This window comes from Globicatella sp. PHS-GS-PNBC-21-1553, from assembly GCF_033564055.1.
Classification (GTDB): domain Bacteria; phylum Bacillota; class Bacilli; order Lactobacillales; family Aerococcaceae; genus Globicatella; species Globicatella sulfidifaciens.
Genome location: NZ_CP085470.1, coordinates 230687 through 288357, shown reverse-complemented (window position 1 = coordinate 288357; position 57671 = coordinate 230687). Strand labels below are relative to the sequence as shown.

General features: G+C 34.9%; 56 protein-coding genes, 1 tRNA gene and 1 pseudogene (2 of these 58 running past the window's edge). 49 read left to right on the top strand and 9 right to left on the bottom strand.

Annotated features, from left to right (window positions below):
* The 6 genes in view from LB888_RS01425 to LB888_RS01400 are tightly spaced (at most 50 nt apart) and all read left to right on the top strand, a layout consistent with a single transcriptional unit that may run on beyond the window.
* A protein-coding gene (locus tag LB888_RS01425; RefSeq protein WP_318753316.1) for a BglG family transcription antiterminator crosses the window boundary here: on the top strand, positions 1-830 show its final stretch. The gene continues 1174 nt to the left of window position 1, outside the view; the window shows 830 of its 2004 coding nt (coding positions 1175-2004); the start codon falls outside the window, past its left edge; its stop codon occupies positions 828-830.
* Positions 831-845: 15 nt separating this feature from the next.
* Positions 846-1157 (top strand): PTS sugar transporter subunit IIB, encoded by a 312-nt coding sequence (locus LB888_RS01420; protein WP_066124810.1) that lies wholly within the window; start codon positions 846-848, stop codon positions 1155-1157.
* A gap of 2 nt (positions 1158-1159) precedes the next feature.
* The gene (locus LB888_RS01415; protein ID WP_078756131.1) at positions 1160-1492 is read left to right on the top strand and encodes a PTS lactose/cellobiose transporter subunit IIA; all 333 of its coding nucleotides are present in this window, start codon (positions 1160-1162) and stop codon (positions 1490-1492) included.
* Between the two features lies 1 nt (position 1493).
* A complete protein-coding gene (locus LB888_RS01410; RefSeq protein ID WP_276646127.1) occupies positions 1494-1949 on the top strand; it encodes a DUF3284 domain-containing protein in 456 nt (151 codons plus the stop codon).
* An 8-nt stretch (positions 1950-1957) separates the two neighbouring features.
* Positions 1958-3388 carry a glycoside hydrolase family 1 protein gene (locus LB888_RS01405; protein ID WP_318753315.1) on the top strand — a complete coding sequence of 477 codons (1431 nt, stop codon included), beginning with the start codon at positions 1958-1960 and terminating at the stop codon, positions 3386-3388.
* Between the two features lie 50 nt (positions 3389-3438).
* Positions 3439-4809, top strand: coding sequence for a PTS sugar transporter subunit IIC (locus LB888_RS01400; RefSeq protein ID WP_318753314.1), 1371 nt, complete (start codon positions 3439-3441; stop codon positions 4807-4809).
* A 574-nt stretch (positions 4810-5383) separates the two neighbouring features.
* Here LB888_RS01400 and LB888_RS01395 read toward each other — a convergent pair.
* On the bottom strand, positions 5384-6055 hold the full coding sequence (locus tag LB888_RS01395; protein ID WP_318753313.1) for a histidine phosphatase family protein: 672 nt from the start codon (positions 6053-6055) through the stop codon (positions 5384-5386).
* A gap of 559 nt (positions 6056-6614) precedes the next feature.
* Between LB888_RS01395 and LB888_RS01390 the strand changes: the two genes are divergently transcribed.
* From LB888_RS01390 to LB888_RS01370, 5 genes and pseudogenes are all read left to right on the top strand, one after another.
* Complete coding sequence (locus tag LB888_RS01390; RefSeq protein ID WP_318753312.1) at positions 6615-7577, top strand: YihY/virulence factor BrkB family protein; 963 nt, start codon at positions 6615-6617, stop codon at positions 7575-7577.
* A 5-nt stretch (positions 7578-7582) separates the two neighbouring features.
* A pseudogene (locus tag LB888_RS01385) lies at positions 7583-8775 on the top strand (FtsW/RodA/SpoVE family cell cycle protein).
* Between the two features lie 67 nt (positions 8776-8842).
* Complete coding sequence (locus LB888_RS01380; protein WP_318753311.1) at positions 8843-9166, top strand: glycine cleavage system protein H; 324 nt, start codon at positions 8843-8845, stop codon at positions 9164-9166.
* A gap of 11 nt (positions 9167-9177) precedes the next feature.
* Positions 9178-10176 carry a nucleoid-associated protein gene (locus LB888_RS01375; protein ID WP_318753310.1) on the top strand — a complete coding sequence of 333 codons (999 nt, stop codon included), beginning with the start codon at positions 9178-9180 and terminating at the stop codon, positions 10174-10176.
* A 17-nt stretch (positions 10177-10193) separates the two neighbouring features.
* Positions 10194-10325, top strand: a complete 132-nt coding sequence (locus tag LB888_RS01370; protein WP_318753309.1) for a hypothetical protein — start codon at positions 10194-10196, stop codon at positions 10323-10325.
* A 206-nt stretch (positions 10326-10531) separates the two neighbouring features.
* Here LB888_RS01370 and LB888_RS01365 read toward each other — a convergent pair whose 3' ends face one another.
* Positions 10532-11575 (bottom strand): S41 family peptidase, encoded by a 1044-nt coding sequence (locus LB888_RS01365; protein ID WP_318753308.1) that lies wholly within the window; start codon positions 11573-11575, stop codon positions 10532-10534.
* Between the two features lie 532 nt (positions 11576-12107).
* On the opposite strand from LB888_RS01365, the gene nagA reads away from it, so the two are divergent.
* From nagA to LB888_RS01320, 9 genes are all read left to right on the top strand, one after another.
* Complete coding sequence (gene nagA, locus LB888_RS01360; protein WP_078756121.1) at positions 12108-13256, top strand: N-acetylglucosamine-6-phosphate deacetylase; 1149 nt, start codon at positions 12108-12110, stop codon at positions 13254-13256.
* A 368-nt stretch (positions 13257-13624) separates the two neighbouring features.
* On the top strand, positions 13625-15565 hold the full coding sequence (gene thrS, locus LB888_RS01355; protein WP_318753937.1) for a threonine--tRNA ligase: 1941 nt from the start codon (positions 13625-13627) through the stop codon (positions 15563-15565).
* Between the two features lie 1309 nt (positions 15566-16874).
* Complete coding sequence (locus LB888_RS01350) at positions 16875-17597, top strand: MurR/RpiR family transcriptional regulator (protein ID WP_318753307.1); 723 nt, start codon at positions 16875-16877, stop codon at positions 17595-17597.
* Positions 17598-17709: 112 nt separating this feature from the next.
* Positions 17710-19305, top strand: a complete 1596-nt coding sequence (locus LB888_RS01345; RefSeq protein ID WP_318753306.1) for a PTS transporter subunit EIIC — start codon at positions 17710-17712, stop codon at positions 19303-19305.
* A gap of 10 nt (positions 19306-19315) precedes the next feature.
* Complete coding sequence (locus LB888_RS01340; RefSeq protein ID WP_318753305.1) at positions 19316-20626, top strand: 6-phospho-alpha-glucosidase; 1311 nt, start codon at positions 19316-19318, stop codon at positions 20624-20626.
* 27 nt (positions 20627-20653) lie between these two features.
* A complete protein-coding gene (locus LB888_RS01335; RefSeq protein ID WP_318753304.1) occupies positions 20654-21544 on the top strand; it encodes an NADP-dependent phosphogluconate dehydrogenase in 891 nt (296 codons plus the stop codon).
* A gap of 150 nt (positions 21545-21694) precedes the next feature.
* A complete protein-coding gene (locus LB888_RS01330; protein ID WP_318753303.1) occupies positions 21695-23056 on the top strand; it encodes an FGGY-family carbohydrate kinase in 1362 nt (453 codons plus the stop codon).
* A 107-nt stretch (positions 23057-23163) separates the two neighbouring features.
* Positions 23164-23454, top strand: coding sequence for a DUF262 domain-containing protein (locus LB888_RS01325; RefSeq protein WP_318753302.1), 291 nt, complete (start codon positions 23164-23166; stop codon positions 23452-23454).
* Complete coding sequence (locus LB888_RS01320) at positions 23430-24992, top strand: hypothetical protein (RefSeq protein WP_318753301.1); 1563 nt, start codon at positions 23430-23432, stop codon at positions 24990-24992. Before LB888_RS01325 ends, LB888_RS01320 begins: the two co-directional genes overlap by 25 nt.
* Positions 24993-25295: 303 nt before the next feature.
* Here LB888_RS01320 and LB888_RS01315 read toward each other — a convergent pair whose 3' ends face one another.
* A complete protein-coding gene (locus tag LB888_RS01315; RefSeq protein WP_318753300.1) occupies positions 25296-26078 on the bottom strand; it encodes a MerR family transcriptional regulator in 783 nt (260 codons plus the stop codon).
* A 160-nt stretch (positions 26079-26238) separates the two neighbouring features.
* Between LB888_RS01315 and LB888_RS01310 the strand changes: the two genes are divergently transcribed.
* From LB888_RS01310 to LB888_RS01275, 8 genes are all read left to right on the top strand, one after another.
* Positions 26239-26700, top strand: coding sequence for a hypothetical protein (locus LB888_RS01310; RefSeq protein ID WP_318753299.1), 462 nt, complete (start codon positions 26239-26241; stop codon positions 26698-26700).
* 110 nt (positions 26701-26810) lie between these two features.
* Positions 26811-28193, top strand: a complete 1383-nt coding sequence (locus LB888_RS01305) for a L,D-transpeptidase family protein (RefSeq protein WP_318753298.1) — start codon at positions 26811-26813, stop codon at positions 28191-28193.
* A 306-nt stretch (positions 28194-28499) separates the two neighbouring features.
* Complete coding sequence (locus tag LB888_RS01300) at positions 28500-29405, top strand: ABC transporter ATP-binding protein (protein ID WP_318753297.1); 906 nt, start codon at positions 28500-28502, stop codon at positions 29403-29405.
* Positions 29398-30687 carry an ABC transporter permease gene (locus tag LB888_RS01295; RefSeq protein ID WP_318753296.1) on the top strand — a complete coding sequence of 430 codons (1290 nt, stop codon included), beginning with the start codon at positions 29398-29400 and terminating at the stop codon, positions 30685-30687. Before LB888_RS01300 ends, LB888_RS01295 begins: the two co-directional genes overlap by 8 nt.
* A gap of 996 nt (positions 30688-31683) precedes the next feature.
* A complete protein-coding gene (locus tag LB888_RS01290) occupies positions 31684-32118 on the top strand; it encodes a MarR family transcriptional regulator (protein WP_318753295.1) in 435 nt (144 codons plus the stop codon).
* Between the two features lie 19 nt (positions 32119-32137).
* Positions 32138-32686: an NADPH-dependent FMN reductase gene (locus tag LB888_RS01285; RefSeq protein WP_318753294.1), complete on the top strand. Its 549-nt coding sequence runs from the start codon at positions 32138-32140 to the stop codon at positions 32684-32686.
* A gap of 421 nt (positions 32687-33107) precedes the next feature.
* Complete coding sequence (locus tag LB888_RS01280) at positions 33108-33260, top strand: hypothetical protein (RefSeq protein ID WP_318753293.1); 153 nt, start codon at positions 33108-33110, stop codon at positions 33258-33260.
* Positions 33261-33432: 172 nt separating this feature from the next.
* Positions 33433-34176, top strand: a complete 744-nt coding sequence (locus tag LB888_RS01275) for a class A sortase (RefSeq protein ID WP_318753292.1) — start codon at positions 33433-33435, stop codon at positions 34174-34176.
* Positions 34177-34241: 65 nt separating this feature from the next.
* On the opposite strand, the gene LB888_RS01270 is transcribed toward LB888_RS01275, so the two are convergent.
* Genes LB888_RS01270 through LB888_RS01250 form a run of 5 tightly spaced genes read right to left on the bottom strand, consistent with a single transcriptional unit; the run spans position 34242 to position 37199 of the window.
* Positions 34242-35744, bottom strand: coding sequence for a DUF438 domain-containing protein (locus LB888_RS01270; protein WP_318753291.1), 1503 nt, complete (start codon positions 35742-35744; stop codon positions 34242-34244).
* Positions 35737-35979 (bottom strand): DUF1858 domain-containing protein, encoded by a 243-nt coding sequence (locus LB888_RS01265; protein ID WP_318753936.1) that lies wholly within the window; start codon positions 35977-35979, stop codon positions 35737-35739. The genes LB888_RS01270 and LB888_RS01265 overlap by 8 nt, the downstream gene beginning before the upstream one ends.
* Positions 35972-36424, bottom strand: a complete 453-nt coding sequence (locus LB888_RS01260) for a threonine/serine exporter family protein (RefSeq protein WP_318753290.1) — start codon at positions 36422-36424, stop codon at positions 35972-35974. The genes LB888_RS01265 and LB888_RS01260 overlap by 8 nt, the downstream gene beginning before the upstream one ends.
* The gene (locus LB888_RS01255) at positions 36425-36562 is read right to left on the bottom strand and encodes a threonine/serine exporter family protein (protein WP_318753289.1); all 138 of its coding nucleotides are present in this window, start codon (positions 36560-36562) and stop codon (positions 36425-36427) included. It lies immediately after the preceding gene.
* A 49-nt stretch (positions 36563-36611) separates the two neighbouring features.
* A complete protein-coding gene (locus LB888_RS01250; protein ID WP_318753288.1) occupies positions 36612-37199 on the bottom strand; it encodes a threonine/serine exporter family protein in 588 nt (195 codons plus the stop codon).
* 251 nt (positions 37200-37450) lie between these two features.
* Between LB888_RS01250 and LB888_RS01245 the strand changes: the two genes are divergently transcribed.
* From LB888_RS01245 to rpoZ, 12 genes are all read left to right on the top strand, one after another.
* Positions 37451-38563 carry a hypothetical protein gene (locus LB888_RS01245; RefSeq protein WP_318753287.1) on the top strand — a complete coding sequence of 371 codons (1113 nt, stop codon included), beginning with the start codon at positions 37451-37453 and terminating at the stop codon, positions 38561-38563.
* Between the two features lie 225 nt (positions 38564-38788).
* The gene (gene miaA / locus LB888_RS01240) at positions 38789-39745 is read left to right on the top strand and encodes a tRNA (adenosine(37)-N6)-dimethylallyltransferase MiaA (protein ID WP_318753286.1); all 957 of its coding nucleotides are present in this window, start codon (positions 38789-38791) and stop codon (positions 39743-39745) included.
* Positions 39742-40986, top strand: coding sequence for a GTPase HflX (gene hflX / locus LB888_RS01235; protein ID WP_318753285.1), 1245 nt, complete (start codon positions 39742-39744; stop codon positions 40984-40986). The genes miaA and hflX overlap by 4 nt, the downstream gene beginning before the upstream one ends.
* 5 nt (positions 40987-40991) lie before the next feature.
* A complete protein-coding gene (def, locus tag LB888_RS01230; protein ID WP_078756104.1) occupies positions 40992-41558 on the top strand; it encodes a peptide deformylase in 567 nt (188 codons plus the stop codon).
* A 520-nt stretch (positions 41559-42078) separates the two neighbouring features.
* A tRNA-Arg gene (locus tag LB888_RS01225) sits at positions 42079-42152 on the top strand.
* A gap of 818 nt (positions 42153-42970) precedes the next feature.
* Positions 42971-44206 (top strand): transposase, encoded by a 1236-nt coding sequence (locus LB888_RS01220; RefSeq protein WP_318753284.1) that lies wholly within the window; start codon positions 42971-42973, stop codon positions 44204-44206.
* A 376-nt stretch (positions 44207-44582) separates the two neighbouring features.
* Positions 44583-45263: a YoaK family protein gene (locus LB888_RS01215; RefSeq protein ID WP_318753283.1), complete on the top strand. Its 681-nt coding sequence runs from the start codon at positions 44583-44585 to the stop codon at positions 45261-45263.
* A 92-nt stretch (positions 45264-45355) separates the two neighbouring features.
* Entirely contained in the window at positions 45356-46702 is a 1347-nt protein-coding gene (gene gdhA / locus LB888_RS01210) for an NADP-specific glutamate dehydrogenase (RefSeq protein ID WP_318753282.1), read from the top strand.
* 171 nt (positions 46703-46873) lie between these two features.
* On the top strand, positions 46874-47251 hold the full coding sequence (locus LB888_RS01205) for a hypothetical protein (protein ID WP_318753281.1): 378 nt from the start codon (positions 46874-46876) through the stop codon (positions 47249-47251).
* Between the two features lie 577 nt (positions 47252-47828).
* Positions 47829-48635 (top strand): pyrroline-5-carboxylate reductase, encoded by an 807-nt coding sequence (proC, locus tag LB888_RS01200; RefSeq protein ID WP_318753280.1) that lies wholly within the window; start codon positions 47829-47831, stop codon positions 48633-48635.
* Between the two features lie 239 nt (positions 48636-48874).
* Positions 48875-49513, top strand: a complete 639-nt coding sequence (gene gmk / locus LB888_RS01195) for a guanylate kinase (protein WP_318753279.1) — start codon at positions 48875-48877, stop codon at positions 49511-49513.
* Between the two features lie 2 nt (positions 49514-49515).
* The gene (gene rpoZ, locus LB888_RS01190; protein ID WP_318753278.1) at positions 49516-49710 is read left to right on the top strand and encodes a DNA-directed RNA polymerase subunit omega; all 195 of its coding nucleotides are present in this window, start codon (positions 49516-49518) and stop codon (positions 49708-49710) included.
* Between the two features lie 498 nt (positions 49711-50208).
* Here rpoZ and LB888_RS01185 read toward each other — a convergent pair whose 3' ends face one another.
* Positions 50209-50805 carry a DUF4430 domain-containing protein gene (locus tag LB888_RS01185; RefSeq protein ID WP_318753277.1) on the bottom strand — a complete coding sequence of 199 codons (597 nt, stop codon included), beginning with the start codon at positions 50803-50805 and terminating at the stop codon, positions 50209-50211.
* 130 nt (positions 50806-50935) lie between these two features.
* On the opposite strand from LB888_RS01185, the gene tsaE reads away from it, so the two are divergent.
* The 9 genes from tsaE to LB888_RS01140 form a co-directional block, all read left to right on the top strand.
* Complete coding sequence (gene tsaE, locus LB888_RS01180; RefSeq protein WP_318753276.1) at positions 50936-51403, top strand: tRNA (adenosine(37)-N6)-threonylcarbamoyltransferase complex ATPase subunit type 1 TsaE; 468 nt, start codon at positions 50936-50938, stop codon at positions 51401-51403.
* Positions 51404-51922, top strand: coding sequence for a GNAT family protein (locus LB888_RS01175; protein ID WP_318753275.1), 519 nt, complete (start codon positions 51404-51406; stop codon positions 51920-51922).
* A 53-nt stretch (positions 51923-51975) separates the two neighbouring features.
* A complete protein-coding gene (murB, locus tag LB888_RS01170) occupies positions 51976-52893 on the top strand; it encodes a UDP-N-acetylmuramate dehydrogenase (protein ID WP_318753274.1) in 918 nt (305 codons plus the stop codon).
* 550 nt (positions 52894-53443) lie between these two features.
* On the top strand, positions 53444-53767 hold the full coding sequence (locus tag LB888_RS01165) for a hypothetical protein (protein WP_276647481.1): 324 nt from the start codon (positions 53444-53446) through the stop codon (positions 53765-53767).
* The gene (locus LB888_RS01160) at positions 53757-54656 is read left to right on the top strand and encodes a hypothetical protein (protein ID WP_318753273.1); all 900 of its coding nucleotides are present in this window, start codon (positions 53757-53759) and stop codon (positions 54654-54656) included. The genes LB888_RS01165 and LB888_RS01160 overlap by 11 nt, the downstream gene beginning before the upstream one ends.
* On the top strand, positions 54656-55741 hold the full coding sequence (locus LB888_RS01155; protein ID WP_318753272.1) for a V-type ATP synthase subunit I: 1086 nt from the start codon (positions 54656-54658) through the stop codon (positions 55739-55741). Before LB888_RS01160 ends, LB888_RS01155 begins: the two co-directional genes overlap by 1 nt.
* 20 nt (positions 55742-55761) lie before the next feature.
* A complete protein-coding gene (locus tag LB888_RS01150) occupies positions 55762-56238 on the top strand; it encodes a V-type ATP synthase subunit K (protein ID WP_066125576.1) in 477 nt (158 codons plus the stop codon).
* Between the two features lie 13 nt (positions 56239-56251).
* Positions 56252-56836: a V-type ATP synthase subunit E gene (locus tag LB888_RS01145; RefSeq protein WP_318753271.1), complete on the top strand. Its 585-nt coding sequence runs from the start codon at positions 56252-56254 to the stop codon at positions 56834-56836.
* An 11-nt stretch (positions 56837-56847) separates the two neighbouring features.
* Positions 56848-57671: the 5' portion of a V-type ATPase subunit gene (locus tag LB888_RS01140; protein ID WP_318753270.1), read on the top strand. It continues 193 nt past the right edge of the window; only the first 824 of its 1017 coding nucleotides appear in the window; its start codon is at positions 56848-56850; the stop codon falls past the right edge of the window.

The window sequence follows — 57671 nt, the reverse complement described above, 5'->3', positions numbered from 1 at the left end:
ATATTGCAATCCATGTATTAGCCGCCATTGAACGTGATGTAAACCGCAATAAACTGCAGGTGCTGGTTGTATGTGCAACTGGAACTGGAAGTGCGATGATGCTGAAGAATCGACTAGAAAATGAGTTTGGAGGAAGCATCAAAATTGTGGATGTTGTTGGCTATTATGAAGTGAATGAAGAACGATTGAAAGGGATTGACTTAATCATTTCTTCAATTAACTTATCGAATTTACTGTTTTTAACACCGGTCGTACATGTGAGTGTCTTTCTAACTTCAGATGAAGTACGTGAAATTAGACAATATATTCGGACTAGCTCAACTCGTCAAAATGAACCCCATCAAAAAGTAGCTTTAGAAAAAATTAAAGCCGAGCAAATTGCAAAAGAAATTTTTAGTAAGGAAAAATTTGTTTATTTTGAAGAAATTATCGATAAAAATACCGCTTTAGAACAAATGATTTTATTACTTAATGAGGCCGAAAAACCTGATTTTAAAGATCAGATGATGCATCAATTAAGTTTACGTGAAACGTATAGTCCAGTAGTTTATGGAGAACGTCTAGCTTTTCCTCATCCAACAGTTCCAATGAGTTTAACCGAACAAGTCGTGGTGGGGATTTGTAAAGAACCATTATATTGGAGTGAAGAACATCCATCTGTACGTTTTATCTTTTTGCTATCACCATCAAAAGGTAGCAATGAAAAAATGAAGTACATTTCACCTTGTTTGGTTGATTTTGTTAATAATGAAATGGCACAAGCTTTGTTGTTACAACAACCAGACTATAAGCAGTTGGTGAATATATTTATTAATTTATTACAAAAATAATTGGAGGAACAGAAAATGAAAAATATTATGTTAGTTTGTAATGCAGGAATGTCTACAAGTATGTTAGTAACAAAAATGGAAAAGGCTGCTCAAGAAAAAGGTATTGAAGCAACGATTTGGGCAGTACCTGTTTCTGAAGTTGATAGCGAAGTAGCAGCTAAAGATATTGATGTTTTATTAGTAGGACCACAAGTAAAATTCATGTTAAAAGAGTATAAAGAAAAATTTGAACCTAATATTAAAGTAAGTGATATCAATATGATGGATTACGGTACGATGAATGGTACTAATGTTTTTAATTATGCAATGGAAATGATTGGAGAATAAGGATGGCAGAACCAAAAAATTTAGAACAAGTCATGGGGCTAATTATGCATGGAGGGGACGCCAAAGGAAAAGCAGTCGAAGCTATTCGTGCAGCAAAAGCAGGTCGATTTGAAGAAGCTAAGACTTTAATTGTTGAAGCAAATACTGCCTTGAACACTGCGCATAAATCACAAACAGCTCTATTAACGCAAGAAGCATCTGGCGATAATGTAGAATTATCTTTATTATTGATTCACGGCCAAGATCATTTAATGACAGCTTTAACATTTATTGATGTAGCAAAAGAGATTATTGAGTTACATGAAAAAATTGATCGATTAACAGAGGATGAGTAAGGTGGAAGTAGCAAAAGTATTAAATGTCCCAATTGAGGATGTTTTTGATGCCATTACACTATCATTTAAACAAGATTACTATGCTAATACTGATATGGAATTAGTAGATGAAGAAATTGTCGAAGGCTTAACGTATATAAAGAAATTTGGTCGTAATAATCAAAATAGTATCCGCTTGACGGTTAAAGAGTTTAAAAGACCAACACATTATTGCGTTGTTTATGGGTCTAACCAAGGTAAACAAGAAGTTCAATATCAATTAAGGGCTATTACTGATAAAGAAACAGAAGTAACTTATATCCAAGTATATGAGCCGGCAGGAATTTTCCATAAAGTCAATGCTTGGATAATGGATAAAGTTTTTGCTGCAAGTGTGAAGAAGAAAATTGAAGCACAATTAACTGGTTTGGAATCTTTTGCTAAAACAACTAGTCAACAAATTAATACAAGAAAGTAGGCGAAGAATTGAAAGAAATAGTGTCAAATTTAAGATCCGATTTCCTATGGGGTTCTGCTTCAGCTGCTTATCAAATTGAGGGCGCATGGAATGAAGCTGGAAAATCACCCTCTGTTTGGGATGAATACGTCCGTATTCCTGGAACCACATTTAAGGGAACGACAGGAGATGTCGCAGTTGATCATTATCATCGCTATAAAGAAGACGTTGCATTAATGGCTGAAATGGGCTTAAAAGCCTATCGATTCTCCATTGCTTGGACTCGCATTTTACCGAAGGGACGTGGTGAAGTCAATGAAGCAGGGGTTAAATTCTATTCTGATTTAATCGATGAATTAATTAAAAATGATATTGAACCTTTAGTTACCCTATATCATTGGGATTTACCACAATGTTTAATGGATGAATATGGTGGTTGGGAAGATCGTCAAATTATTGATGACTTTAATGAATATGCTTCAGTTTTATTCGAGCGTTTTGGAGACCGTGTTAAATATTGGATTAGTTTAAATGAACAAAATATATTTGTTAGTTTAGGCTACCAATTAGCAATGCACCCTCCAGGTGTAAAAGATACTCAAAGGATGTACAATGTTAACCATATTGCTAATTTAGCGAATGCAAAAGTGATTAATACTTTTCACGATATGGTTCCAGATGGAAAAATCGGACCAAGTTTTGCTTATTCACCAAATTATGCTAAAGATAGTAATCCAATTAATGTGTTGGCGGCTGAAAAAGCTGAAAATTTAAATGCCTATTTCTGGATGGATATCTATTTATGGGGACGTTATCCAAAATCTGCCCTTCGTTATTTAGAAGAGCAAGGAATTACATTAGATATTCAATCAGGAGACATGGAGCTATTAGCATCTGCTAAACCAGACTTCTTGGGTATAAATTATTATCAAACTAATACTATTGCCTATAATCCCATTGACGGTGTAGGAGTTGGAAAAATGAATACTACTGGTAAAAAAGGTTCTTCTGGTGAGACAGGTGTACCCGGACATTATAAACGAATTGCCAATGAGTTTGTCGAACGAACGAATTGGGATTGGGAAATTGATCCAAAAGGTTTACAAGTTGGCTTACAACGTATTACTAGTCGTTATGATATACCAGTATTGATTACCGAGAATGGTTTAGGAGAGTATGATCAATTAACTGAAGATGGTAAAGTACATGATCAATATCGTATCGATTATTTACAAAGTCATGTTGCTGCTTTAAATGAAGCTGTGGCAAATGGGACGGAATTGTTAGGTTATTGTACGTGGTCGTTTACTGATTTATTATCGTGGTTAAATGGTTATCAAAAACGATATGGCTTTGTATATGTGGATAAACATGAAGTTGAAGAGGGAACTTTAGAACGCTTGAAAAAAGATAGCTACTATTGGTACCAAGAACTCATCCATACTCATCAAACGAAATAACTATTTTATTCTATCTATCAAATTTAAAAAATTTAGGAGTTGTAAATATTATGTCAAATTTTTCAGATAAATTTATGGAAATTTCTGGAAAAATCGGTTCACAACGTCATTTAGTGGCGATTCGGGACTCATTTATTGCGATGATGCCTATCACAATGGCTGGGTCAGTTGCCGTTTTACTAAATGTCTTCTTACGTGATATTCCAACCAATCTAGGTTGGACCGGTTTTGCTGCAGCAATGCAACCGATTATCGATATTAACGGATATGTATACTTCGGTACCATCGGGATTATGGCATTATTCTTTGCCTTTGCCTTTGGTTATAACTTATCTGTGATGTATAAAGTGAACCCACTAGCAGGGGGATTAATTTCTTTTGCATCATTTATTTCTACAATGCCACAATCATTAAACATCATGACGCCTTTAGAAGGGGCCGACGCTTCATTGATTGATGGTTTAACAAAATTAGGATTAAATGTCATGTCAGCCGACGGGGTTTCTACATTAGAAACGAGTGAATGGGGTGCGATTGCATTAAAATATGCCGGCGCAACAGGTTTGTTTACAGCATTAATTATTGGATTTTTAGCGACTTGGGTATATGCGACCCTAACTCATAAGAACTTTACCATTAAATTGCCTGATACAGTGCCACCTGCAGTTAATAAAGCCTTTGCAGCGATTATTCCAGGTACAGCAGCAATTTATACTTCAGCTATTGTTGCCTTTTTAGCATTTGCTTTAACAGGACAAGCTATTAATGATTTAGTGTCAACATACATTCAAATGCCATTAATGGGCTTATCACAAGGGCTTGGATCAGTTATCTTATTAACTTTCCTAGTTCAATTATTCTGGTTCTTTGGTTTACATGGGCACAATGTATTGGCTCCAGTAATGGATGGTATTTACGGCGTAGCCTTAAATGAAAATACCGCTATTTATGAAGCAACTAAAGATATTGCTCAATTACCTTGGACTTGGACTCGTGGTTCATTTGATGCTTATGCTCAAATGGGTGGTTCTGGTGTTACTTTAGGATTAATTATTGCTATCTTCCTATTATCCAAGCGTGAAGATCATAAAACAATAGCAAAATTAGCAGCGCCAATGGGAGTTTTCAACATTAACGAACCTATTATATTTGGGATGCCGATTGTGTTAAATCCTCAATTTGTGATTCCATGGTTAATTGTTCCACCTATTTGTGCAACAATTGGATACTTGGCAACCGCAGCAGGATTAATTCCACCTGTATTCTTAGCTGTTCCTTGGATTACACCTCCAGGACTCTTTGCTTATTTAGCGACAGGAGGTAGCTTCATGGCTGGTTTAGTTTCGTTATTTAACTTACTAATATCCTTCTTAATTTGGTTACCGTTTGTTATCTCTGCTAATAAAGTAAAAGCTGATTAATAATATGGAGAAAAATGGCTCTACTTTTCTCATGGCTTTAGGTTTTTTCCTAGTAGCAGTGAGCCCATTATGGGGAAATAAATACTTGAACATTATCACTGGCTTAACACTAGTGGGATGTGGCTATTACTTTTTGAGAAAGAAAAAATAATATTAATGATAGATAGATGAAATGATTATCAAAAAGACTGGGTAGAAAGTTTGAAATTCTGCCCAGTTTTCTTTCTTCATCTACTTTTTTTAGAATAATAAAAGCTTGATCACAGTTGTTTTGGGCAAGCGTTCAGTCGATTGCTCGTTTCAACATAAAAAGAGATTAAACCGCATCTGTTTAGACGAGTTTAATCTCTTTTATTTGCATGAAGTAGGCTGGGAATAAAGTTGATAAATTTAGTCAAAATTATTGTTTTTAATTAATAGCGCAGTGGTTGAGCAGACGAAGCAAAAATCATTCGATTTTCTACTTCTGGTCTACTCCCAACTTTGCGGGAGGGTGAAAACGAAGCAAAAATCATTCGATTTTCTACTTCTTGCCTACTCCCCACTTCGTTAATTTGGTGCGCTGTCGATAGTATTAGTCGGTAAAATGACTGGTGTCGTTATATTCTAATAAACGAAACTGTCCATCGATATATTGAACAACTGATACTGATGCATTATTTAAGCGCTCTTGTTCATTGAAATCTGCTACTAAGCCATGTAATAAGTTTTGAATGGTTAATCCATGACTGACGATTAAAACATTTTGTTCTGTACCAGCATGACGATTTAACAATTCTAATAAGCCACTTTCAACACGTGTCCAAAATTGACGATAGTTTTCAGCGTATTTATAAGGGTCTAATTTATGGACGGTGTTTAAAAAGACATCTGCAGTTAATTGGCTACGGTCTTTCACGTCACTCACATTCGCAATATGTTCACGGACATCACGCCATAATTGATTGGCATCGAGTCCTTCATAAAAGCCAAAATGAACTTCACGAAATTCGACCATTGGATGAATGGTTAATTCTTGTGCGTAATGATTTTCTTCTAAAATAATTTGCGCTGTTTCAATGGTACGCATTAAATCACTAGTATAAACCGCATCAAACTTTACGTTAGCTAATCCTTTACCACTGCGGTGGGTATCGTGAATCCCTTTTTCGGTTAATGGTGCATTTGCCCAACCCTGAATTCGCTCCAAGCGATTTAACATTGTTTCTCCGTGACGCATAAAATAAAAAGTAACTCCTGTAGACATATGCACTCTCCTTGTAAATAATAATGAGCATTTTTTTATTCTCGGGAAAATCTAAAAAAACCCGATAGTTCATCTAATTACTTAGATATAATTGAATTATCATTTTAGAAGGAATCGAAGGGGTGAGAAGTCGATAATTACATGCAATGCGCTTCGTCAGCTCATTAGCATGGTGGGGGTGGGTGAGAAGTCGAAAAGTAAATGCTTTGTGTTTTGTTTGACTTCCTCGTATGGTTCAACCGCTGCGTTGTTGATTAATTTTAGCAAGTTATTACCTTGTCTCGTTAAAACGCCGTTTGACACCATTCAACCCCGAAACGATAAAATATTAAAACGCAATTTTTAACGTTTTGCCCAAGCTCATTTTGCTTAGTAGTTTATCGACTAGTAACGTATGTTAATTGCCTATTCCCTCAATGAATGATTTTTTTAATAGTTAACAATAGTATTATATCATGTTTACCTGAGCATTCAAATTTAAAAAGTAATGGTCTTAGAGTGCAAATTCGCTCTAATTATGGTATTGTAGTAGAGTATAAAAGACGAAAGGAGCAAGTCTATGGTGAATGAGCAACCGACGACTGTCCAACGATTATTAAAGGTATTAGCGGTTAATCCCCAACGGAAATTTGGTAGTTATGCTGCTGAGTTATCCTTTTATATTATTTGGGCTGTAGTACCATTATTATTAGCAATAGCCAATGTGATTGCTGTATTACCTTTTTCTTCAGATCAAATTGTTTCAGTCATCAATGATGCGATGCCCGCTGAAGTAAGTGACGTAATTGTGCCAATATTAGAAAACTATATTGCGAGTACCAGTGTGAAAGCATTATCTCTGGGGTTAATTATTTCACTTTGGCCCGCCTCAAATGTCTTTAATGCCGTTCAACGTATTTTAAATACGATTTTTAAAGCCAAACCACGTAAAAATGCTCTTATATCAAGAGGGTTTGCTTATGTGTTTACTTTAGCTTTAGTCGTTTTAATATTTTCACTAACATTGGTCTTTGTATTTGGTGAAACCATATTAAATTATCTCACCAGTACCTTTGACATTGAGATTCCTTTTGTAGGTGCCATTTTACAAAATAGTGGCTTGATTGGGCTATTGAGTTTGTTTATTTTAATGTTCTCGATTTATCAGTTTATGCCAAATGTTAATTGGTCGCCAAAATACGCGAGTGTGGGTGCGATTATAGCATTGATTGGTTTTGGCTTGATCTCACAATTATTTACCGTTTATTTATCATTTAATAAAAATATCGACAGTAACAGTGCGATTGGAATTTTTATTGTGGTTATTATCTGGTTGTATTATAATATGATGGTTATCTCTTTAGGAGCCTATGCAGCGGTTCTCTATCATGATTATTGTGAACGTGATTATTTAGAAATGGTAGCAGAGACAACCGAAGTAGAGAAATTTCAAGCAAGAAGTCCACATTTTAAAACTTATCAAGCGGCAAAAACAGTGGCTCCACTTAAAATTACCAAACAAACGATTCAGGAAGAAGGATAAGATTTATGGCGAAAACAAGACGATTAGTCGCTTATCACGACAGTCGGGTAGATTATGGATTGATTTTAACCGTCTTAATTTTAGCTATTATTGGGATTGTCAGTGTTTATGCGACAACCGTAATGATTGATGGCGAAAATTTAAGAGCGACGTTAATGCATGCTTTATGGTATGCGGTAGGCGCAATTACTGTTATTCTGGCAATGCAATTTGATAGTGAACAATATTGGAAACTCTCAACCTATTTATATGGTTTTGGATTGCTGTTACTGGTCTTGGTCTTAATTTTTTTGACCGTGAGACAGCAGCAGAAACGGGGGCCTATTCATGGTTTAGAATTGGGGGCTTCTCGTTTCAACCTTCAGAGGTATTTAAACCGGCTTATATTGTTTTTCAAGCACGGGTGATTACTGAACATAATAATAAATTTACCAATCGGACAGTTAAATCAGACTTTATTTTAATTGGGAAAGTATTATTATTTGCTTTACCGGCTTTAGTTTTAATTCAATTACAAAATGACTTGGGAACAAACTTGGTAATGTTATCCATTACCGCAGGGATGTTATTATTATCAGGAATCGCCTGGAAAATTATTATACCGGTCTTTTTATTCGTGACGATAACCGGTGGTGGCTTAATTTATATGGCGATGTATCATGAAGATATCTTATTTAAAATCGGCTTTATGCCTTATCAATTATCCCGTATTCATTCATGGTTAGATCCCTTTGGCGACACTCAAGGCGATGCGTTCCAATTATCACGAAGCTTATTGGCGATTGGTTCCGGAGGTCTAGTGGGTAAAGGAATTGGTGTTTCAGAAGTGAATGTACCGGTTCGTGAATCTGACTTTATCTTTACAACGATTGCCGAAAACTTTGGTTTTATGGGAGCCGCTTTCTTATTATTCATTTATTTTGTCTTAATTTATCAAATGGTTCAAACTTGTTTTGAGACGAAAAATGAATTTTATACTTATATTGCGGGTGGCGTTATTTCGATGATTTTATTCCATATTTTAGAAAACATCGGCATGACGATTGGTTTATTACCGATTACCGGGGTGCCATTACCCTTTATCTCTCAAGGGGGATCGGCCTTATTAAGTAATTTAATTGGTGTCGGATTAATTATGTCGATGAAATACCATCATCGCAGTTATATGTTTGCTAATGATAATCAATTTGAGTTTTAATTTAACTATAAGATGCCTTTGCTAGCAATAGCGGGGCTTCTTTTTAAGGAAAATGGAGGAATTTATTATGAAAAAAATGACAGAACAATTATGGGTTTTACAAGAAGCGGATCAGTATATTATCGGAATGACCCCTTGTTTACAAGAGGAAGCGGGTGATGTTTCTTATGTTAATATTGCGAATATCGGAGAAATCGAAGCAGATGATACTTTATTAAACTTAGAAGCTTCGAAAGCTGCAATTGAAGTTCCGAGTCCTTTATCAGGAAAAATTATTAAAATCAATGAGGCGGCTATCGATAATCCAGCTTTATTAAATAGCGAAGAAGCGAATGATAATTGGATTGCTGTATTAACCGATGTTGATGCTAGCGAATTTGATGCCTTATAAAAGAGTGTGCTATGTTAATTATTGAAAAAGCCATGTTGCATATATTAGATAAAGATTCTGGTAACCTTTATCTATCCGATAATTTAATGAATTTAGAGGACGGTTATGTACAAGATTACATTAACCGTCTTGTTGTTAAAATTCAAAAGTCAGATTATAAGTTTGAAGCATTAACGAGTGATTCAATCATTTATCCGATGATTACAGGAGAACGTTCCTTTGAAGAAGTGACCCGTGATTTAGCTAATAAAATTTATAGTATTATCGCACCAGCTGAAAATATTCCAGCTGCGGATTACTTATTTTTTGAAGGACGCGATGAATTAGAAGAACATTATTTTGGAATTTTACGTTTAGACTATCAGTCTTCTTTTACTCATTTTCTTGAAGTGGAAGAAGGGATTAGTAATCAATTAATTCAAAACCATGCGATTTTACCAAGTCCAACGGCCAAACCATCCGAAGCGTTTATTTTAAATCACGCTACCATGGTTTATCAATTAGTGGAAAAACGTTATGAGATTGAAGGCACAAAACAACTTTATTTCTCTGAGCAAGTATTGGGTATCATACCACCTGAACCTACTCCTACTCATATTAAGCAAATTCGACGCACCGTTAACTCGGTTGCCAAGCGTTATGACGAACCGGCTTATGAAGTAATGGCAACAGCACAAAAGGTGATCTATGAACAATTAGATGAATCCAATGAAATCGATAGTGAAGCCGTGATTGAAAAAGTCTTTGAACATAATACTGGGGCTTTAGCTGCCGCTAAGGAAGAAATTGCTGAGAAAGAAGTACCGGAAAAAATTGTCGTGACCAATGTACCAAAATATGAGAAGAAGTATAGTAAGCAAAAGTTTAAACTCGCTAATGGAATTGAACTATTCATTCCAATTGAATTGTATGATAATCCAGATATCGTCGAGTTCATTAATCATCCGGATGGTTCAATTTCAGTTGTCATTAAAAATGTAGAGTCGATGATGAGCCGATTTAATGGGTAGTCATCTGAGTAGATTTAATGAATCCAATACAATTAAATAATAAATTTAAGTCCTGGGTAGAATCAATCTATCCAGGATTTTTGAGTGGTCAAGAAGTAGAAAGTCGAATGATTTTCGCTTCGTTTGTCCACTTCTTTGTCTGGATTTAGGGGACATGACAAATATTCTACAGTTAGTTTTAAGGATTTTTGCGCCACGGCTTTTCCAAAGTGGCATCTTAAATTAGATTACATAAAAAATTAAGCAGACCTACCAAAAGTAGTATTTTAAAACAGCTCCTTAAATAAATACGAGTAAAGTGACCCCAAAAGACTAGATTTTTCGTCTAACTTTTTGAGGCCACTATAAAATAGTATTAATCTAAAGAGGTCTTACTTAGCCATTGTAAAGCATCATCCAAAGGTGTCTTTGAATCGACATCAGGCACGATAGGAGTATCTTTATAATCGGTACCTTCATTACTTTTTAAATAGCCTGTCGCTAATAGAAGGTCCGTGTCGTTACTAAGGGCATACCCACTTAAAACGGAGGTATATCCGGCTGATGTTTTACCGAATAGTTTACTGTCAATCGTTGTAGTATCTTTAATCGCAATTGCCAGTAATTCTGCCGCACTGGAGGTATATTCATTAATTAAGACCGCAACGGGAACATTTAATTGACTGAGTCGTTTTATGGCATAAGTATTCTCATAGTTATTTGCTACAGATAGGGTCGTATTGTCAATTTTTATGCCACCGATTTTTTTATCTTTATTATTGTAAAAGGATAAGAGATTACCGTCAGGAAAAAGGAAGTTAGTCGTTGCAAATAAGATGGCATGTGAACCACCTGTATTATTTCTTAAATCTAGAACAATACCTTTTATATTTTGACGATTTTCTTCAATAGGATTCAGAACCGTTTCAGTGTATTTATTAAATTCCGTAGTAATATCAGTGCCATTGTTACTCACAGTGAAGAAATTATATGTTTCTGGCAAACTGATGTGAAGGATGCCATCTTCCAACGTTTCAACAGAAGGATATTTAAATAAATCGGGTTGATCTTTGTCAATATGAGAGGTTTTTTTAACAATAAAGGAATGCTTACCACCGACAATTCTTAACGCTTTAGTTAGTTCCAGCATCATCGAAGCAAAACTATTAAATTCTAAAGGCGATTGTTGATACTCATCATAATAGTCAATCCATGGCTGTTCATTATGGTATAAGCCTTCCTCATTAAATATCGCAAGTGTTTGATTATAAAATTCCGTTGGGGTGATTTCCGAAGAAGTTTCCGCCTCAATTATGATAGGACATAATAATCTGAAAGAGATTAATACGACCATTATGAGATTAATTATTTTCTGTAATATAGGTTGGTAAATGACCCATTTGAACTCTTTATGATTCACTCATAACACCTCCGAAGTTAGTAATGCCAGGTTCCACTGTAAAAGACAGATTATTTAGCCTACAATCCTCAAGGTATGTATCTGTCATCGCAATCTTTATTTGCATTAAAATTAGGGTAATAAATTTCAATTTATAGTACTTCCTATTAAAAAATTTATCATAATTGGCAAAAATGTAAAGTGTTTTTTAATAATATCGATTGTATTAGTAGAAAGCCAGTTCGATAAAAAAGGGTAAAGCAAGTTGACCGTATACAATCGAACTTTTAATCAATTGATAGAAGTAATAGATGTAAAAGTCACTTTAATTCGTCTAGCTGCTTGTTTGCGATCGGCATGGAGCGAGTATTATCTATTTTGAAAATAGGAAGATTAAATTTATCGACGAAGATGAGCAGAAGAGACTATGACTTTTTCATTGAATCAATCTGATGTCTTTATCCAAATAAATTAATTTTCTACTGTGATTATGGTTTTAAGATTCAATCATAAGGCGTATAATAGAGCATGAAGAATAAGGAGGCATGGGAAGATGACTTATTATGTAAAAGCAAAGGGCATCGTGTTAGAGCAGGAAGTAGTAGAAAATGCGTATTTAGAAATAAATGCGGGCAAGTTTGGTGAGGTTGTCAAAGAGGTACCAGCGGGTGCTGAAGTGGTGGATTATTCGAACTCTATCATTTCGGCAGGCTTAGTGGATACGCATATTCATGGCTACAAATCGCATGATGTAATGGACAATGATTTTGAAGGAATTAAAGTCATGTCAAATGGTTTATTAGAGTGTGGCGTTACCTCTTGGTTACCGACTACTTTAACCTCATCAGTAGAGTTGTTAAATGCGGTTTGTCAAACGATTGGCGAACATTATCAAGAAGTAGAAGGGGCCAAGATTAGAGGGATTTTCTTAGAGGGGCCGTTCTTTACTGAAAAATATAAAGGCGCTCAAAATCCTAAATATATGTCGGATCCTTCGATTCCCGTTTTAGATAAATGGCATCAATTATCCAATCAATTAGTCAATAAAATTGCGATTGCGCCGGAACGTAAAGGGGTAAAAGAGTTTATTGAATTTGCGAAGTCAAAAGATATTCATGTGGCATTAGCCCATAGTGATGCAACTTATGAAGAAGCGATGGACGCTGTCGATAATGGCGCGAATATTTTTATCCATACATATAATGGGATGAGTGGACTTCATCACCGTAATCCTGGCATGGTAGGTGCGGCTTTAAGTTCTGACGGTACCTTTGCTGAATTAATTTGTGATGGTCATCATGTCCATCCTGGTGCAGCTAAAGTAGTCGTAAAAGCGAAAGGACCTGAAGAAACAGTCTTAATTACTGACTGTATGCGCGCCGGTGGTATGGGTGATGGTGAATCAAAATTAGGTGAGTTTGACGTCATTGTTAAAGAGGGAGCAGCCCGTCTTAAAGAAGGGGGCAATTTAGCTGGCTCTATCTTAGAGTTAAAACAAGGTGTTAAAAATGTCTATGATTGGGGCTTAGTAGATGTCGCTGATGCTTTAAGAATGGCTTCATTGTCACCAGCAAAATCGGTAGGAATCGATGATGTTTGTGGACGCATCGCACCTGGATTGGATGCGGATTTCATTGTAGTTTCGCCTGAATTAGTATTAGAAGCAACTTATTTAGATGGTGAAAAACGTTATCAGGCTTAAGGAATGTTATCTTTTTATTAAAAATTAGTTTTTAAAAGCATGAAAGCTTGAATTCAAAGTCTTTTAGTGGCATAATAGGAAACATAAATCGACAAGTAACAAAGACATGGATGATTAGTGTGTGTTTTAGCGAGAGGCGGGTTGGTGCAACGCCTTAGATCCACTAATGATTTACCCCTTTGTAAGATGCTACTGCGAACTAAAGTAACGGTAGACGTCTGAGCGCGTTAAGCTCTTTAAGCATCAGCTTGCTGATGAAAATTGGGTGGAACCACGTCTTGAAGTCGTCCCATTGTGTATTGTAAAAATATGCAATGGGGCGCTTTTTATTTGTTGAAATAATATTTTGGGGGAAATATAAAATGGCGATGATTACCTTAACTTTTCCAGATGGGAATACAAGAGAATATGAACAAGGTGTAACAACTCGTGAAGTCGCAGAGTCAATTAGTAAATCTTTAGCAAAAGCTTCTTTAGCGGGTAAATTGAATGGTGAGTTAATTGATTTTGAACGACCTATTATGGAAGATGGTTCCATTGAGATTATTACGAATAAGAGTGAAGAAGCATTAGAAATTTTACGTCACTCCACTGCCCATTTAATGGCGCATGCAATGACTCGCTTATTTCCAGGGATTCATTTTGGGGTAGGGCCAGCGATTGAATCAGGTTTCTACTATGATACAGATAAGGAAGAACAAATTACGGAAGAAGATTTACCAGCAATTGAAAAAGAAATGAAAAAAATCATTTCACAAAACTATCCAATTGTTCGTCGTGAAGTATCGCGTGAAGAAGCGTTAGAAATCTTTAAAAATGATCCATATAAAGTGGAGTTAATTAATGATTTACCTGCAGATGAAGTGATTACCGTTTATACCCAAGAAGATTTCACCGACTTATGTCGTGGGGTGCATGTGCCTTCAACTGGTAAAATTAAAGTCTTTAAATTATTATCATTAGCTGGTGCTTATTGGCGTGGTAACTCAAACAATAAGATGATGCAACGTGTATACGGGACTGCTTTCTTTAATCAAGCTGATTTAGATGAGTTTATGAGATTACGTGCCGAAGCGCGTGAACGTGATCACCGTAAATTAGGTAAAGAATTAGGCTTATTTATGATTAGTCAAGAAGTTGGTTCTGGTTTACCATTCTGGTTACCTAAAGGTGCAACTATCCGGCGTATTATTGAGCGTTATATTATGGATAAAGAAGTTGCTTTAGGTTATGATCATGTATATACACCAATTATGGCTAAAGTTGATTTATATAAGACTTCCGGTCACTGGGATCATTACCAAGATGATATGTTCCCACCGATGGATATGGGTGACGGTGAAATGTTAGTGCTTCGTCCGATGAACTGCCCGCACCATATGATGATTTATAAAGATGATATTCATTCATATCGTGAATTACCGATTCGTATTGCGGAATTAGGTATGATGCACCGTTATGAAAAATCTGGAGCTTTATCTGGTTTACAACGTGTGCGTGAAATGACCTTGAATGATGCGCATATTTTTGTACGTCCTGATCAAATTAAAGAAGAATTTACACGTGTCATCAATTTAGTTGAGGAAGTTTATAAAGACTTTAATATTACGGATTATCGTTTCCGTTTATCTTATCGTGATCCTGAAAATAAAGAGAAATATTTTGATGATGATGAGATGTGGGAAAAAGCTCAAAGTATGTTGAAAGAAGCGATGGATGAGTTAGGCTATGATTATTTTGAGGCGGTTGGTGAAGCGGCTTTCTATGGTCCTAAATTAGATATTCAATTCAAGACTGCTATCGGTATTGAAGAAACAATGTCAACCATCCAGTTAGACTTCTTATTACCAGAGCGTTTTGATTTAACTTATGTAGGGGAAGATGGTCAAAATACTCATCGTCCAGTGGTTATTCACCGTGGTGTAGTGTCAACGATGGAACGCTTTGTCGCTTACTTAATCGAAGAGTATAAGGGAGCTTTCCCTACTTGGTTAGCGCCGGTTCAAGCGGTGTTATTACCGGTTAACTTAGATGCGCATGGTGATCGTGTACAAGAAATTTATGAAGCATTACGTAATCAAGGTTTCCGTGTGGAAATGGACTTACGTAATGAAAAATTAGGTTACAAGATTCGTGAAGCGCAAACGTCTAAGGTGCCTTATCAAATTGTCATTGGTGATCAAGAGGTTAGTGATGGTACGGTTAATGTGCGTCCTTATGGCTCTCAAAAATCCGAAACGCTATCGTTTGAAGACTTTGTGGCTCGTTTGACAAAGGAAGTCGAAAACAAAAGTCGTAAAGCAGAATAAGATTAGATTAAGAGATAAATCCAAGTTGGGATTTGATCCACAATTAAAGAGTGATATAAAAATATAAATTGGTTTATTGTCATGAAAGAACGATGACAAATGCAATTTTGACTATGATTCATTATTAAAAAGTAACGGCAACATCCTTCTGTCCTTTGGACATCCGGATTAAAATTTCTGAGGCACTCTAAGAGCTAAAGCTCAAGAGTGCTCATGCGAAATTTTTGCTTAACGTTACTAATAATGACTCATAGTCTTTTTTACATTCACAACTAAAAAAATAAAATGGGGAGTTAATCTGAGACACGCTAAAAGTTAAATAATTGAGATATTGTTAGTTTATTGTAATTCAAAAGCAATGGCATCGGCTTTCTGTTCACTTCGTGGAACATCCAGCCTTCAATTCTTGAGGTTTTCTGGGAGTAGACCAGAAGTAGAAAATTGAATAATTTTCGCTTCGTTGGCCTACCCCCGCACAGTTGAGTAGGCCTCAAACACTGCGATATAAATTAGCGAACACAACGTGATTGCATTTATAAAGTTTATGCCTATCCATGAAAACTCATGCAGAATTGATGCTTAACATTGCTAATCACAATAAACTAACTTTTTCTTGCAAATTTTTTCTTAGCGTTACTCATAATAACGCATAGTCTTTATTTGTATCATAATTTAAATATAAAAGGGAAGGGTTAATCGGTAAAACTTTCTGGGGAAGGTTTTTCAGAGTCACTTGCCTGCGGGAAATGAAGACGTGGATAGACTAATGAATAAATTTAGTACGGATTGGGTAGAGAGGGAGTTGAAATTTGATTATATAATATCATACAATTTCACAATCATAGTGTTTTCAAAAGCAGGGGATGTGTTTTCAATATATTTGGATAAATAGGATGAAAGCATTACATTTGGAGTTTATTCACAATCCGGCAGCTAAATTGTATTTGAAAGAAGAATTGTCATTTTCATAGTGTCTCATTTTGAGACACAAAAAGGCCATATTTTGACAGATATTTTCATTTTCATAAAATTTCGGGATTATAGTCGCAAAACTTAAATAAATCTTAATAATGTGTCTCATTTTAAGACAAAGTTTGTGAATGAAAATGGATCTAGCAAAATGCGGTGGAAATTAAGTGAGAATTTAGAAGGGAAAGAGGGCATTCACAAAGTGACTAATTTAATTTTAGAACTTTCAAATATATCCGAGATTGAACTTATCTTCACTTTTTCATTATTTTATCGTGCACGCTGTATGTCTTTTTGATACAATAAATAATTAGAGAGTTAATTATTTAGGAGGTGGATTATGAATAATATTTACCAGCATAAGAAACTAAGTGAAAATGAACAGGAGATTTTAAATTTTATTGAAAAAAATCAAGATAAAATTGGTTCAATGACGATTCAACATATGGCCAAGGAAACATTCACCTCTGCCTCGACTATTTTTAGATTAGCAAAAAAATTAGGTTTTGATGGTTATACGGATATGATTTACGAGTTTACTCATCGTCAAGGAAAACAGGAGTTAAATAAAAATGAAGTAAATGATCTATCAGAAATATTTTTGAATGTTTTTGAAACCAATAAAAAAATCGCAGAAGAAGTGAAGCTCTTATTGAATGATCATAGTAAGACTATCTTTATTATTGGTACAGGTTATTCGGGAATTATTGCAGAATACTTATATAAAAAATTACTGGGTAAGGGAAGTAATGTCATCTTTACTAATGGTGCTGATAGTAATGCATTATTTTTGAATAATATTAATCGCATTAATACCTTAATATGTGTTTCAAAAAGTGGGTTTACCCCTATGATTAATGATAAAGCAAGAATTGCCAAGAAACAGAATATACCAGTTATTTCATTTTCACAAGATAATGATAATGATTTAGCAAGGATTTCAGACTTTAATTTTATCATCGAAAATCATAATAAATTTGATTGGAATAATCAAAGAACGGGTTTATTTTTTCCTGTATTGTTAATGTTTTTTGAATATTTAATTGAAGATATATATGAATGAAATATTTTTCTAAATCAGGAAATATGTTTCATTCTTTTTTATTTTGTAGATAATGTAAGCGGTGTAGTGATATGATGAAATCAACAAAAATTGAACTTATGGAGGTTTAGTTATGAAGGGAAAAGTTATGGAGGCCATGCAAAAATTTTCGCGGGCAATGTTTATTCCAGTGTTAATTTTGCCGATTGCAGGGTTATTAATAGCAATTGGTAATTTATTAACGAATGCAAGGTTATTAGAGGTTGTACCATTTATGGATAATCCAGTGACCAAAAATTTTGGCTCAATTTTAACCGGGTCATTGGTTACGATACTTGTTAACTTAGGAATTATTTTTTGTGTAGGGATTGCAGTTGGTCTAGCAAAAGAGAAAAAAGGGGAAGCTGGTTTTACAGCATTACTATCTTTTTTAGTTTTTATTAACGCAATGAATCGGACGCTTACTTTAAATGGGCATTTGATTGAATCGGACTCATTATCTGGTACTGGACAAACAATGGTATTAGGTGTTCAAGTATTAGATATGGGTGTATTCGCCGGAATTATGTTAGGTCTGATAGTTGCGTATGTTTTTAACAAATTTAGTAATATAGAATTTAATAATGCCTTTAATATTTATGGTGGAACACGTTTTGCTTTTATTGTCCTCATCCCAGTTGTAGTTTTATTTGGAGTGTTGATGACTTATGTGTGGCCAAGTTTCCAATATGGAATCAATCAATTAGGCGGTTTTATTCAAAAATCAGGTAATTTTGGCTTGTTCTTATATGGTGCTTTAGAGCGGTTATTAATTCCTACTGGATTACACCATTTAGTTTATACACCATTTTTATATTCATCCTTAGGTGGAACAGAAACGATTGCGGGGCAAGTTTTTGAAGGTTCTCGTAATATTTATTTTGCTGAAATGGTAGAACCGTCGATTCAACGTTTATCAGAAAGTGTTATTTGGGACGCTCGTGGTATTTCTAAAATGTTTGGTTTGATTGGTGCTTGTCTTGCGATGTATATGACTGCATCACCTGAGAAAAAGATGCGTGCTCGTGCTATTTTAATTCCAGCTGCATTTACATCATTTATTGCAGGGGTTACAGAACCAATTGAGTTCTCATTTATGTTTGTTGCACCTATTTTATTTGTGATTCATGCTGGATTAAGTGGATTATCAATGGTTGTATTAAACTTATTTAATGTTAGAGCAATCGGGCCAAACGGGTTTATTGACTTCCTGTTAATGAATGTTCCTTTAGGAATACAAAAAACTTCTTGGCCTATGTATATCTTAGTAGGTATTTTCTTCTTTGCTTTATATTTCGTCATTTTTAAATTTATGATTGAAAAATTTGATTTAAAAACAATTGGTAGGGAATCAGCTACTGAAGAAACAAGACTATATTCTAAGAAAGACTATGAAGCGAGAAAAAATCAAGGTGGAACTTCAGATTCCAATGATCAAGCATTAGTACATGATATGGGAAGAATTATTGTTGAAGCATTAGGTGGTAAAGAGAATATTGTGTCTGTTGATAATTGTTATACAAGATTACGGACAGTTGTTAAAGATTCTTCATTAGTAGATGAAAGTACTTTAACGAATGCAACCAATGCCAATGGTGTTGTGATTAAAGATGAAAATGTTCATGTTGTTTATGGACTAAATGTAACGAAGATGCGTAATGCTGTCGATGAGTTTTTAGCAAATTATTAGGGAGGATATTATGAAGAAATTTTCAGTTGTAATTGCTGGTGGAGGAAGTACATTTACACCGGGTATTGTAAAAATGTTATTAGCGAGTTCAGAACGTTTTCCATTGAAGAAACTATACTTATATGATAATGATGAAGAACGTCAAGCAGTATTAGGGGAAGCTATTGAAATTATGTTAAAAGAGGATGCTCCTGAAGTTGAATTTGTCTATACTGCGGATCCTGAAGTAGCTTTTACAGATATGGATTTCTGTATGGCTCATATTCGTGTAGGGAAATATGCGATGCGTGAGTTAGACGAAAAGATTCCATTAAAACATAATGTAGTGGGTCAAGAAACGTGTGGTGCAGGTGGTATGGCATATGGCATGAGAAGTATTACTGGAATGCTTGAAATTATAGATTATATGGAAAAATATTCACCAGACTGTTGGATGTTAAATTATTCCAATCCAGCTTCAATTGTCGCTGAAGCGTGCCGAGTACTACGTCCAGAATCTAAAGTGTTAAACATTTGTGATATGCCAGTGGGAACTCTAAGAAGAATGTCTCAGATTATTGGTACTACACCCGATCAATTAGAAGTAGACTATTTTGGGTTAAATCACTTCGGATGGTGGACAAGTGTTCGTGGTAAAGATGGAACTGATTATACTCAATTAGTAAAGGACTATGTTAAAGAAAATGGTTATTTAAACCAAGTTGAAATTGACACTCAGCATACGGACCCAAGTTGGCAAGAAACACATAAAAAAGCGCGTGATATTTACGCTGTTGATCCACGCTTCTTACCAAATACTTACTTGAAATATTATTTATTCCCTGATTATGTAGTTGAAAATTCTAATAAAGAGTATACACGTGCCAATGAAGTGATGGACGGTCGTGAGAAGGATGTTTTTGAAACGGCAAGACATATTATTGAAACTGGAACAGCAAAAGACAATGGGTTCCATATTGATAGCCATGCTTATTTTATTGTTGATTTAGCACGCGCAATTGCCTTTAATACTCATGAACGCATGCTGATGATAGTTGAAAATAATGGTGCGATTGCTAACTTCCCTGATGATGCGATGGTGGAAGTGCCGTGTATTGTTGGGAGTAAAGGACCAGAGCCAATCTGTCAAGGTCAAATACCGATGTTCCAACAAGCATTAATGCACCAACAATTAATGTGTGAAAAACTATTAGTTCAAGGGTATATTGAACAGGATTATCAAAAAGTTTGGCAAGCATTTACTTTATCTAGAACAATTCCTTCAGCAACTGTCGCTAAAGAAGTGCTAGATGATTTAATTATTGCAAATAAAAACTTTTAGCCAGAATTACATTAGGAGAATTTATTAATGGAGATAATAGTGATTGGTCTCGGAAAAATGGGGTTATCTCTCGCTAAACAATTAAACGATCATAATATTATTGTAAAAGGTTATGATATAAATGGTGAAATTGCTAACTTATACCAACATCCTAAATTTAGTTTTATAACTGAATTCGATCAATTGTTTGATGCGAGTAAAAAAGAAATAATATTTTTAGTTTTACCTGCAGGTAAAATCACCGACTCTACATTTGATAAAATACTGCCTTTAATTAAAGAGAAGAGTTCAATTATTGATTTTTCAAACTCACAATTTAAGGATTCATTGAGACGATTTGAAGACGCCAAAAAATATGACATTCGTTATTATGATTGTGGTATTTCAGGTGGAGTTGAAGGCGCAAGATATGGTGCTTGTATGATGATGGGTGGCGAAGGAACACTCGATTCAGTCTTAGAAGAAACATTGACTAATTTATGTGTGCCTAATGGCTTTATATATCACTCACAGCCAGGTAGTGGACATTATTTAAAAATGGTGCATAATGGTATCGAGTATGGAATGATGCAAGCTATCGCCGAAGGGTTTGATTTACTTTATACACAAAATAAATATGAATTTGATTTAGCAAATGTTGCGAATCTATGGAATCATGGTTCAATAATAGAATCGTTCTTAATGGAAAAATTGTATGAAGAATTAAAAACTGAGCCCACATTACAAAAATTCAAGGGTGAGGTTTCTTCCTCAGGGGAAGCACTGTGGACCATTGAAGAGGCAATGGCAAATGAAGTACCAGTTCCAGTAATCGCATTATCTTTGATGAAGCGAAATAGCACCTTAGATGACAATCAATATTCAGGAAAAGTATTATCAGCCATGCGCTATCAGTTTGGTGGACATCAAGAATTATAAAAATGTTCCCTTCCATTTTTGGGAGGGAATTTTTAATATAGAGCGAAAGTATTGTAAAGTTTCCATGATCACCTTTGACAACCCTTTCAATCTATAAGATAATTGAATTAATTATTAGCAGTTATTATTTTATTTTATGAGGAGGGTATTATGAGTTATCGTCATACAATTAGTATTGATGTGGGGACGACGAACTTGAAGTTGGCTCGTTTTGATCATCAGTTGCAATTTGAGGAAGAATGGGCCTATCGTTATCAAGAGATTCGTTCGGATGGTTTGCATTATGAATTAAGTTGGTCTGAGATGCGGTTAGCGATTTTAAGGGGCTTACGTGAATTGAAACCAGAGTCTAACTATCGCATTGTGTTAACAACAGCGATGCATTCCATTTTATTACGGGATGATGAGTATCAAGATTTGACTGGGATTGTGACATGGGCGGATAAGCGAGGTCATCAAGAGTTATCTTTAATCGATGATGCGTTTAAAGAGGACTTGTATTTAACAACCGGTACGCCGATTCATAGTATGAATCCTTTTTACAAATTGTATTATCATTTACGTCAGCCTGTTTGGCATTCGGTAGCTAAAATCTATTCGATTAAAGATTTAATTTTTGAATTTTTGACGGGTGAATGGTGGATAGACGTTTCCAATGCTAGTAGCTCGGGATTATATGATAGTCAGAGCGGACAGTGGAGTGAATTGGTGCTAGATAAATTACAGTTAAACTTGGCTCAGCTACCGTTAGTGAAGGAGTGTCATGCTGCGGCACCTTTATTAGCAGAATTTGACTTAGGTCAAGCAGATGTCGTGATTGGAACGTCTGATGGGGTGTCGTCAAGTTTTGTTTATCGTCATTTTAATGACTATGCGGTTCTATCTTTTGGGACGAGTCATGCCGTTCGTGTCATGGCGAATGAGATGAGAGTGGATCTTGATTCCATGAACTTTAGTTATATCATTGATCAGCAACACTATTTAATCGGCTATCCTAGCAATAATGCAGGCAATGTTTTAGATTGGATTTGTTCGGTGTATCAAACGAATTTTAAAGAGTTGGAGGCCATTATTAAGACTAAAACACCTAGTAATTTAGTCTTTTTACCGTTTTTAAATGGGGAAAGAGCGCCCTTGTGGGACGAACAGGCAGTCGCAAAATTCATTGGTTTAGAACGTCATCATCACCGTGAGGACTTGTTAATGGCGATGGTTTGTGGGGTATTCTATAATGTGAGACATAATGTCGAAAATTTAAAAGCTCTTCATGATTTTAAAGGTGTCGCTTTGACCGGTGGTTTGACTTATTCTAAAGTATTAGTTCAATTATTAGCAGATATTGTGGGATTACCAATTTTAGTACCAAAAGACAATGCTGCGGAACGCTTAGGAACGATTATGTTGGTGGATGATTTAACGATTCCGATTGCTTATGAAGAGATAGCACCCGATTTAAATCGTCATCAAGTATTCAATCTAAATTTCCAACATTATTTAGCTGAATTGCCATAAGGCATTTATTAAAAATATTTGTCTTCTGGAAATGAATTTTTTCTCTATTGATCAATTCAAAAAAGTATGATCTAATTATATTGAGGAATGATTAAGGAGAATAAAATATGAAAACTAACTATAAAGTAGAGTCTACTTACTTTAAAGAACTTCAAAACAACGTGGTTTTACCTGAGTTCCAAAGAAAACTGGTTTGGTCAAAAAATGATAAAATTAATTTTATTGAAACTATAAGTAAAGGATATCCTTTTGGAGCCATCTTAGTTTATAAATATGATGATGATAAATATTCATTAATTGATGGTCTACAAAGATTTACTACTATAAAGGATTATCAAAAAATCCTGAGAACTACCTTAAAATGGATGATATCTTGGAAAATCATATTTTACCTTTAATTAAAGGATATGATATAGCATCAATCTCATATAAGGATAAATTAATAAAGAACTTATCTTTAGGATTAAAAGAATTCGTTCAAAAAAGTTCCCAAGATAATAAATTTAATTTAATTGTACTTTTCGAAACATTAAATAATTATCTAGAGGAAGACTATAAATTTACAAGTGATGACTTAATAAAATTACAATTAGTGCTCGATAAAATAGAAGCAAAATTAAAAGAGTACGTAGACATCGATTCTATAGTAGTACCAACTATAATATATACTGGCTCTCAAACAGATTTAGCAAATGTTTTTGAAAATCTAAATAGGGGTGGCAAAAAGCTCTCTAAGTACCAAGTTTTTGCTGCCCAATGGGCTCATTACACGATAAAGTTATCTGATGGTAAAATGAATAAAAAAGTACTAGAACACGTAATTTCTTATTATTTGAAGTTAAGAGACTCTAGAGAACTACCCATCGAGAACTTTGATGAAATAGAAATGAATAAGTCAAAAGAAATAAATTTATCTGAATTATGTTTTGCTTTAGGTCAAATTATTCTTGAATCTATGCCACTATTTTGGGATAGTGAAAACGATGATCTAGCAAATCAAATAGGTTATTCTTCACTTGCGATTGTCCTTGGGATAAGTAATAAAAATTTAAACGACATATCAAAACATTATGAAATATTAAAAAATACAGAGTTTATTGAAGACCTTTTTTCTAATATTGAAAGTACTTATGAAGAATTGAATAATACTTTTAAACCATACTTTAAATATCCTTCAGCGAATGATGAATATTATGGAAAACAACTTGCAAAGGACTTTCAAATCTTGTCTTTTTTTGGATCATTATGGAAAGAAAAATATGAGATTCTTAATAAAGAAGATTGTATAAATGTTAGGCTGAAACATAAAGAAAAATATTCAGTTAAATTCAAAAAAATAAAAAATAATCTTATATATTATTTCATTTTTCAAACCGTAACAAATAAATGGTCTGGATCTGGTGATACAAAACTTGATAATATTATTTTAAATAATGAAGAATCATATTTAATGCCAATTGAACAAACAAGATTCGAAAATGCATTGTTAGATTGGTATGATGAACAAACTAAAAAAAATTCGATTAATGTCGAAAAAATATCTAAATTTTTATATCTTGTTTGTATGAATGTTAATCTTGTAAACTTTAAAAATGAATCACATGATGTAGAACATGTAATTTCAAAAGAATTTATAAGACAAACAGGTAATCAATTACCAGGTGGTGTATTAGGAAATTTAATGATACTAGATCGAAATAATAATCGCTCTAAGAAAGAAAATAATTTATATGATAATTTAAAATTTGGTCAAAAATTAGAACCGAATTTTATAAATGATCATTTTTATCCTTCAAAAGCACAGTTAGAAAAAGTTTATGCTGAAATACAAATAGGCAATGATTCTAATTATACCGAATCGAAAAGACTAATAATTAATAGAGGAAAAGATATTATTAATCAATTAGTTAAAAATCTCTACTCAAACCTATTTTGAAAACATTTATAAAATTAAGCGCCTGATTCTATAGAGAACCGGGCGCTTAAATATTAAAGTAATGGTGTTAATATGCAGATGAAAAATTTCAATTCAACTATTAGAATGAGTATCCGAATTGATAATTATTTTTAATTTTTAAAAATGCCTAGTTATAATCACAATTACTCTAGATATTGCCATCAAATAGCGCCACCCGTGCCATTTTTGCTCCACTTGTGCCAAGAATAGCTCCATCTCACTTGATAGTACTTAAAGCCCCAATTCAGCAAAATTTTTCAAAAATATTGACGGTGATTCCCATCATTCTGCCTCGTCAAATTGAATTTCTAAGTGAGGCGAGAAGAGGTCGTAGTCATCTTCAAAGGTTTCTGTTACAAAAATACATTGTGGTTGGAATTGCGTCTCTATTTCGCTAATACGTTGGGTTAAATCTTCGTAACAGACGTGTTCAATATGATTACGTTGTTCTGGGATGGTGATAATTTGCGAGTGCTGTTGGAAGGGCAATTTTTCCAATTTTAAGCAAATGAAAGGCGTTTTTTGTCCGTACTCATAGCGGATCAATAAGCCAATTCGTTTGACTGGTAAGAGTCCTAATTCATTGAGTTGATCTTCAATTGCCATTAATTTGGTAAAATAATCCTCACTTAATATATGACCATCAAATGGCTCGATCCAATAATGAGCCTCATCTAATACATAGTGTAAGGCGTGTTGTTGATGGATTTCTTGTGAGTGTTCAATTTCCTCTTGGATATAATTGATATAGTCTAATTGTTTTTGTGCTTTGGCAATTTTGGTTTCTACCAAGGCTTTAGCATAATTAATTAAGTCTTTTAAGGCGATCGTTTCACCTTTTTCATCGAGGTATCGTTTTAATTCTTTGAGTGGTACATCATTTTCAGTGCATAATTTAATAATTTGAACTAAGGTGACTTGAGCTAAACTAAAATAGTGATAGTTATTGTCTGGATGGACATATACCGGTTTTAGGATGCCGATGGATTGATAATAACGTAAAGCTTTAACATGGGTTTGTGATATTTTACCTAATTGACTAATTGTTAATAAATACTGTTTCATCGGATACTCCTTTCTTTCAGTTGTTGATTATAACTATAGTATACTGTCATTGTTGCCTAAATGTCTAAATAATTTATTAAAATGTCGACTTTTATTTGAGTTTTAATAATCAAACCGATATAATAATATCATTATTAATCGTATTTTAAAGGAGTTGGCAATGAAGAAATTTTGGATTCTGCTCACAGCCGTTTTATTGTTGGTCGCATGTAGTCAAGAATCGTATTTACCGTTCATCAATTTCGACTCTGCATTTGATACGAAAACACGATTCGAGAAAAAATATCAAACCAATGTGCAAGCGATAGAAGGGACTTCCTTTGATTATCTCGAATTCGAGAGCGCACAGCAGATTGGTCAAGCAATTGATGGCAGTGTCAATTTTATCAGTTTACCTAATATTACGGCAGCTGAACTTGAACAATTAACATTGGATTTTCGTTTGATGGATTTTGATAGGACGCTATTAAATGAAGACTGGTATTTATTTGAATCATTTGATATAGCGGGAGTTTATATGAAAGTTATGGATGAGCAATTATATCATGTTATTTTAATTAAGGATGCAAGTTTACTTGATAATCCAGCTTTTCATGAATTATTTAAGATTGAGTATGAGTAATCATTAACCAATCCTCATGGAAATTCATAAATATTTCATAATTTAATACTCCCTTTTTAAGTTTTTTTATGTTATGGTAAATGAGAGATAAATTGGATGGGTGAGAAAATTTGAAAAAAGTAGTCATTTCAGGGGTTGTTTCACTAATTACTTTAGGTCTAGGCTATCTAGGTGGAGTCGGCTATTATGCCGAAAAATTCACCCCTAACACAAGTTATGGATCGGTCAATATTGGTAATTTAACTTTAGCGGAAGCTGAAAAACAAATCAATGAGGCCATTAATAAGGAAACAATTACCTTAACTGAAAAGGGTAAAGAATTAGGTAAAATTACGCTAGGTGATTTAGGAGTAGAAGTTGCACCTGATGAAATTTTAAAAGCAACCTATGAATCACAAGATCCAAGTCAATGGGTAGTAAATCTATTTGACGGCACTGAAGTTAAAAATGTTTTAGGACATAATGTAACGGTTGATTCGGAACAAGTCAAAGGTGCATTGGATAAATTAAATATTACGAATGATGGTCGGGAAAAAGTTGTCGACGCAGTGATCGATTATTCGGATGATAAAGGCTATTTCGTTGAACCTGGACAAAAAGGTACTGAGATAGATTATGATAAATTATCAGCAGCGATTGTTGATTCTTTAGAGCAAGATAATGGCAAGATTGAATTAGAATCGGTTTATGCGGACCCTAATATCGGTGAAGATAGCGAACAAGTAACTAAAACTATGGACTATATTAATCAGATTCTAGATACGAAGATTACCCTACAGGTGGCTGGTGATGATATTACGATACCTCGTGAAGAGTTACAAAAGTGGATTCATTTCGATGCCAATAATGATTTATATGTTGATGAGGAAATGGTTTATGCTTACGTCAATGCCTTAAATGATAAGTATTCAACAGAAGGTAAAGACCGTCAATTTGAAAGTACTTTGCAAGGAACAGTAACGGTGCCGGCAGGTATTTTAGGGTGGTCAATCGATGTGGATACAGAAGTACAACAAATCATTGCTGATATTCATAATGGGCAAGACGTCACTCGTAAAATGGCCTTTTATGGAGTAGGGAATCGTTTAGGTGAAAAAGATGACATTGGTAATACCTATGTTGAGATCGACTTAACGAACCAAATGATGTATTATTATGTAGATGGCGAAGTTCTGGTTGCGACGAATATTGTATCTGGTAAATATGGTACCGAGACTATTCCAGGTGCTAATGCGGTGATTGAAATGTTATATGACACCCATTTAGTTGGTTATAATCCAACTTTAAAAGTTGATTATAAAGTGCCGGTAGATTATTGGATTCGTTTTGACTATCAAGCGCAAGGGATTCATGACGCTAGTTGGCAATGGTCATTTGGAGGCGATACCTACGTGAATAATGGTTCTCTGGGTTGTATTAATACTCCTTTGGATCAAGTCGCGATTATCTATGCAAATATTACTTATGGTACACCGGTATTAGTATTCCATTAAAATAAATCAATACGACTAAGTGAAACCTTTTAGGGTGAAGCTTAGTCTTTTTTGTTGGGTAAATTCTAAATCAAGCCACCTATCTTGCTCTAAAAATGATCGTAAAAGGTAAATGTTGTATAATAAAACTGCTAATGAAAATTTATTTTGTTTTATATGGTTTTGTCAATCAAATTACCGTGTGAATAACTATGGCTATATTTAATAAAACTTTACAATATTTTACAATTTTTAAATGGAAAACGATTGAAAATGTTTTTAATTAGTGATATCTTGATGATATCAAAGAGATTATGGAGGAAATTTATGTTAGAAGTTAAGCATCTAAGAAAGACTTTTGGCGATTTAGTCGCTGTCGATGATGTTTCATTTACGATTGAACCCGGCACCATCATGGGAATTATCGGTCAAAATGGATCGGGTAAAACGACCATCTTTCGGATGATTTTAGATTTTTTAACCCCTGAAGGCAATGGAGAAGTGTTGTGGAATGGCGTCACACTAACCGATAAAGTATATAACACAGTTGGTTATTTACCAGAAGAACGTGGATTATATGAAAAGATGACCATTGAACAACAGATCGTCTATTTTGCTGAATTAAGAGGAATGAAAAAATCAGATATAATCGACAAAATTGATGAATGGATGGTGCGATTCAATGTTAAAGGGAAACGAACCGATAAAATTAAATCATTATCCAAAGGGAATCAACAAAAAGTGCAATTAATTGCAACGTTAATTCACGAACCTAAATTGGTTATTTTAGACGAACCATTTAGTGGGTTAGACCCTGTTAATGCTGACTTCTTAAAAAAAGGGATTGTTGCCTTAAAAGATAAAGGTAGCTGTGTTATTTTCTCTAGTCATAATATGAATAATGTTGAAGAGATTTGCGACAAATTGGTCATGATTCATAATGGTAAACAAGTCCTTTATGGAGGGATTGAAGAAGTACGTCAGTCATTTGGACGCACTAAATTGTTAATTGAAACTCCTGATTGGACAGAGCAACAGTTAGCCACTCTTGAAGGTGTGAAAGCTGTTAAACATCACTATGGTCATCAATATTTATTGGAATTAGCGGACGAAAATTATGGAAAGGCTATTTTTGATCAAGTAACAAAAGGCAATTATGTACCAGTATTTTATCAACAAGCACCAACATTAGAAGAGATTTTCAAATTGAAAGCAGGTGAAAGTCATGAATAAAATGGGCATTGTGATTCGCGAGGTGTATCGTAAAAACGTATTTTCTTGGGCATTTGTGACGATGGTATTAGGCCCAATCTTGATGATTGGGGTTATTGGATTAATTGGATTTTTCATCGGTTCAAGTAAAGAGGCCGAAAGTGTTGGTAATATTGGGATTGTCGGTGCCACTCAAGAGATTCAAATCGTCTTAAATCAATCGGACTTAGGTAATGAATATACTTATTATGAAGCACAAAAAGAAGCCGAAACTGCTTTGGATGAGGGCACTATCAATGGTTTTATTACCTTTGATTCTGTAGAAGCACCTATCAGTGGTAAATATTACCGTGAAAAAGTAGGCAAAGACATCGACGTGAATCAAATTCAATTAGTATTACAAGCCTATCAAACGCAGACCAGCATTGAAAATTTAGGGATCGATCCAGCAAAAATAGCTGAAATTGAAGCTCAACAAGTCAGCTTTGAAACAATTAATTTAAATTTCTCTGAGTCAGGCGAAGTACAAGCTGATACTGCGAATCAAGATTTAAAAAGCGTCAGAACCGGTTTAGCTTATGCTGTATGTTTTGTAGTTTATATGTTCATCATGATTTATATCGGAATTATTTCTCAAGAAATAGCAACTGAAAAAGGCTCACGTATCATGGAAATCGTCTTATCTAGTATTTCAGCAACTCAACATTTCTTCGGTAAGATGATCGGGATTGGCTTAGTTATCTTAACTCAATTAGCAATCTATGTCGTGTTATTCTTTGTTGGAAGATTTGTCTTTAACCAAATGAATTTTGACTTATCCTTTTTAAGCTTACCATTCTCACTTTCTGAAATGCTTTCTAAAGCGATGAATGACTTATTGCTTGGTGGGCTTTTTGCATTAATTGGTATCTTAACCTATTCATCGTTAGCAGGTTTCTTAGGTTCCTTAGTATCAAAAGTTGAAGATGTCAACAAAGTTTCAGCACCCTTAATCTTATTAGGAGTGGTTGGCTTTTATATCGGTATGTATGCCTTAGCTTCAACAAATAATGCCATCGTTAAAATTGGATCATTAGTACCGTTCTTTACACCGTTTGTCATGCCATTTAGAGTAGCAGCCGAAACGGTTACCAGTACTGAAATTCTCTTATCGATTGTCATAACAATTGTCTTTATGGTCATTTGCTTATGGGTTTCAGCTATGTTCTATAAGAGTAATGTCTTGGTAACGAGTGATAAAGGTTTATTCGCGACCTTGAAACGTTCTTATCAATTGTTAAAATCAGAACGCAAACACGATTAATATATAAAGAATTCATTATCCTTACTGACTGTTTATATTAACAGCTGTAGGGATATTTTTTCGTTATTTGGCTAGCGCTACAGGACCTCAACGAAGTAGCTTCCCAATAAAGCAAATTTGACTGGTACGAGCTATTAACCGAAGTATTAGTCAATTATCTACTGCGAACTACTGTTGAACTTCAGTGAAATAGAAAACCTCAAGAATTTAAGTTTGTATGTTCCACGAAGTGAACAGAAGGTACTTATTAATGACAATTAGCTAACGTATTATATAGCTGCAATCTATATCCTACCTTTCCGGAGGTGAAAGGCATCATCAGAAATTTTTCGTGAGGAAAATTTCAACCACTTAAAACTCTCTCTTTCTTTTTTTTAGTTTTATGAGGTTGGCTAAAAATTTTTTAAATTCTGTTCAGGCATATCTATTTAATTCAAAGCGCAGTGGTTGAGTGGCCTCAACCTGCGTCTTAACGTAGCTGAGATTAATCTTGAAAAATTCAGTCAAATTAATGCTCATTAATTTATAGCGCAGTGGTTGAGTGGTCCCAATCTGCGTCTTAATGACTTGCTTGAGACCTACTCAACTTTGCGGGGGTGGACAGACAAAGCGAAAATCATTTGATTTTCTACTTTTGGTCCACTCCCAACTGTGCGGGGGTAGGCCGACGAAGCGAAAATCATTCGATCTTCTACTTCTGGTCTACTCCCTAGTAATGACTAGGATGTATTTTTGCATGAGCGCTGTTGAACTTTAGTTCTTATGGCGCCTCAGAAAATCAAGTCTGTAGGTTCTTCGAAGAAAACCGAAAGACGGTCCCATTACTCTTAAATGATAATAAACTAACAAAACAATTTACAAACCGTAAAAAATTTATCTAATATTTCGAATAAAAAAATAAATATAAAAAAACTATTGACATAACATTCAAATAGGTATAATATTGTTATTGTTGCTAGTTAGTAATAATTAATAGCATCAAGGAGGCTATGTGTAATGGATGTTTCAGTCAAAAAGAATTCTCCGATTCATGTAAATATTGTCTTTAGACAAGCATCACGAACAGTTGAATTGAATACAGGCGATGCAATTCGTGAAGCAGGCCTGACTCAGACGCAGTTTGGAATACTAGATGTTTTATATGTCCTAGGGGATATGACGATTAATCGAATTAAAGAAAAGACTTTAGCAACTTCTGGAAATATGACCGTTGTTCTTAAAAATATGGAACGTGATGGTTATATTACGCGCAAAGTTTGTCCGAATGATAAACGTAGTTTTGAATTTTCAATCACGGAATTAGGGCGCCAAAAATTTGAAGAAGTCTTGCCCAAGCATCGTCAAATTATTGATGAAGTATTTAGTATTTATACTGAAGCTGAAAGACAAGAGTTAATTAGACTCTTGAAGAAATTTAAACAATTTAATTAGAAAAAGGAGATTTTTTATTATGAAAAAAGTATTATTTGTAGTAGGTTCATTACGTGAAGGTTCATTTAACAAACAATTAGCAGCTATGGCTGAAAAAGCATTAGCAGGTAAAGCAGAAGTATCGTATTTAGACTTCACTAAATTACCTTTAATGAATCAAGATATTGAAAATCCAGTTTTACCAGAAGTTCAAGCTATTAGAGATGAAGCATCAGCAGCCGATGCTATTTGGTTCTTCTCACCAGTCTATAACTTCTCTATTCCTGGAACTATCAAGAACTTAATCGACTGGTTATCACGTTCATTAGATCCAGCTAATCCAGCAGGTGAATCTGCTATCCACAACAAATTCACGACTGTTTCTGCAGCCGGTGCAGGTGGCTTTGAGAATATGTTTGAAAACTACAAATTCTTATTACCATTCGTTCGTACACAAGTGATTGATGAGTTTACAGAAGTTAAAATCAATGACTCTGCATGGGTTGACGGACAATTAGTATTAACTGATGAAGTACAAGCACAATTTGATGCTCAAGTAGCAGCGGTTATTGAAGCCATTAACGCTTAATCATTATAAAAATCATTCCCTCAATTAAATATTAACCGAGCTAATAGCTGTTTAAGAATGGATATACCGAACGTTTTAAAATATTAAGTGCTATAATGGTGTGTCGTTAAATAATGTATGATAACACGATTGAATACCGACACCATGATGCGGACAGGAATAAAGCGAAATGCAGCTAAGCCTCTTTTAATATAGATTATACTCCCAAATATAGACCTGATAGTAAGTAGATTGCTTACCATCAGGTCTTTGTTATCGATAACTTATCACTTTCTTCATAAAACTTTCATTCATTGATAGCTGATTTTTCAATTTAATCTGATAAAATAATAACTATCAATGGAGAGCTTCTGTTAAAGAGGCTGGGCATAAAGTAGATAAATTCCATCGATTTATTGGTTGTTAGTTAAAACCGCAGTGGTTGAGTGGTCTCAATCTGCGTCCTAATGAGGTTAAAGATAAATTTGGTAAACTCAATCAAGTTATTGTTATTAAATTAAAAGCGCAGTGGTTGAGTGGTCTCAATCTGCGTCTTAATGACTTGCTTGAGACCTACTCAACTGTGCGGGGGTGAACAGACGAAGCGAAAATCATTTGATTTTCTACTTCTGGTCCACTCCCAACTGTGCGGGGGTGGGCATACGAAACGAAAATTATTCAATTTTCTACTTCTTGCCACTTCCAAAAGATGTCAATATTAAAAATAATGTGTAAAATAGATAGAGAGTGAAAAGAGGAGGCTTATCATGGCTAAACTAACTAGGCGAGAATACCAAAACCAAAAAGGGCGTAAAAGACGGAGTGGCGGTTTTCGTACATTCTTTGGTGTCGTGCTGATCTTATTTGCTATTGCGTTATTAGCAATGGATCCGATTAAGAATTATATGATTAAACGAGGACAAACACAAAATGCGATTGGCAACATTACCGCCGAACAAATTCAAAAAAATAAATTAGCGGATGTATCTTTTGATTGGGATAATATTCAAGAATTAAATGCTTATGATGTCATTCTACAAAATGTCAATCCGGATGACTTACCAACAATTGGAGCGATTGCGATTCCATCGGTTAAAATGAATTTGCCTATCTATAAAGGAACCTCAGAAGCGGGGATGTATTTAGGAGCAGGGACATTATTTGAAGACCAAGAAATGGGCGTTTCAAACTATCCACTAGCAAGTCATCATTCTATTCATGAAGGCTTACTGTTTCAACCCTTAATGAATGTTGAATATGGTGCGACGGTTTATTTAACCGACTTAGAAAATATATATGAATATCAAGTTGATAATATCCAAAGGGTAGATCCGACTGCTTTGGAAGTATTAAATCCAACAGAAACACCGATTATCACTTTAATTACATGTGATTATGATTTAGTGGAGCGGGTCATTGTACAAGCGACAATGGTTAGATCCGTCCCCATCAATGAAGCAAACGATGATATGTTAACGGCCTTTGAATTAGATTTAACAGTACCAGAATAATTATCTTATTATAATAAAATAGGCGTGTTTGCAAATAATTGCGAACACGCCTATTATTTAGTTACTTATGCTTTAGGTTTGGGTGGTTCAATACCACGCCACATGTCCGTTTCTAAATCAAAATAGGGTTGGATATCTTGGACTAATTCTAAGACCCCTTCAAATGCGCCTTGTGAATTGCGAACAGCCATATAGGTAATGTGGATAAATTGGTCATCACGTTTAAACCACATTTTAACCTCATCTTGTTGGCCACTGCGTAACACTTCAAAGACTTGTTTTACTCGTTCAATTAATTTGGGTGGGTGGCAGAGCTCAACATGGCGTCCGATTTGTCCAGGATTACGTTTAAATAACATCTCTTCAAAAGGGACATGGTCATTGTAATATTGAAAAATATCTTCTTTATTAACAAAAGTAAGTTCAATCGGTAAATGATTTAAAATTAAATTAGCTTGTTCGAGACTGAGATGCCCATTGCCAAATGGAAGCAATCGGTCGCGAGAGATAGTATCCTTTGATTGTTGTTTAGGTTCAAAGGTGATCGTAAAGGTACCATCTTCTGTTTCAATCGTACGTGTCGTTGTTTCGTTTTGCGACGGACTGTCGACTTTATTATATGACGGGGTAGCAGCCTCATTTTGCGACGGAGCGGCTCCTTCATTTTGTTCAGAGTTAGCAGCTTCACTTTGCTTATGAGGAGCTTGGTTATACTCTGGTTTTGACGCTTCTATTGGCGCATCTTTTTGAATGTCGTTATCTGTGGTATTTTCATCCTTTGCCATGTCTTGATTTTGAAAGTCTACTCGTTCTGGTTGCCATTTTGCTTCGGGTTTGATAATAGCATAGCCATAGTCATCACTTTCAGCCTCAACTTGTAACCAGTCATCTTGACTAAACGTTTCCAGTAAAATCAGTAATAAAATAGACTCTTCTTTAAAAATCATTTCTAAAAATTCAGTTTCAAAAATATCAAATTGTTCGATAGTTGTCTCAATTGGAACCGTTGGATAGTGTTGAAAGGATTGATAAGCGCGATCAAATAATTCACGTATTTCATCGTCCACTCCCCACATTACTTTTGGAGGTGCTTCATGACCGTATCGCTCCATAATGGGGAAGATAACAGCTTCTTTGCGGTCATAGTGACGTTTAAATTGACCTAATAATTGGAATTGACGGTCAAGTCCTTGTAGTAGGCCATCTTCAACGGCTGTATCATTTTCTTTAATAGCCGTTAATAAACGTTTAACGCGAATCAGGGCAGCACGTAAGGCAACATTTTCTAATTTAAAGGTATGAACCGGGTGTCCGGGCTGATCAGTATCGCTAATCGCTACTTCATGAATCGCTTCCTTAAATAGATTGGCATGAACATTACAAAGTTTCATCACATCCTCAAAGCCGATGCCATGGTCACCATTCATGAGTTCATGTTCCATTAAGGAAATTTCAATAGCACTGACACCGGTAAAATGCTCATTAAATAATGCTTGAACCGATTCGGGAGAAGCACCATGATGTAGTTTTAGTAGAATGTCTTTTAATATTTCAATACGTTTAGTCATTGTTATCAGCTCCTTTTATTTCATAGCCATTCCATTGGAGTGTTTGGATGATTAACTGTAACGGAATTCGGGCAATGCGAGTACCGTTTCTTAAAGTCGTTTTGCTAGCTAATGCATTGAACAAGAGTGGATTGGCTAACGGTTTAAAACCGAGTTCTATTAAGATGTCTTTTACTTCAGGATAGGTGGTACAAATATCCTTTACGGTTTGATCTAAATCAATGATATTATTCATGGGCATTTCGACCTACTTTTCGCTTGATATTAAAATAGATTTCCAATAGTGAATCGACCAGATAAACGCCTAAAGCGATCGCACCGGCAATTAATAAGGCTTGTATAAAATAATGCGCCATCACTTCATTATCCCCTTGGATAAAGTGGAAAGCAGTTTGATAAATAGCAGCCCCTGGGACTAAAGTGAAAAAGCTAGGAATATAAAAAATCGTCACCGGTGCTTTAAACCAACGCGCAAAGATTTGTCCAATAGCCGACATCGCCATACAAGCCAGTAAAGTGGCAAGCGGTGCAGATAAAGATTCAAGTAATAGTAAATAAACGGCATATCCGATGGTACCGCAAAAGCCGGTTTTAAATAAGAGAGCTTTGGGTGCTTCAACTAAAATCGATGCCGTAATGGTAATCACATAGGCTGCTATAATTTGAAATAAAAATTGCATTTAACCTATCACTCCTTTTGATAAGAATAAGCCAATCGCAACGCCAATAGCTAAACTAACCGCAATTACAAGCGCATCAGCAATCCGAGCTAAACCGGAGTTATAGTCGCCTTTTAAGGCATCACGAATACCGTTCATAAAAGCTGTTCCAGGATATAAAGGCATTAATGCCGAAATAATAATGATGTCACTTAGAAACCGGCATTTTACTATACCACACCACCATTGGAATAATAAAGGCAGTTATGGAGGTTGAAAAAATACCATACATAAATTGATTCATTCCTGACCAATCGCGACCGATCCGTGAAAAAGCGACAATTAAGCCGGCAATAACGGAAATAAGGGCCTCCATCCAATTACCACCTAATAAAATAACAAAAGCAATGACCATCAAAATAATAGCTAAATCTTTACTATAAGCAGTGTACTCAGAGTCATCAATAAATTCCAAACGTTCTTTGGCTTGTTCAATGGTAATCGCACCGCTAGCAAGATCTCTAGAAATATTGTTAACATGGTAAATTTTTCTTAAATGATTGCCACGTTCAGTAATACGACGGACTTGGGTAATGGGTGTAATTTGAGGGTCACTGTCATCTAAAGTCATATAAAGACCAGTGGTGGTGGACACTACTTCTGTAATATTGGCACCACTTAACTGCAAAATGCGACGGACTGTATCTTCCACACGATAACTTTCCGCATGGCTTTCTAACATGATGCGACCAGCTAGGGCCGCCACATCAGCATATTTTTTATATTTTGTTTGCATCATGAACCTCCAATGTGACAAAAATAAGTACAGTTTCATGTTAACACATTTCACTGTAAAATGTGAGAATATTTTAATCTCACACGAGTCATCTTTATTAAATAGGAGATATTTTAAAGAGAGATGGCGCATCTCATTGGACGGTAGTCATGATAGAACTTAGATATTTTAAGAGAGATGGCACATCTCATAATGTAATGAAACTTAAATTTTGATATAATAAACTCAATAACCAGAATAGGAGTTATGCTATGAGTAAAAAGAAAAGAAACTTAAAATTAGTAGTCAATAATAAAAATGACAATCATAACGTTCAAAGCCAATTTTTTAAAAAAGAATGGTTATTTCCACGGGCAAGTAATTATAAAACCCTCCATAGTTATATTGCATACTTAGATCAACAGAATAGTCCTAGAAGATTATTACAGATTAATTATTTAGAACAAGCTTTTTCGCATTACTTTGATGATTTAAGTAGTCATAATCTTCAATTAGTTAAAAAGAAACGCGACTTTCAAGCGGTGATTCAACTCGTATTTTTTGCGGCTTTTGATAATTTTGCAATTGGTCGTTATGAAGTGGCTTTACGCTATTTTCATGTTTTACTGTATAATTTTGATGACTTAGAAGCTGAATTAGATTTTGAATTACCAGAAACATTAACCCCTTATGTAGTGTCAGCAGCTCATTTAGGGTTAGTAGAAGAATTTGACCGTTTTGCGAGTGTGTATCCAATGGTGGATCAGCTGTTAATCTTCCGATTAGCGAAATTATATGCACATTATATTAATGAAGAATACCTTGAAATGGACGAGGAGCTTAAACAGCTTGATGAATTAAATCCTGATTATATTGATGCCGTTTTATATAATGGTTTAATTGAAAGTCATGTTGAAAGTGAGATGGATATTGATTTTTCGATTTACCCATCATTTGATAATTCGTTTTCATTTTATGATGACGAAGACATAGCAGACTATGGCCCAGCACCATTTCCAACACCGGCTTACGAAGAATTTGTTAATCATCTCATTATTTTAATGCAATTTGGCTTGAAGGGGATGGTTTTAGTTGATTATATTCGAACGCGTATTGATCAAGTCATTGAAGGACGCAGCGAAGAAATGTTCGATCGCGTTACCACCCGTTCACTTGAAAAAGATCGTCAAGAGGGGCTGTTTATATTAGATGAAGTTGGCACTAGAGAACGCGACTTGTTAAAAAAAGCAGGATTAGTAACATTTGAAGACTTCTTATCGGTAACGGAAGCAGAGGTCTTAGCCATCAAAGGTGTGGGTCCCAAAACAATTGAGATTTTGAAAGCGAATGATGTGGTCTTTAAAGATGAATTAGATGATGAGTAAGTGCTTGGTTGGGGTAAGGTTCAGAATATAGAACTAATGGGATAGTAATCATTAGTTGATATTAGGTCGCCACTAATATTAATCAAAAACAAATAATTTAGGTTAAGTAAGGTCATAAAAGTGGTTAACAACCTTTACTTAGCCTTTTTCTGGTGAAATTAAAGGTTTGACTCAATGTTTCAATGAGCTATAATAATGTTATACTTTGATGATAGGAGGGGTAAAATGTCCAGTGAATTAAATAAAATTCCCATTGTCGTCATTGGCGGGCCAACAGCAGTTGGTAAAACAGCCCTTAGCATAGAAATGGCGAAGGCTTTTAATGGGGAAATTATTAATGGAGATAGTTTACAAGTTTACCGTAAGTTAAATATTGGGACGGGTAAAGTAACTCCCGAAGAAATGGAGGGTATTCCTCATCATTTACTTGATATTTTAAACCCAGACGAATCATTTGACGCGTCAAAATTTAAAGAACTTGCGACGCAAGCTATCTTAGAAATTCATCAAAGAGGTAAGTTACCTATCATAGTAGGTGGTACCGGATTATATTTAGAAGGTTTATTATACGGACTCGGTTTTGGTGGCAATAATAGTGAAGATGAGCAAATTCGCAAAGCTTTAGAAAATCAAGCAGCCACCATGTCAGAAAACGACTTTTGGGAATTATTAAATCAAAAAGATCCTACGGCTGCTCAAAAGATTCCTCCACAAAACACGCGACGGATTATCCGTGCACTAGAAGTGATAGCGACGACTGGTAAATTATTTTCTGAGCAAGAGGAGCATCAAGTACAAACGAAAGTATTTGATTCTTGTTTATTAGTATTGGATATGCCTCGTGAGCAATTATATGAACGTATTAATCAACGCGTTGATTTAATGATTGAACAAGGTTTAGAAACAGAAGTTAAACAAATGTACCAACAATTTGATGGTGAATTAGTCAATGGCATGAAGGGCATTGGCTATAAAGAGTGGTGGGGGTATTTCGAAGGCCATCTATCACAAGAGACTGTCATCAATCAAATCAAGCAAAATTCAAGACGTTATGCAAAGCGTCAATTAACGTGGTTTAGAAATCGACTAAAAGACGCTCATTGGATTGATGCAAGGCAAAGCTGGCAAGAAGCACAACCGCTTATCACAGCGCATTTAAAAAAGGAAAGGAATACTCAATGATTGAGATAGAACAGCGACCTGAGAAGGTCTTAATTTTCGGGGTGCAAACTGAAAATTATAGTGATGAAAAATTCCAGGTGTTGATGAAAGAAATGAAGTCGTTAACGGAAACCGCCGGTGGCATTCCGACTGTTGAAATGACTCAAAAACTCCCGAGACTGAATTCTCGTTCAGCCGTTGGCAGTGGTAAATTAAGTGAAATTAAAGATGCCGTTAATAAAGAGGAGATTGATTTAGTCATTTCGATGAATGCTTTAACACCCAGCACCAATCGTTATATCGAAGATCAATTAGGCGTCAGAGTTATCGATCGAATTCAATTAATTTTAGATATCTTTGCGATGCGTGCCAAAAGTCGTGAAGGTAAATTACAAGTTGAATTAGCCCAATATGATTATTTATTACCTCGACTGCAAGGACGTCGTGATTATTTATCACGTTTAGGTGGGGGAATTGGAACACGTGGTCCTGGGGAAACCAAACTTGAAACGGACCGTCGCCATATCCGTACCATGATGTCCCAAATCAAAAAAGAACTGGCTAAATTATCAGATCACCGTGAATTGACACGTTCAAGAAGACGGAGTGGTTCTGAGTTTAATATTGGTTTAGTTGGCTACACGAATGCTGGTAAATCAACCATTTTAAGAGAACTGACCGAGAGTGATACTTATGTTGAAGATCAATTATTTGCTACTTTAGATCCTTTAACTCGTAAATTAACGATTAATGGCCATGATGGGTTTACTTTGACTGATACCGTTGGCTTTATTGAAGAATTACCCACAACTTTGATTCAAGCTTTTAAATCAACTTTAGAAGAAATGCGATATGTTGATTTACTCTTACATGTCGTCGATGCATCCAGTGCTGATCGCATGATGCATGAACAAACCGTTTATAATTTAATCAAAGAATTAGAGATGGATCATTTACCTATTTTGACCGTTTATAATAAAAAAGATAAAATTGAAGGTAATTTTGAACCCACTTTATTCCCCTATGTCACAATTTCAGCTTTAGAAAAGGATGGCGTAGAAGCTCTAAAACAAAAAATCTGGGAAGAAATTGTGCGAACGAGCGAAAAATTTGAAGTAGAAGTAGATCCCCAAGAAGCGGATTTATTAGCATTGTATCGTCAGAAAACTTTAATTGAATCCTTGGAATTTGATGAGGAAAATCAAGTATATATTTTAAAAGGATTTAGACGTAGTGATAAAGAATTAGATAAGGAGCGCTAAACATTATGATAACCATGAAAGATATTATTGAAGAAGGACATCCCACATTAAGATCGGTAGCCGAACCAGTGGAATTTCCATTATCTGATGAACTAAGAAAGACAGCTTTAGAAATGCATGAATTTTTGGTCAATAGCCAAAATGAAGAGATTGCTGAAAAATATGATCTTAGACCTGGAGTAGGCTTAGCTGCTCCACAAATTAATGTCAATAAACAAATTTTTGCTGTGCATATTATGGAATATGATGAAGAGGGAAATGAAGTAGGACCTATCTTAAGTGAAATCATCTTTAATCCTAAAGTAATCAGTCATTCAGTTCAACAAGTTGCCTTAAAAGAAGGTGAAGGTTGTTTATCAGTTAATCGCGAAGTTAAAGGCTATGTACCGCGTCCAAAACGTGTAAAATTTACTTACCAAGACATTGACGGTAATGAACATACCTTAAAATTACGTGATTACGAAGCAATTGTAACGCAACATGAATTGGATCATTTAAAAGGTATCTTCTTTTACGATCATATCAATGAAGAAAATCCATTTGCTCAAGACGATAACTTAGAATTATTATAATTCAGCATTGGTTTAATAGATAAATAAGAGAAAAAAACAAGTAACTGTAATGGATTCCAAAAATAGCCAATATTTGATGGTATCTTTTCATAAAGGCTGACAGGTCATTGTGATATTACAATTGCTTGTTTTTTATTCTCTTGATTATTGTTTTCGTCTACAACTTGAGTATTTTATCGTAATGGTTGATGAGTTTTTTTATAGCCTATTAGCAAAGTTTTGTATTTTAGAAAATGAATGGTTTTATCGATAATTCAATAAATGGAAGAGTACAAGGAAATTACTTCAGTTGTGTAATGCTTCATGATAATTGATGATGCGATAATTTTTTTAAGTATAGGCTAGAATTTAAACCTTTAAAGAGTATGATTGTCACTTTTTGGAAGAATAAGGTATTATTACGCATTTGACATTTAGAGGCTTAATTTTCTTTGCCCTCGCTATAATCTTATTGTACTATTTAAAAAAGGGGTTGACCCTAATAGAGAAATGACGTATACTATAGTAGTTGATTAATTATGTCATTGTAGCTCAGCTGGATAGAGCATTCGCCTTCTAAGCGAACGGTCGCAGGTTCGAATCCTGCCAGTGACGTTTCAACTGCATTTAACAGTTTAATTTTTTTAGAAAACTTTTAGAAACTTGATTTATCAGTGTTTCTAAAGGTTTTTTTCTTTTTATAGTTTGAAAGAGATTAATTTGTATATCTATTTTACAGCTAAATGAGTGAACTTAGATATTTGATTAACTCACTTCTTAAACCGCAAATCTATAAGGAGGAATATTGCTCTATAAAAAAATGAGCAGACAAACTATTAGTTCATCTGCTCTAGCCCTTAAGGCAATATAATATCTTTTTTGTCCTATAGACTCTAAAATTATATTACCAAATAAAGGACTAACTGTCAAACATGTACAACTCTTTAATTTTGTTATTTATGCGATCCAATGTACTATCAAATAATTTAATATTATTTAAAGCATGATGAGATTTTACCGGATTTATAATACGTTTCTTCTAATTGTTGTCATTTGGTCAATTTCGGCAATTGTGCCACTTTTCATAAAACTTAATTCTTTTCGCAAATTTTGAGATGATATTGCTTCTTTCGAATAAAATTGTTTTCTTAAGTCAAATTTTTCCTTCAATAATTCATAATTAACAGATGAGTTTTTCTCTATCTGTAATTCAATATATATTGCGAAGTATTTGTTCGAAATAACATCGTTAAATATGCAAAATTCATATCCAAACTCTTCATTTACAAGCTGTCAGCTAAGGAAACCTCGGTATTAATACCTAGGAGGAATTAGCGAAATTGACAGCTCTTTTTGTTGATTTTACTAGGTTATCGTTAATGTTTTCACTAATATAGTTGGTATAATGTATTTAAGAGAAATGAGGTGACAAGATGCTGTTAACGAAAACGATTAAAGTGCAATTATACCCAAGTGCTAGTGATATTGAAAAATTCGAAGAAACCCAACAACAGTTTTTAAACGCTTGTAATTTTGTTTCGACATATATCTTTGACCATGACTTTGAACTAGGTCAAACGACTTTGCATAACGCCTTGTATCATCAGATACGTCAGGATTTTGGGCTGCAATCGCAAATGGCCCAGTCCGTGATGCGTACGGTAATCGCGAGATATAAGACCGTGAAAACACAGTTTAAACAAAAACCTAAGCGTTATAAAGATATCCATACAGGTAAATATCATACGCTATATAAAGACCTTTACCATTTAACGAAACCCCTAGGGTTTAAGCGACCAGTCGCTGTGTTCGTACGTAATCGTAACTACGCTTATCATCAAGACGACACCTATTCACTGACGACTAATCAAGGACGAATTAAAGTGTCTTGTGATAAGCAACATATCGCTTATCTTCAACAATTTAGCCAGAATGCTTACAAGTTCGGTCAAGCTGAATTACTCTGTCGTAAGGGTAAGTGGTTCTTACACGTGTCCGCAAGTAAAGAGATAGACACCCCAGATGAAGCTAATATTCAACGGATTGTAGGCATTGACCGTGGTTTAAGACAGATACTAACGATTGCGGATGATACAGCTCATACTACCTTCTATTCGGGTAAAAGCTTGATAAAGAAAAGACGGCATTTTATGAAATTGCGCCAGTCCTTACAAGCGAAGAACACCAAATCAAGTCGTAGACGCCTTAAAACAATTGAAAGACGAGAGAACCGCTGGATGAATGATGTGAACCATCAATTATCAAAGACACTCGTTGACCGATACGGGGCCAATACCTTGTTTGTGGTGGAAGATCTTACGAACGTTACTTTTAACACGACTCATCACCGTAAGCAAGATGCACGGTATGAACACCATTCTTGGCGATTCTTCGATTTTGAAGAAAAGTTAATGTATAAAGCTTTAGAAAGTGGTTCGCAAGTTTTAAAAGTATCCGCACAATTTACGTCCCAACGTTGTCCAAAATGCGAATCAATTGATAAAGCTAATAGACAACAAGATAAGCACTTGTTTACTTGTCAGAATTGTGGGTATCAATCAAATGATGACCGTGTGGCAGCTATCAATATTAAAGAATTGGGTCACCGATATCTGTCGAGTGAGAAAAACCCACGGTTTGAAAAAGTTGTGCCAATACAAAATTATTAAACATAAAACACTATTCAGTAAGTGTCTACAGACCGCTTATTGATGGGGTGCTAGTCAACCATCCCTTAATGTCTTTAAACGGTTGGAGATATGACATCGTTTGTACAACCACCATGTTTAGGACAAACTCTCTGTTTTAACAGAGAGTAGTTGATAAACAATCAAAAGCAATTAAATCATGATTGAAAAGCTAGTCGAAATCCTTTTACAGGACTTTTATCATTAAGATGCCCATATAACTTACATTTTATCTCCATGAAAATAAAATCAATCGATACTGTACACATACCTAAACACACGGTATAATAGCATTTGAATGAAAATAGATAATGGCTCATTTCATTTTAATTATCAATATTATATAAAGAGGGATGTTATGCTTAGACGATTAAGGCGATTATTATTTTGCTGGATGTTTTCTTTAACATTTTCAGCAGGATTTTTGAATGCCAGTAGTTTTCTACAATATTCCTATGTGGTAACGCATCATACAGGGACGGTTACACAGATGGGATTAGTAGTGGCTGAAAATAATTGGCCTTTGATAAAATTATATTTTGGGTTAATTATGGCTTATATTTTTGGTGGCATGATTGCGGGAATGCTTTTTCCAAAAGAGATCTTCACCCCTCAAAAACGCTATGGTGGAATTTTAATTATATTAAACGGTGTGTTATTAATATTATTACAAATTTCAGCCCTCCATTCTGTATTATTGTATTATTTGAGTTTTATGATTGCATTACAAAATGGGATGTTTTTATCTTATCGGGGGATGATTGTTCGTACTTCTCATGTTTCGGGAACATTAACGGATATCGGATTAACTTTTGGTCGCTGGGTACGTAGCCAAGATCATCATTATAAGATGAAGTTTATCTTTTTGACGGTAAACTTTCTAGCATTCTTAAGTGGAAGTTTATTAGCTGGCATTTTGAGTACTCTGATTGCATTCAATTTGCTTTATGTAAATGTTATGATAAATATTATTTTAGGTATTCTATCGTATATTTTATATTTTCAATTTAAAGCACTAGATGTAGAACATTTATCATAGTTAATTTATTAAAAAATTATTAATTATTATCGTGTTTTATGTGAATACAATGAGATTTGTGCTATACTAGGACTATCCAAAATAAAGGGGAAATGACAATGACTCAATCTTATATAACAAAAGTTTATGAAACTCTTACTGTAAAATATCCACATGAAAAAGAATATTTACAAGCAGTAAAGGAATTTTTTCATGCAATTGCGCCGGTAGTTGAGGCTCATCCAGAATATGAGCAATTAGCAATTTTAGAACGGATCGTAGAACCAGAGCGGATTATTAGTTTTAGAGTGCCATGGGTCGATGACCAAGGTCAAGTACAAGTCAACCGTGGATATCGTGTGCAATTTAGTTCATTAAATGGCCCTTATAAAGGGGGACTTCGTTTCCATCCGACCGTTAATCAAAGTATTTTGAAGTTTTTAGGTTTTGAACAAATCTTCAAAAATATGTTAACCGGTCTGCCAATCGGTGGAGGCAAAGGTGGCGCTGACTTTGATCCTAAAGGTAAATCAGATGTAGAAGTGATGCGTTTTTGTCAATCATTTATGACAGAATTAAGTAAACATGTCGGACCAGATGTTGACGTTCCTGCTGGAGATATCGGTGTGGGTGGTCGTGAGATTGGTTATTTATTAGGCCAATACAAACGACTACAAGGACCAATGGCGGGCGTATTAACTGGAAAACCCGTTGCTGCTAACGGTTCTAGAGGTCGTACTGAAGCAACAGGCTATGGTTTGGTTTATTTCTTAAATGAGATGTTAAAAGAAGCCGGACAAACGATGACAGGTAAAAAAGTAATGATTTCTGGTTCAGGGAATGTAGCCTTCTTTGCAGCGAAAAAAGTAACTGAATTAGGGGGCATTGTGGTGACAATGAGTGACTCAAACCATGCCATTTTCAATCCTAATGGTATTAATTTAGACGCCATCGAAGAATTAAAAGTAAACGGTCGTGAACGTATTAGTCGTTACCAAGAATTTGATGCTGAAGCTGAAATAGTAGAAGGATCTGTTTGGGATTTAGACGTCAAAGCGGATATTGCTTTACCTTGTGCAACGCAAAACGAAATCAATCAAGCTCAGGCCGAACGATTAGTTAAAAATGCGATAAAAATGGTTGCTGAAGGCGCCAATATGCCAAGTGATTCTGATGCGATTGAAGTCTATCGTGAAAACCAAATTCATTATGGACCGGGTAAAGCGGCTAATGCTGGAGGAGTGGCAGTTTCTGCTTTAGAAATGAGTCAAAACTCAATGCGATTAAAATGGACGAGTGAACGAGTAGATCAAGAGTTACAACAAATTATGAAAAATATTTTCGCACAATGTGTTAAAGCACGTGACACTTATGATTTAGGTGTTGATTATGGTGCAGCAGCTGACATTGCATCATTTGAACAAGTAGCTGAATTGATGATGATTCATGGCGTTATTTAAGACTTTTCATTATTTTCTTATAAATAGTTAAGCTGATTGAAGTTAACAGTCTCAGTGGGAGTAAGTATCAGAATTGGAAATAATAGAATTTTCAATTAATGACTACTCTCACTGCTTTTTTTAACTTCGATAAAATGGTATAATGACTTTGATTGAAGAGGAGGATAAGTTATGAATGCCTATTGGCTTAATTTACCAGTTGAAAGTATTCGTAATACTGGCACCTTTTTTGAAGGTTTAGATATGAGGGTTGATTATTCAACAGAGCAACAGACTTGTACAGTCACTTTTCATGATGGAATGAAAATAGTGTTTACCCAAAGAGATCGATTTACAGAAGATACAGGTATCGCATGGAAAGAACCAAGTGAATATGCAGCGGTAATTCATATTATGATGCAAGACGCAACTTCATTACGCAACTTACTTCATATTGCAATGTTAAGTGGAGGAGAAATTTTAAAAGAGCCATTTGAATACGAAGGTCGATTAATGGCTTATTTTGAAGACTATAATGGCTATCATTACGCTATGATTAGTGAGCTTTAATAATTAATTGTTTTTAACTAGCTTCACCAACGAATAGTGGGGCTTATTCAACGGTCAATTGTGGTAATTGGGAAAGTACGACGTTATTCAAAGTTTTCACTAAAAAATACCATTCCAATCTGTGTTGACTTATTACGACGATTCGCGTCTTAAGTTATTATCAGTGCCTATTCATCAGCAGGTTAGGTATTAATTAAAGTTTCTAGCTAAGTAACATTTGCAGATGATTTAATTTTTTGCTAAATAAAATTTATTGATGCTCTAAGTAACTAGTTAGGTAGAAATTATCGCTAATTTAAGCGTTTAGGAAATTTGAAAATCGCTATCATTGAAAAGAATGTTGTTAAACCAAAAAGATTGTTCTAAGACAGGGAGATTTCTGTTAATAACGGGTCATCCAATCATTAGAACAATCTTTATATATTTGCACATGATGTAAGGTATTAGCAAATTTGTTTGATATTTTTGAAACAGATCATTCGATTACCTAATCGCTTCATTGATGAAAGACACTTAAACAATTGTACTTTGCTATTTTTTGTATAATACTAAATGAAACAAGATGGAGGGATTAAAAATGAAAATAGGTTTTATTGGGATTGGAAATATGGGGAGTGCCGTCGCTATAGGTGTTAGTAAAGCGGTAGATCAACATACCCAATTTTTATTAAGTAATCACAATCAGGAAAAAGCAAATTCCTTAAGTCAGCAAATAACACAAACAGTGGAAATTCTCGATAATGAAACCATTGCTTCATCTGCGACTATAATTTTTTTAGGATTAAAACCATCGATGATAATGAGTGAGCTTCATCAACTTACTGAATTAGCAAAACCAGGGACTATCTGGATATCAATGGCGACCGGTGTGAGTATCGCTCAAATGGAGAGTGCCATTTCTGATGAGCAAAAAGTAATTCGTATTATGCCTAATACACCAGTTGCGATTGGTCAAGGAATGACCACCTATATTTTATCGGACTCTATTACTGATGATGAACATCAACTATTTAAACAGTTGATGAGTCAAACAGGGCAGTTAATGAAGATAGCAGAATCACAAATGAATGCAGCAAGTGCCGTCGCTGGTTGTGGACCGGCATTTATTTATCAATTGATTGAAGCCTTAGCTGATGGTGGCGTTAGAGCCGGTTTGCCACGAAAGATGGCTCAACATTTAGCCGCTCAAATGGTACACGGTTCTGCTCAAATGGTCATTGAAACCGGTCAACATCCTGGTGCTTTAAAAGATGCCGTGACTTCACCAGGAGGAAGTACGATTGAGGGAGTTGCTTCGCTTGAGCAAAATGGCTTTCGTCATGCCGCGATGGAGGCCGTGTATCAATCATTTTTAAAAACAGAAAGTATGTCTCAATCAAAGTAATTTGGACTATGAGCGATTATATAAAGTGAATAATTCCAACAGATTTTCAGCAATCTACAAGAGTTTTAAATTTTTGGACAGAATGGTTTGCATTCATGCTCTATTTTCGCTATATTAACATTAATATAGAAATCTTTTACATTTTAATGAAAAATTGGAATTTACCTTTCATGAAAATATGTAGTGTGATACAATAACAGTTATAAATTATTGACAGAACAGATAGGCGGAGGTATTGAATGACTCAACAAAGAGGACTACTCATAATTTTATCAGGACCATCGGGGGTAGGGAAAGGAACAGTTCGCGCAGCGATTTTTAAAGATAATAAATTTAATTATGTTTATTCGGTCTCGGCAACTACCCGTCAAAGTAGACCAGGTGAAGTAGATGGTGTTGATTATTATTTTGTTTCAAAAGAGCAGTTTAAACAATATATTGAAGAAGATGCATTATTAGAGTATGCTGAATATGTAGGCAATTATTATGGGACACCAATCCAAAAAATTGAAGAAAACTTAGCAGCTGGTAATGATGTGTTTTTAGAAATCGAAGTGCAAGGTGCGCTAAAAGTTCGTGAGCGTATGCCTGAAGGGATTTTTATTTTTCTTGCTCCGCCAAGTTTAGATGAATTAAAATCACGGATTACTGGACGTGGCACTGACCGTGAAGATGTCATTTTAGAAAGAATGCAAATGGCTAAAGAAGAAATTGAAATGATGCAACATTATGATTATGTTGTCGTCAATGATACGGTAGAACATGCCGTTGATAAAGTGAATGCGATTATTCAAAGTGAACATTTAAGAGTAGAGCGTGTTGTGGACCGTATTCGTGCCGATATTAAAAATTATTTTCAACAAGAAGGAGAACGATAATTATGATGCTATATCCATCGATTGATAAATTGATTAAAAAAGTGCCGTCTAAATATGGTTTGATTATTTTAGCGAGCAAACGCGCACATGATATGCGTAACAACGATGATTATATTTTAGAAGAATATCAATCTGAAAAGCCAGTTGGTAAAGCTTTAGAAGAAGTCATCGAAGGTGTATTAAAACCTGAGGAGTAATGAAATACTTTAGATTATAAAACCCGTTAACCTATTGAAAAGGTTGGCGGGTTTTTGTATTGTAAAAGCGAAAGTGTTGATATGTATAGTATGATGCTCCGCTATTTAAGAAAGATGCCAAAAGGACGACCGTGAAGTGACGCTTAATACCGGGAACATTGAAAAGTTGAGTGAAGCGTCCATTAATATATATAGGAAGGACATTCAAAAATAGAGTGAAGTGTCCATCAATATATAGGAGGGACATTGAAAAATAGAGTGAAACATCTATCGGATATTATAGTTTCCATTCTAAATGCGAGTGAATGAGATACTAACACCTACTTTTATCTAAAATATAACTAGCGTGATTTAACTAGTATTTTGCACATTTAAAAACTGAGTGAATGGAGTATTAAAATATCGTATCAAATCTAACATGATCGGCGAGCATTCATGAGGAATAATAAAAAACTCTTGAGTGAGATACTCAAGAGTCATAATCATTTTTTATTATTATTATTCAGGAATGATGTTAACTGGTAAGCCTTCTGGGAATCCATAATACCATTCAACTGTGTCGCCTTCAGAAAGTGTTTGTGAGACAACACCAAATTCCGCATACTCACCATTTAATAAGTAAACCCAGGTTTTACCTGTTTCATAGTCATTTTCAATACCATCGATAACATCAATGATTCCTTCATCTTCATTAAAGTTGAATTCTAACTCTTCAATTGACGTCATGGCATCGATAACAGAACCTTCAACGGCATCTTTTGCTACGAAATTAGCTGTTTCTTCACCATCTACATATAATGTGAATTTAACATCAGTGGCAGCGACATCAGCATCTTCTGTTTCGTCGCCTTCTTGAGTTTCTTCACCTTCAACAGTTGTTTCGCCTTCTTGAGTTTCTTCACCTTCTTCAGTTGATTCATTAGCAACAGTTGTAGTATCATTTGGTGTGCTTACTTGTGAACCAGTCGTTTCAGCAACGGTTGTTGCTTCTGGTGCAGCTGTTGTTGTTTCTTCAGCTGGTTTGTTTTGGTTACCACAAGCCACAAGCATTAATGTTAAAATCGGTAGAGATAATAATTTTACATATTTCTTCATGGTCTACGACCTCCTATAATTTGTCTTTGTTATTATTAAATTTATCAAGAAATGTTAATAAAGTCAAATTATTCGCAATATTATCATAGTTTAAATATAATAAAATTAATTAAGTTTGAGAGGTAGAAGCATGCATTTTTATATTGATTCAGTTGAAGAGACACAAGCGTTAGCGTCAAAGATGGCTCCATGGTTAAAGCCGGGGATGGTCATTTTATTAGATGGACCACTCGGGAGTGGTAAAACCACTTTTACTCAAAAAGTTGGTAAGGAGCTAGGCGTGAAAAGAGCCATTAAAAGTCCAACTTATACAATTGTAAAAGAATACCCCTTACCTAATTTTAAATTGATTCATATTGATGCCTATCGTTTAGAAGAAGGGGGCGCGGATACGATTGATTTTGATAGTTATCTGAATGAACCGTCCATCATTTTTATTGAATGGTCTGAATATTTATATGACTATTTACCATTAAATCGTCTTCGTATCAAATTCGTTCCCCAAACAGATCCTAATCAAAGAGAAATTATTTTAACGGTTGAAGGCGAGTCAACCGAGCAATATCAAGAGCTGTTAGAAAAAATGGAGGAGATTTAATTGACAGAGGAGTTAGAAATCGATGTTAGGGTGGCAAAAGCACAAGATGCCCGGGCGATTTTAGGTTTATGTGAACAAGTCGGTAGTGAAACTCCCTATTTAACCTTTGGTGAAGAAGGTTTGAACCTGACGGTTCAAGAAGAAGTGGACATCATAAATAAATATAACAAGGCACAAAACAGTATTTTGTTAGTGAGTGAGGTCGATGATCAAATTATTGGGATGTCGAATATTACGCAATTTAATGCCGCTAAGCAACGTCACATTGCTGAAATCGGCATTTGTTTAGTGGAAGAATATTGGGGTTACGGTATTGCTTCGATGATGATGGAAATGATGATTGAATTTGCAGAAAATTCAGATTTGAAAGTCATTACCCTAGAAGTGGCCCAAAGAAATGAAGCCGCAATTAAGTTATACGAAAAATTCGGTTTCGAGATAGTGGGAAACTTGCGTAAACGATTAAAAGTACAGGGTTGTTATTTAGATTCTTTTGTTATGGAAAAAGTACTCGATTAAGTAAAAAGATTATGTTAAAATAAGACGTATTGAAAAGCGAAGGAATGAAATGAATGACATTATCAAACTTAATGGATTTAAATTTATCTATGAAAATAGAATTTGATGAGCCATTATCTAAATATACATATACTAAAACAGGTGGCCCTGCTGATGCAGTTGCTTTTCCTGAAACGAAAGAAGATTTAAAAACTTTAATCAATTGGGTAAAGGACAACCAAATTCCCTTAACGATCTTGGGCAATGCTAGTAATTTAATTGTTCGTGATGGTGGTATTCGTGGAATTGTTATTATTTTAACTGCGATGAAAAAGATGTCGATTAATGGCAATGAAGTTTATGCGCAAAGTGGCGTGCCACTCATTGAGGTCAGTCGTAAAGCAGGCGCTAGTAATTTAACGGGTCTAGAATTTGCTTGTGGTATCCCTGGAAGCATCGGCGGTGCGGTTTATATGAATGCAGGGGCTTATGGTGGTGAAGTAGCAGACGTTATTGAGTCTGTTGATATTTTAACGCGTGAAGGTGAATTTAAAACCATTCAATGTGAAGAGTGTGAATTCAGTTACCGACACAGTGTTTTCCAAACAAATGAGGATATTGTAATTGGGGTTAAATTTGTATTAGCTCAAGGCGATGGAGAGGCGATTCATGCTAAAATGGCAGAATTAACCCACTTACGAGAAAGCAAGCAACCGTTGGAATATCCTTCTTGCGGCAGTGTCTTTAAGCGTCCGACGGGTTACTTTACCGGTAAATTAATTCAAGAAGCAGGGCTACAAGGCTATCGTATTGGTGGTGCTGAAGTCTCTAAAAAACATGCAGGGTTCATTGTTAATATTGACAATGCTACTGCAACAGATTATGTACGCTTAATTGAATATATTCAAGAAGTTATTTGGCGTAACAATCAAGTGCGTCTTGAACCGGAAGTGCGTATAATAGGAGAAGCTGTTGAAAAAATAGTTCAATAATCATTTGAGACGATAAGTAGGTGAAGTTCATTGGTAACTTTGACTTGCTTATCGTTTTTTTTATTTTCGGAGGTCAAGTTGTTTTGAAAACATGTGAGTATTGCTTTTAATGAATAGGGTATTAATATTTTTTCAAATCTTAACCTAGGGAGTGGACCAGAAGTAGAAAATCAAATGATTTTCGCTTCGTCTGTTCACCCCCGCAAAGTTGAGTGGTCTCAAGCAAGTCATTAAGACGCAGATTGAGACCACTCAACCACTGCGCTATAAATTAACTAACAATAATCTTAACTAAGTTTATCAAGTTTATGCCCGGCTTCGTTTTCCTTTTTTAGTCAAATAGAGATTAAATCATCACTATTCAATTATTAAATTTTTCTTAAGATTATATTATCCCATTATATTATATAAATATGAAGGAAAGTGTCATGCAACAGAAAATGGAAACGTTTTTATTTGTTAATGGCTGAATGGAGGAAGTCTTTACTTAAATTTTTGGTAAAAATTTGCTATAATATTAAATGTTAATGTTAAGAGGAGGTGTGAAAGGATGCCACATTCAACATTGGAAGAAATGAACGCCATTGAAATGGAAGCTCAAGCAGTCCAAACTGAGTATCAGAAAAAAATTGAAGAAGCTCGAGTAAAAATGGAACAAAAATTAAAAGATGCAATTGAAGCTTTTGACGTCGAAACGAAGCAAATGATAGCCCAAGCACGTCAACACTTCAATGAACAAGAACAACAAGCAAAGGAAAAATTAGCTCAGCGTGTTCAAGAAAATGAAGCACAACTTCAAGAAGCTCTTGGTGATAAAAGGGAGTATTTAATTAATCAAATAGTAGAAAGGGTGGTGAAAGAATATGGCAATTAGCCCAATGCAAAAAGTGACGCTCATTTCGTCACGCGAACATTTAGAAGCGATTCTTTCATCGGTCCAACGATTACGACGAATTCAAGTGGTGGATTTACAACAAGAAAATCAGAATAGTTCAGAGTTAGTACCATTAATTGAAGAGTATGATGAGGAACAGCAACAAATCGTCTATGATGATGAAGCCTTACATGCGATTACTAATCGACTCAAACGAATTAATCATGCAATTGAACAATTGGAAGACTATGAAGTAAAGGACAGTTGGTTCAAGCAAATGCAGACTGAAAAACCAAGTTTATCATTTATAGAATTCCAACAACATAATCAACAATTTGCTGAGCATCAAGTCATTACCGAAACGAATCAATTAACGGCTCGTATTAAGGAAATTGATGAGTTATTGGAAAAACGTAATGATCAAATTGATAAATATCGTAAATGGCGAGAGCTAGATATTACACCAACTGCTATTGAACAGTTCCAGTATATTAAAGCAGTTATCGGAACGGTACCGAATGTTGAAAATAATCAATATATTCAAAAAATCAAGCAACATCCAACAATCGTTCATAAAGTTATTTTCTTAAATGACTATGAATATGGTTTAGTCATTTTCTATCAAGAAGATGAAACCAATGAGCTAGAAACTTTATTAACGGAAGCTAATTTCAAACCGATTGAATATCCTTATCGTACTTTACCAGGTAAGAAGATTGAAGGTTGGAATGCGGAAATTCAACAGTTGAAAGAGGAACGTCGTTCCATTATTCAAAAAATGAAATCAACTAAACGCGAATTAGCTGGCTTAAAAGTTCAAGCCGATTTTGTAAAAACAGCTTACGAACGTGAATTAACCAAGAAAAAGTGGGGATTACGCAACATTTAATGGCGGTTGAAGGTTGGATTGAACAAAGTGAATTTGCTGTCTTCAAACAAGCGATATTAGATGAGTTCGGTAATAAAGTAGTCATTAGAACATCGGAAGTTCAAGCTGATGAAGTGGATGAAGTCCCAATTAAATTAAAAAATAATTTCTTAGTCAAACCGTTTGAAATAATTACACGCATGTATGCTTTACCAAGATATGATGAATTGGATCCAACACCATTTTTAATGCCATTTTATTTTGTCTTCTTTGGGATGATGGTGGCCGATGCGGGTTATGGCTTATTAATTTTTATTTTAAGTCTGTTGGCACTGAAACTATTCAAATTATCAGAAGGGATGCAAAACGCCTTAAGATTTGGCGCTATTTTAAGTGTTTCCATTATGATATGGGGCAGTCTCTATGGCTCCTTCTTTGGTTTTAGTTTGCCCTTCCAATTAATTAATCCGAATGAGGATGTCATGCTGATTCTAGGTATTTCTGTTGCTTTAGGTTTAATTCATATTTTTGCTGCATTAGCAATTAATACTTATTTAAAACTAAAAGAAAAGAATATTGTAGAAGCTTATTCAACAGGATTGGCATGGATTTTACTATTGACTGGATTTATTTTTATTGGCGTAGGCATGTTAGGTGAAAGCTATGCGGTCTTAGCTCTAATCGGAAAATGGTTAGCTATATTAAATGCACTAGGAATCGTAGTGGCGTCTTGTATTAAAGCAGGCGGTATTGGCGGTTTAGGTTGGGGACTTTATGATTTATATGGCACGACGAGTTATATTGGGGATTTAGTCTCTTATACACGTTTGATGGCTTTAGGGTTATCAGGTGGTAGTATTGCTTTAGCATTCAATATGATTATTGACTTTATGCCTGGTGCAATGAAGTTTACCGTCGGTATCTTATTATTTGTTGCCTTGCATGCATTAAGTTTATTCTTATCACTTTTAAGTGCTTATGTGCATGGTGCTCGTTTAATTTTCGTCGAGTTCTTTGCTAAGTTTTATAATGGTGGCGGTCAGGAATTTAATCCGTTAACCGTTTCAGAAGATTATGTCTCAATCAATGATGAAAAGAATCAATAAAAATTGGAGGAATTTTTAATATGGAACAATTTGTAGGATATTTTACACAAAATGGTGGCGCGTTTTTTGCTAGTTTAGGGATTGTGGTTGCGGTTGTCTTTTCTGGTATGGGATCTGCTCGTGCAGTAGGTTCGGCTGGTTCTGCAGCAGCGGCTTTATTAAAAGAGGAGCCTGAAAAATTCGCACAAGCATTAATTTTACAATTATTACCGGGTACTCAAGGTTTATACGGATTCGTTATCGGCTTCTTAACTGCTTTACAAATCGGTAATGGTTTAACTGTTCAACAAGGTTTAGGTTATTTATTTGCTGCTTTACCAATTGGAATTGTGGGCTATTTCTCAGCATTACACCAAGGAAATGTGGTCGTTTCAGCAATGCAAATTTTAGCAAAACGTCCTGAAGAAAATACAAAAGGTATCATCTTATCAGCGATGGTTGAAACGTATGCTATCTTAGCCTTCGTAGTATCATTTATCTTATTTTTAAATGTCTAGTGAGGTCGATAATATGAGCGACTTACAAAATTTACGTGAGTCCATCTTGCAAAAGGCGCACCAAGAAGGACAAGCGCAATTCGACAAAGCAAATGAAGAACTAGAACAAGAGTTTCAAACTAAATTAACAGCACAATTACACGAAAAAGAAAGTATGCGTAATGTGCAATTGAATCGAGAAAAACAACGTTTATCCCGGTTAGAACATCAAGTGTTAAATCAAGAAAGACAAGCCAGTTTGAATAGTCGCCAAGCATTAATGGACCAGTTATTTGCCGGCGCCGTGCAAAAAATGGAAGCTTGGGATAATCAAACTTTCTTAGAATTTACCACCTCAATTTTAAATCAATTCAAAGACAAAGAATTACAAGTAGTTTTTGGTGAAAAGACACGCAATCAATTATCTTCACCAGAGTTACAATCATTATTGGAACAATTTCCAAAATTAACCATTGCTGAAGAGTCGATTTCAGATCAAAGTGGTTTTGTAGTAAAAGATCAACGTGTGGATTATAATTTCACGTTTGATCAATTAGTAGATTCTGTTCGCAATGATTTAAGTGCAGATTTAGCTCAACAAGTTTTTAATACCAAATAAGGGGGGATTTTATGACAACCCACGATTTTTCAGGTGTTAATACGACTATCAGTGTAAAGGAACAATATTTCCTAAGCCGAGAAGAATGGCAACAATTACTTAATGCCAAGGATGCCGAGACATTATCAATCATTTTACAAAATTCACCTTATGCGATGTCAGTTGAACAATTGTCTGACCCTGATAAGATTGAAGAAGTATTGATGAGAGAATTGCGTAATGCTTATCGGTTTGTGTTTGAGGAGTCACCTCAGTCTGAAATTGTCGAAATTTTTTCAGCACAATACTTGTATCATAATTTAAAAGTATTAATGAAAATGAAGGTAACCGATAACGATTTCGAAAATCTATTGATCGATATTGGAAAATTTCCATTAGATGCTTTAAGACATGTGACTCAAACGTTTGAATCGAGTGTTTTATATCCCAATGTGGTGGAAGAAGTGAATCGTACTTGGCAAGATTATCAAGCCTACCAAGTACCAGAAGCTTTTGACGTTGGTTTTGATGGTGCCTATTTTGCTCATTTAAGACATCTCGATGAGAAAATCAATGATCCTAAAGTGACACCGATTATTAATGCATTAATTGATTTTTATAATGTAATTGCGATTAAACGAGCAATTGAATTAGATAGAGGTCATGGTTTCATGTATACCATGATGACCAGTAAGGGATCTATTGAGAAGAAAGAGTTAATTGAACGGGTCGAACAAGGTCAATTAGCTCAATGGTTTGAAGAACAAACGCATATTTATTTTGGTGAGGTCTTTAAACCTTATATTGAAGATATGAATAATGGGACGATTACCGCCAATCAGTTGGAACATTTGCG

Excerpts from the sequence above, each read along its gene's own strand:
- LB888_RS01420 (WP_066124810.1), top strand. The coding sequence starts at position 846 with ATGAAAAATATTATGTTAGTTTGTAATGCAGGAATGTCTACAAGTATG.
- LB888_RS01415 (WP_078756131.1), top strand. The coding sequence starts at position 1,160 with ATGGCAGAACCAAAAAATTTAGAACAAGTCATGGGGCTAATTATGCAT.
- LB888_RS01400 (WP_318753314.1), top strand. The coding sequence starts at position 3,439 with ATGTCAAATTTTTCAGATAAATTTATGGAAATTTCTGGAAAAATCGGT.
- LB888_RS01395 (WP_318753313.1), bottom strand. The coding sequence starts at position 6,055 with ATGTCTACAGGAGTTACTTTTTATTTTATGCGTCACGGAGAAACAATG.
- LB888_RS01390 (WP_318753312.1), top strand. The coding sequence starts at position 6,615 with ATGGTGAATGAGCAACCGACGACTGTCCAACGATTATTAAAGGTATTA.
- LB888_RS01380 (WP_318753311.1), top strand. The coding sequence starts at position 8,843 with ATGAAAAAAATGACAGAACAATTATGGGTTTTACAAGAAGCGGATCAG.
- LB888_RS01375 (WP_318753310.1), top strand. The coding sequence starts at position 9,178 with ATGTTAATTATTGAAAAAGCCATGTTGCATATATTAGATAAAGATTCT.
- LB888_RS01370 (WP_318753309.1), top strand. The coding sequence starts at position 10,194 with ATGAATCCAATACAATTAAATAATAAATTTAAGTCCTGGGTAGAATCA.
- nagA (WP_078756121.1), top strand. The coding sequence starts at position 12,108 with ATGACTTATTATGTAAAAGCAAAGGGCATCGTGTTAGAGCAGGAAGTA.
- thrS (WP_318753937.1), top strand. The coding sequence starts at position 13,625 with ATGATTACCTTAACTTTTCCAGATGGGAATACAAGAGAATATGAACAA.
- LB888_RS01350 (WP_318753307.1), top strand. The coding sequence starts at position 16,875 with ATGAATAATATTTACCAGCATAAGAAACTAAGTGAAAATGAACAGGAG.
- LB888_RS01345 (WP_318753306.1), top strand. The coding sequence starts at position 17,710 with ATGAAGGGAAAAGTTATGGAGGCCATGCAAAAATTTTCGCGGGCAATG.
- LB888_RS01340 (WP_318753305.1), top strand. The coding sequence starts at position 19,316 with ATGAAGAAATTTTCAGTTGTAATTGCTGGTGGAGGAAGTACATTTACA.
- LB888_RS01335 (WP_318753304.1), top strand. The coding sequence starts at position 20,654 with ATGGAGATAATAGTGATTGGTCTCGGAAAAATGGGGTTATCTCTCGCT.
- LB888_RS01330 (WP_318753303.1), top strand. The coding sequence starts at position 21,695 with ATGAGTTATCGTCATACAATTAGTATTGATGTGGGGACGACGAACTTG.
- LB888_RS01325 (WP_318753302.1), top strand. The coding sequence starts at position 23,164 with ATGAAAACTAACTATAAAGTAGAGTCTACTTACTTTAAAGAACTTCAA.
- LB888_RS01315 (WP_318753300.1), bottom strand. The coding sequence starts at position 26,078 with ATGAAACAGTATTTATTAACAATTAGTCAATTAGGTAAAATATCACAA.
- LB888_RS01310 (WP_318753299.1), top strand. The coding sequence starts at position 26,239 with ATGAAGAAATTTTGGATTCTGCTCACAGCCGTTTTATTGTTGGTCGCA.
- LB888_RS01300 (WP_318753297.1), top strand. The coding sequence starts at position 28,500 with ATGTTAGAAGTTAAGCATCTAAGAAAGACTTTTGGCGATTTAGTCGCT.
- LB888_RS01295 (WP_318753296.1), top strand. The coding sequence starts at position 29,398 with ATGAATAAAATGGGCATTGTGATTCGCGAGGTGTATCGTAAAAACGTA.
- LB888_RS01290 (WP_318753295.1), top strand. The coding sequence starts at position 31,684 with ATGGATGTTTCAGTCAAAAAGAATTCTCCGATTCATGTAAATATTGTC.
- LB888_RS01285 (WP_318753294.1), top strand. The coding sequence starts at position 32,138 with ATGAAAAAAGTATTATTTGTAGTAGGTTCATTACGTGAAGGTTCATTT.
- LB888_RS01275 (WP_318753292.1), top strand. The coding sequence starts at position 33,433 with ATGGCTAAACTAACTAGGCGAGAATACCAAAACCAAAAAGGGCGTAAA.
- LB888_RS01270 (WP_318753291.1), bottom strand. The coding sequence starts at position 35,744 with ATGACTAAACGTATTGAAATATTAAAAGACATTCTACTAAAACTACAT.
- LB888_RS01265 (WP_318753936.1), bottom strand. The coding sequence starts at position 35,979 with ATGAATAATATCATTGATTTAGATCAAACCGTAAAGGATATTTGTACC.
- LB888_RS01260 (WP_318753290.1), bottom strand. The coding sequence starts at position 36,424 with ATGCAATTTTTATTTCAAATTATAGCAGCCTATGTGATTACCATTACG.
- LB888_RS01255 (WP_318753289.1), bottom strand. The coding sequence starts at position 36,562 with ATGAACGGTATTCGTGATGCCTTAAAAGGCGACTATAACTCCGGTTTA.
- LB888_RS01250 (WP_318753288.1), bottom strand. The coding sequence starts at position 37,199 with ATGCAAACAAAATATAAAAAATATGCTGATGTGGCGGCCCTAGCTGGT.
- LB888_RS01245 (WP_318753287.1), top strand. The coding sequence starts at position 37,451 with ATGAGTAAAAAGAAAAGAAACTTAAAATTAGTAGTCAATAATAAAAAT.
- miaA (WP_318753286.1), top strand. The coding sequence starts at position 38,789 with ATGTCCAGTGAATTAAATAAAATTCCCATTGTCGTCATTGGCGGGCCA.
- hflX (WP_318753285.1), top strand. The coding sequence starts at position 39,742 with ATGATTGAGATAGAACAGCGACCTGAGAAGGTCTTAATTTTCGGGGTG.
- def (WP_078756104.1), top strand. The coding sequence starts at position 40,992 with ATGATAACCATGAAAGATATTATTGAAGAAGGACATCCCACATTAAGA.
- LB888_RS01220 (WP_318753284.1), top strand. The coding sequence starts at position 42,971 with ATGCTGTTAACGAAAACGATTAAAGTGCAATTATACCCAAGTGCTAGT.
- LB888_RS01215 (WP_318753283.1), top strand. The coding sequence starts at position 44,583 with ATGCTTAGACGATTAAGGCGATTATTATTTTGCTGGATGTTTTCTTTA.
- gdhA (WP_318753282.1), top strand. The coding sequence starts at position 45,356 with ATGACAATGACTCAATCTTATATAACAAAAGTTTATGAAACTCTTACT.
- LB888_RS01205 (WP_318753281.1), top strand. The coding sequence starts at position 46,874 with ATGAATGCCTATTGGCTTAATTTACCAGTTGAAAGTATTCGTAATACT.
- proC (WP_318753280.1), top strand. The coding sequence starts at position 47,829 with ATGAAAATAGGTTTTATTGGGATTGGAAATATGGGGAGTGCCGTCGCT.
- gmk (WP_318753279.1), top strand. The coding sequence starts at position 48,875 with ATGACTCAACAAAGAGGACTACTCATAATTTTATCAGGACCATCGGGG.
- rpoZ (WP_318753278.1), top strand. The coding sequence starts at position 49,516 with ATGATGCTATATCCATCGATTGATAAATTGATTAAAAAAGTGCCGTCT.
- LB888_RS01185 (WP_318753277.1), bottom strand. The coding sequence starts at position 50,805 with ATGAAGAAATATGTAAAATTATTATCTCTACCGATTTTAACATTAATG.
- tsaE (WP_318753276.1), top strand. The coding sequence starts at position 50,936 with ATGCATTTTTATATTGATTCAGTTGAAGAGACACAAGCGTTAGCGTCA.
- murB (WP_318753274.1), top strand. The coding sequence starts at position 51,976 with ATGACATTATCAAACTTAATGGATTTAAATTTATCTATGAAAATAGAA.
- LB888_RS01165 (WP_276647481.1), top strand. The coding sequence starts at position 53,444 with ATGCCACATTCAACATTGGAAGAAATGAACGCCATTGAAATGGAAGCT.
- LB888_RS01160 (WP_318753273.1), top strand. The coding sequence starts at position 53,757 with ATGGCAATTAGCCCAATGCAAAAAGTGACGCTCATTTCGTCACGCGAA.
- LB888_RS01155 (WP_318753272.1), top strand. The coding sequence starts at position 54,656 with ATGGCGGTTGAAGGTTGGATTGAACAAAGTGAATTTGCTGTCTTCAAA.
- LB888_RS01150 (WP_066125576.1), top strand. The coding sequence starts at position 55,762 with ATGGAACAATTTGTAGGATATTTTACACAAAATGGTGGCGCGTTTTTT.
- LB888_RS01145 (WP_318753271.1), top strand. The coding sequence starts at position 56,252 with ATGAGCGACTTACAAAATTTACGTGAGTCCATCTTGCAAAAGGCGCAC.